Raw genomic sequence first — 55,677 nt, 5'->3', positions numbered from 1 at the left:
CGCCGCCAAGGTCCGCAGCAGCCACCGGTAGTCCACCGGATCGTTCCACCAGGCGCGGACGATCGCACACCTGTCCCGCTCACCACCCGTCGGCAAAGAACGCCCCTTCTTCCGCCGAACACCGAATCCCGCCATATGGGACGATCCCCGACCGCGCCCCGGTGCACACACCCCAGCACAAACCGCCCCATCCGGGCAACCCCCGAGGGTTCCCAGGACATGTTCGAACCTCGACGGTTCCGGGTCCGCGTTGGCCGGGCGGCTCACGCCACCCGGCGCGACCACCCACGCGCATGCTCCCGCACTGCACGGCCGCACGACGACAGCCACGCCGCCCGGTGCGCTCCATACCGCCAGTGGCACGCCACGCACGAACATGGCGACGTCTGCTCGCCCGCGCCCACGACGACCGCGGCACGCGAAGGCCGTCAGCCCGCGGATTCGAATCCGCGGGCTGTCCGGGCGCGGTCAGCGCAGGGGGCCGAAGAAGGCGCGGAGGTCGGCGGCGAGGTCGGCGGGTGCCTCCATGGCGGGGAAGTGGAGACCGTGCGGGAAGTCGGTCCAGTGCGCGTTGTCGGGGGCTGGGACGAGGCGGCGGACGGTGTCGTCGGAGCCGAAGGCGGCGAAGCCCTGGGGGACGCTGGTGGGGCCGCCCCAGTCGGTGCTGTGGGCCTGGTCGTAGAGGGTGTGAGCGGCGGTGGAGCCGGAGGCGGTGAACCAGTAGAGGCTGACCGTGGTGAGGAGTTGATCGCGGTCGACGGGCCGTTCGGTCCATTCGGCGAACTTCTCGGCGATCCAGGCCAATTGGAAGATCGGGGAGTCGACCAGGCCGTAGCCGACGGTCTGGGGCCGGGTGTTCTGGATGGCGAGATAGCCGGAGCCGTCCTGCTGGAACTCCGCTATGCGGGTGAGGATGAGCTTGTCGACCGGATCGTCGGCGTCCAGACGGTCGGCCATGCCGGGAATGAAGGTCGCCGTCGCCGCGGCGGTGAGCGGATCGGTGACCACGTGGATGCCGATGACGTGTTCGGGGTCGAAACTCGCCACCATGCCGGAGATGCCCGCGCCCACGTCGCCGCCGTGCACGGCGTAGCGCTCGTAGCCGAGGCGGCGCATGAGTTCCACCCAGGCGCGCCCGGTGCGCGCCATGCTCCAGCCGGTGCCGCTCAGCGGCGTCGACAGCGTGTAGCCGGGCAGCGACGGGGCCACCACGTGAAATGCCTGGCCCTGCTCGGGATTCACCAGCGGCTCGATGAGGTGCAGGAATTCGGCGACCGAACTCGGGAAGCCGTGGGTGATCAGCAGCGGCATGGCATCGGGATGGTTCGAGGTCACGTGCAGGAAGTGCACGCGCTGCCCGTCGATGTCGGTGACGAACTGGGGATGGGCATTGAGCACCGCTTCCTGAGCGCGCCAGTCGAAGCCGGTGCGCCAGTAGTCGGCCAACTCCCGCAGGTCGTCCACGGGGATGCCGCGTTCGGAACCGGTGCCGGGCACGTGCTGGGCGTAGCGGGCGCGGGCCAGCCGGTCGTGCAGGTCGTCCAGGTCGGACTGCGGGATCTCGAGGCGGAAGGGACGGATATCGGCGTGCATCTCGGAACTCCGTTCGGTGCGGGTGCGCTGTCTTGCGCTGGTGAAGCCACGGTAGGAACAATTGCGGAAGGGTTCGTTCCGCAATTGGAGGTGCAATCGAGAAATGTTGGAAACGTCCGCCCGATTGCTCCGTCTGCTCTCCCTGCTCCAGTCCCGCCGCGACTGGACCAGCGCCGAACTGTCCGATCGCCTGCGCGTCACCACGCGCACCGTCCGCAAGGACATCGAGCGCCTGCGCGAACTCGGTTATCCGGTCGAGGCCCGTCCCGGCGTGGACGGCGGCTACCGGCTCGGCGTGGGCGGCGCGCTACCGCCGCTGCTGCTCGATGACGACGAAGCGGTGGCGGTGGCCATCGGATTGCGCACGGCCGCAACGGGTTCCATTGCGGGCATCGAGGAGACATCCTTGCGCGCGCTCACCAAACTGCAGCGCATCCTCCCCGCCCGCCTGCGCCACCGGGTGAGCGCCTTCGGCTCGCACACCCTGCCGGTTCCGGCCCGTGGGCCGCTGGTCGACCCCGAGGTGCTCACCGTGCTCGCCGGGGTCTGCCGCGACAACGAGCGGCTGCGCTTCGACTACAGCTCGCACTCCGGGGCCGACACCCGACGCGAGGTGGAGCCCTATCGCCTGGTCAGCCATCGGCAGCGCTGGTACCTGCTGGCCTGGGATCGCGGACGCGACGACTGGCGCACCTTCCGGGTGGATCGCATCCGCCCGCGCACGCCCACCGGACCGCGTTTCACCCCCCGCGCACTGCCGCCCGATCACGAGATCAGCGCACGGGTGGAGCGCGGTGTCGGCGAGGGCACCTGGCGGTACCGGGCGCGGATCATCGTGCACGCCCCGGAAAGCCATGTGCGGGAGCGACTTCCGATTCCGGTGGAGATCGAGGCACTGGGTCCCGACCGGTGCGCCTTCACGCCGGGCTCCGACCATCCGCTCCAGCTCGCCCTGTACGTGGGCATGCTCGACGCCGACTTCGAGGTGGTGGACGCGCCGGAACTGGCCGACGCGCTGCGCACCCTCATCGCGCGTTACCGCCGGGCGCTGCCGGACTGAGCGCGTGAAGGCCCTCACACCGCCTTGTCGCCCCGAGATTCCGCGCCGTATATTCCACATGGAATATTTGGTTTCGGGGCATCCACTGGGAGGAATCCGACGGTGGCAAGGAAGGCGGCGGGCGCGGCGCTGACGCCGATGGCGATCGCGGTGCTCGCCCTGCTGGAGGAGCGGCCGATGCATCCGTACGAGATGTATCAACTGCTCATGACCCGGCGTGAGGATTACCTGATCAAGATCCGCCCCGGCTCGCTGTATCACACCGTGGACCGCCTCACCCAGCACGACTTCGCGGCCGCCGAGGGCACCGACCGCGCCGGAAACCGCCCGGAGCGCACCATCTACCGGATTACCGACGCGGGCCGCGCCGCCCTGCGCGGCCAGATCACCGAACTGCTGCGCCGACCGCTGCGCGAATACCCGATGTTCCCGGTGGTGCTGGCCGAATCCCACAATCTGCCCCGCGAGCAGGTGCTCGCGGCGCTGCGCGAACGCATCACCTGGCTGAGCGGTGACATCGCCGAACTCGACGCCCTGCGCGACTGGGTACGGCACAGGAGTGTGCCCCGCCGCTACTGGATGGTCCTGGACTACCTGCGCGCCCAGCGGGCCACCGAGATCGGCTGGCTGCGCGATTTCGTCACCGAACTGGACAGCGACGAATTCCCTTGGGAGGCATTCGATCCGGAGACCGGCGAGCGCCTGCCCGCTACCGACGAGCGACTCGGGCACGATTGGGCCGCCTCGATCTCCGACGACATCTTCGAGGAACGAAACTCATGACCACTCATCGCAATCCGTGGCTGGCGCTGTACGCGCTGGTCGTCGGCTTCTTCATGATCCTGCTGGATATGACCATCGTGGCGGTGGCCAATCCAGCGATCATGACCGACCTGCACGCCGACATCAACAGCGTCATCTGGGTGACCAGCGCCTACCTGCTCACCTACGCGGTTCCACTGCTGGTCACCGGACGACTCGGAGATCGCTTCGGCCCCAAGAACATCTATCTGCTCGGCTTGGCCGTCTTCACCGGCTCCTCGCTGTGGTGCGCCATGTCGGGCTCCATCGAGATGCTGATCGCGGCGCGCGCGGTGCAGGGTCTCGGCGCGGCCCTGATGACCCCGCAGACCATGGCGGTCATCACCCGCACCTTCCCGCCGGACAAGCGCGGCGCGGCCATGGGACTGTGGGGCGGCGTCGCCGGTCTGGCCACGTTGGTCGGCCCGATTCTGGGTGGCTTCCTGGTGGATTCGCACGGCTGGGAGTGGATCTTCTACATCAACGTGCCGGTCGGCGTCATCGCCTTCGGTCTGGCCGTCTGGCTGGTGCCCGCCCTGGACACCCATTCGCACAAGTTCGATCTGGTGGGCGTGGTGCTCAGCGCGGTCGGCATGTTCCTGCTGGTCTTCGGCATTCAGGAGGGCAACAGCCGGGATTGGGACGCCGTCATCTGGGCGCTGATCATCGCCGGGCTGGTGGTGCTCGGGTTGTTCGTGATCAATCAGGCTCGCAATACCGGGGAACCGCTGGTGCCGCTGAGCCTGTTCCGGGATCGCAACTTCGCGCTGTCCAATCTGGGCATCGCCGCCATGGGCGCGTCGGTGACCGCGATCTTCGTGCCGTTCTACTTCTACCTGCAACAGGTTCGGGACCTGTCGCCGACGCGTTCGGCGCTGGTGCTGGCCCCCATGGCCATCATCACCGGTGTGTGCGCGCCGATCATCGGCAAACTGTCGGATCGGACGCCGCCGCGCCTCCTCCCGACCGTCGGTTTCGCCCTGTTCGCGACCACCACCTTCGGGTTCGCGATCTTCATGACGCCGGATACGCCGATTCCGGTGTTCCTGGTGCTCGGTGGCATCGCCGGTATCGCCAACGCGTGCATCTGGGCGCCGCTGGCCACCACGGCCACCCACAATCTGCCGGTGCAGCAGGCCGGAGCGGGAGCCGGCGTCTACAACACCACGCGTCAGGTGGGTTCGGTGCTGGGGTCGGCCGCCGTGGCCGCGCTGCTCTCGGCGCGCATCGCGGCGCAGGGGCTACCGTCGGACAGTCCGATCGGTGAGGGCGCGCCGGGCATGGGAGCGATGCCGCCGGAGGTGCTGGACAAGCTCAGCACCGCGTTGAGCCAGTCCATGTACCTGCCCGCCTGCGTGCTGCTGATCGGGGTGGTGGCCGCCGCGCTGTTCGTCGGCCGCCCCGGCTCGGACCAGCCGAAACCCGAACCGGCGCGCGCGGTCAGAGCAGCAGACCGGTGAGGCGGTGCCAGTCCACCCGGATCTCGATCGGCATCTCCACCAGCGTCGACTCGACATCGGCCTTGAGCCGCTTGTGCAGCCGGTACTGGCGCAGCACCAGCACATGGATGTCGATGGACGCCACCCGCTCGCCGTCCATCCGCACCAACCAGTACCAGGGGATGCCCGCCAGCGCGTATTCGGCGGTCTTGTCGGCGGTGTCCACACGTTCGGTGGCCGGGGACACCACCTCCACCGCGATCTTGATGCGGGCGGCGGGCATGGGGCCGAAATCGGAGGGCTCACCGCAGAACAGCGCCACGTCCGGGCGACGCACGGTGACGCGCGGCAGATCCCACAGCAGCACATCGAGATCGGTCGCCACGAACAGCCAACCGTCGTTGTAGCGGTTCATATGCTTCTCGGCCGCGGTCTCCAGCATGGACGACAGTCGCCGCGCCGCATTGCGCTGCGCGAGGGTGGGTTTGTCGGCCCGCACGGCATCACCGTTGACCACCTCGACGAGTCGGCAGAACTCGCGCGGCAGCTTCTTCCAGATATCGAGGGTGATGGGCTCGGGCTGGAGGTTCTCCGGCCGAGCCCAATCCAGTACACCGGTCATGCACGCTCCTCGGGTGGGCGTCGACGGCCGGAAGAGATACTAAGCCCACACCACCGCGGGAAGACCGGTAGTTCGGTACGGCGTGCCGTATGTCCGATTGCCGGTCTGAATTCGGCTATCCGACCCGGACGGTGACCGTGGGATGCCCGGTCGCGCCGTCGGGCACCACGTCCCGGCGTTCGGCGGACTGCACCGCGCCGGTGCCGTCGGTGGCGCGGGCGGTGACGGTGTGCTCGCCGGGCGTGGCGTCCCACTCGAAGACCCACTGCCGCCAGGTGTCCACCGACGGTTCGGCGGCCAACCGGGCGGGCTGCCAGTCACCGTCGTCGATGCGCACCTCCACGGCGCGGATGCCGCGATGCTGCGCCCAGGCGACACCCGCGACGACCACCCGCCCCGGGCTCAGGAGGGAGCGGGAGCGCGGGGTGTCGATGCGGGTGCCGGTCTTGATCGGTCCGCGCGCCGACCAGCCGCGCCGGGTCCAATACGCCTGGGCGCGATCGAATCTGGTGACCTCCAGTTCGGTGACCCACTTGGTGGCGGAGACGTAGCCGTACAGGCCCGGGACCACCAGCCGGGCCGGATAGCCGTGCGCGACCGGCAGCGGTTCACCGTTCATGCCGACCGCGAGCATGGCGTCGCGGCCGTCGGTGAGCACCGACAGCGGACTGCCCGCCGTCCAGCCGTCGGCACTGCGGGAGAGCACCATATCGGCATCCGGATGCGGCCCGGCCTCGGCGAGCAGTTCGTCCAGGCGGTACCCCAGCCAGCTGGCATTGCCGATGAGGTCGCCGCCGATGGGGTTGGACACGCAGGCGAGCGTCACCAGCCGTTCGATGGCGGGCCGGGTCGCCAGATCGGCGTAGCCGAGCCGGATTTCCCGATCCACCATGCCGTGAATGCGCAGCGACCAGTCGTCCTTGCTCACCTGCGGCAGGATCAGCGCGGTGTCGATCCGGTAGAAGTCGGCGTTGGACGTGACATACGGCGTCAACCCCGGTAGCCGCAGATCCGCCTCCCCCTCGAGCACCGTCACCGGCCCGCTCGGCGGCGGCAGCGTCACCGCCGCCCGCTCCCCCGACACATCCCGCGACCGCGCCCCCAACCACCGGCCGACCACCCCGGTCGCCACCGCCGCCGCACCCGCGACCGCGATCCCGCGCACCACCACCCGCCGGTCCATGCGGGCCGAATCGGCAATTCCGGGGTGCGGCCTCGAGACGGGTCCGGCCCCGTCGAAGTCTCGCGATCCAGCGTCCGCACGCCCGGCGAGGACGCCGCCGGCCGCCGCACCGCCGGTCGGGCCGGGTGCCGTGCCGCCCGATCCGGCGAGGTCACTCCCCGCCGAGCGGCCGGGCGGCTCGGGGAAGGTGGTCGCGCGGCCGGTTCCGGCAGCGCTCGTACGCGCCGCTGGGTCTTCGATTCGGTGGATCAGCGTGCGCAGCACCGTGATTCCGGCGAGCACGCCGATTGCCGTTGGGAGCGCCCAGGTCCACGCCGCCTGCGGGCGGTCCAGGGCGGCAGCGGTCGCCAGCACGCCGAAGGCCCCGAACAGGATCGATCCGAGCGGCCGGCGCACCCGTTCCAGCAGGCCCGCACCGGCGGCCACGGTCACCGCGACCGCGCCCATGATGAGGTACAGCACGAATTTGTCGCTGGTGCCGAAGGTGTCGATCGCCCACTCGCGCACCGCGTCCGGGGTGTGGTCGACCACCCCGGCCCCGACGGCGGCCAGGGGCGCGCTCTGCACGGCGACGATCGCGGCGAGCAGTTCGGCCACGCCGAGGATCGCCCCGGCCGCCACGACGCCGCTCGCTATCCGCAGTTCCCGTTCGGCCACGCAATCGACCCTACTGCCGGTGCGAGCCGCTGAGCTGCGGCGAGTTGTGACATTACGGTGACGTCGGGTCGAGGGCGGCCGGGACCCGGCACGTGCGAGCACACCCTGCGCCGCGGCGATACGGGACAGGTCAGGGCGATGCGGGTGCGCCGTGCTCCCGCGCTCGCCGCACATACAGCCGCTGGCTGGCCCGCGCGACCAACTCCCCGTCGGCATCCACGATGCGCGCCTCGTGTTCGGTCTCGGATTTGGAGCCGTCGGCGGTCCGTTCCCGGATCTCCTCCACCAGTGCGCGCGGCATCTCCATGGTGGCGTACACCGTGCCACGGCCGGGCCGCACGAAGTCGATCTCGGCGGTGGTGTTCCACACCCGGTACGCGCCGCCGAGCTGCCCCTGCGCCATCATGCCGAAGAAGGGATCGGTCATGGCGAACAGTGACCAGCCGGGTGCCGCCCCATTGTGGTTGGAGTTCCACCGCCGCACCCGCAGGCGCACGGTGACCGAGGTCCAGTCGTCGGCGAACGGCTCCACGTGGACGCCCAGAAACAGCAGGGGCGGAGCGAGACTCATGACCTTCGCGAGCCGGCGCGGGGTCAGCAATCGTGCCGAGATGCCGCGCTCACCGAAACCGACCGTGCTCGATCCCATTTCGGCAGTCTAGGTCGGGACCGGTCAGCGCGCGTCGCCTTTGTGTCGCTGGTAGTAGCGGGCCACGCGGGCGCGGTTGCCGCAGCGGTCGGGGGAACACCACTGGCGGCGCGGATGGGCGGGCAGGAAGAGCATGACGCAATCGTCTGCGGCGCAACGCTTCACCCGTGTGAGGGCGGGGTCGGTGAGAAGATCCACGGCGGCGTCGGCCAAGGTCGCGGCCAGGTGGGCGGTCGGGTCGCCGATGCGGCGCGGGGCGGCGGTGAGGGTCGCACCGTTCCAGTCCAGCCGGCGGACGGCGGGTGCGGCGGATTGCGCTTCGTACAGTCCGCGCAGCGCCGCCGCCGGGGGACGGCGTTCGCGCAGCAGGGCGTCGAGTACGGCGGCGGTGTGCTCGCGGACGGCCCGCACCGCCGCCAGTTCGGCGGGTCCGGGATACGTGTTCACCGGTTCCGGCAGCCGGTCGCCCTCCAGCCGCAACCAGTTCCCCAACTGCTCCGGGGTTTCCAGCAGGTCAGCGCCGACCGGCCGGGTGTTCACCAGGTCCAGGGCCAGTGGTTCGCCGATCAGCGGTTCGAGCTCCATCACTCCCTAATGCTAACTCAAGCCGTTGACACATTAGAAGGCCATGGGCTAGAAACTAATGCATCATCTCCACGAGAAAGCATGTGAATAGCGTGAGCGCTCTCCCCCTGGTCCAGTACCGCACTCGCACCGTCGACGACGTCGAGGTCCACTACCGCGAATCGGTCCCCACCCGCGCCGACGCGCCCGTCCTGCTGCTCCTGCACGGCTTCCCCTCCGGCTCCCACCAGTTCCGTCGCCTCATCGACCTGCTCGGCGACCGCTACCGCCTCATCGCCCCCGACTACCCCGGTTTCGGAAACACCGTCGCCCCAGCCGATTTCGACTACACCTTCGACCGTCTGGCCGATATCACCGAGGGATTCGTCGAGAGTCTCGGCCTGACCCGTTTCGCCATGTACGTCTTCGATTTCGGTGCACCGGTCGGCTTCCGCCTCGCCACCCGCCACCCCGACTGGATCTCCGCCCTCGTGGTGCAGAACGGCAACGCCTACGAGGCCGGACTTTCCGACGGCGCAAGGGATTTCATCGCTCTGCGCCCCGACCAGGACGGCGCGGAGGCCGCCATCCGCCAACTGCTCACCCTGGAAGGCACCCGAGGCCAGTACGAACACGGCGTCCCCGACCCCACCCTGCTCTCCCCCGACAGCTGGACCCTGGACCAGCACTACCTCGACCTCCCCGGCCGCAAGGAAGCCCAACTCGCCCTGGCCTTCGACTACCACTCCAACGTGGCCCGCTACCCCGAATGGCAGTCCTGGCTCCGCACCCACACACCCCCCACCCTCATCACCTGGGGCGCGAACGACCCCTTCTTCCCCGCCCCCGGCGCCCACGCCTACCGCACCGACCTCCCCGACGCCGAACTACACCTCTTCGACACCGGCCACTTCGCCCTGGAAACCCACCTGTCCGAGATCGCCCCGCTCATCGCCGACTTCCTCGACCGAGTCCACACACCCGCCGTTCGGTCCGTTCGGAAGTGAATCGGCTGTCACCACAACCCTGTCGGTGCCGGCCTCGAAGGACCCGAAACACCCACTAACAGCCCGCCAGCACCACAATCGTCAGGAGCAGTTCCATGATCGAAGACGCGGAAAGCTTACAAACCGCTGCTAGCCGCACCGACTCGATACAGCGGCGGATAGAAGTTCCCGGGGCGCTGCGAGGCCAGGAGCTCCCGCAGCTTCAGGGTGGTGGCCGGACTGATGGCATGGACCAACTCGGCGACGCGTCGCAAAGTAAGCGCATCAACACCGCGGTCCCGCGCATGCCTGCCGTACGCGTCGATGACGTTCAATGATTGGGGGGTCGGCACACGGACTTCGGAATGCTCGCCGGCAGCCTTGCGGCGTTCGATATCGAGTTCACTCCGGCCGCCGCGGCGATTTCGCAACATCTGCTCCGCCTGGTCCAGACTGTTCGTCGATGTGAGGAGCCTTGCCAGTGATGACTTCGTCAGCGCCTGACCGTCCACTTCGTAGATCCCGGTCGTATCGTCGGTCAGGTCTATGACCGCGCGACGCTGGGTCTCAACCGCGCCCCGCCAGCCGTCGGCCGCCATCGCGAGCAGCGAGGTCGCCTCGGATGGGTGCCAGGACCAGAGGTCCGCGAACGGCGCAGCATCTACCGGTGTCAGGCTCGCGACCTGGCACGCGCCCAAGTCCGCGAACCGCGCGTGCACCTCGCTCGGCAACAGCTCGCCATCGACGCCGGGGCCAGCGACCAGCACCCGAGTGGGGAGCCCGGTCATCATGGCAGCGGCGAGAGCGAGTGAATCAGCCAGCGGACTGAGAAGTCCACTCTCGTGGCCTTCGGCGATGATGTCACCGCCGACGTCGACCACTATCAGCTCGTCGGCGCTGAACATCTGCGCCGCTTTAACGATAGTTGCGGCCATCCCGGCCGCGCCGTTCTCCGCCTCGAGCAACAGCAGCGGGTGCGCCATGCTGCCCGCCAATCGCGGCAGCGTGGACGTCCCTTTCCGCAATGTGGACGTCTCCGAGATGGTCGCTACCCCGCAATGTTCGACCAGCCCCTGAAATTCGGCGCGCGTTCGCGGGCCCGGCGCGGGGTCCATCATGAACCGATCCCACGAATAGCTCATGATCGCGCTAACCCGCAGTTCCGGCATGGCAGCGGCGAGCATGGCGGCGGTGATGGCGTCGCCTCCACCACCAGCGGCGATCGCTAACGCGGCATGCATCACTACCCCGACATCTGCTTCAGGTCCGTATAGTGGCTAGTGGCATATGGTACTCACCGAAGGATTGCGTTGCCAGAAATCGAGGAGGTACTTCCCAAGTACCTACAGATCGCCGGACACCTCCGCGACCAGATCGTGCGAGGCGATCTCGCACCGGGCGACGAGGTCCCCTCCGAACGCGAACTGGCCACGGATTGGAAGGTGGCGCGCCCGACCGCGGCCAAGGCGTTGCAGGTGCTCCGCCAGCAGCGACTGGTCGAAAGCCGGCGGGGGTCGGGCACTTTCGTACTGGAGCCGCACGCGGCGCCGCGAGCCCGTGAGCGATACGAGCGCGCAGCAGCAATGGGCACGATGTACTCGCCGACAGAGAAGGTCGAGTTCGCCTCGGCAAGCATCCTGGACGCTCCGCCGCACGTCGCGTCAGCCCTGGGGCTCGAGGTTGGCGCACAGGTAGCGCAGCGGCGTCGCATCATCCGGAACGTGATCAGCGGCCCGACCGAGCTGTCGATCTCATGGTTCCCCGCCGCGTTTACCAAGGATGCGCCACGACTCCTCGACACCACCGAGGGGATTCGCGGCGGGACACTTCCGTACCTGTCGGATGTCTTCGGCCTGCGGTCCCTGTATGCACGCGACCAGGTGTCGGCGCGACTGGCCACCGACGAGGAGCGTGAGGTGCTCGGTCTGCCGAACCCGTCAGCAGTGCTGGTCTACTGGCTCGTCGCGTACGACAGCGGAGATAGCCCGATCGAGTTCGACGAGGCCGTGTATCCGCCCGACCGGTGGGCTTTCCGGCAAGAGTTCCCAGTCACCGTCTAGGGCCTGGCCGATTACCCGCCCGCTCCGGAATTTTTCCACTCTTTACTAAGTGGCCTATGCCACTAGCCTTGGTAGTGGCATAGTCCAGATGCGGCCCCGGTGTCGGGTGAAATCGACGCCCCGGCACCAGGGCCGCACTCATATCCGCCACGGCACACACCGGAGGAACCGGTATGAACACGACCGAGGCGCGTGTCCTCGCCGCACTCGCCCCAGGCGGCCATCTCACCGCCGACCGCATCGCTGACAGCGCAGACATACCCACCAGAGCCGCCCGCCGCGCCATCGACCGCCTCGCCTACCTGGGACTGATCGTCACCGGCGTCGGCATATGGCGTGAGACCTGGATGCTCAGCCGCCGCGGCCGCGCCTACATCGAGACACCGATCGGCCGTGCACACCTCGACGTCCCAGCGGGAGTGTGACCATGGAACTCCTCGCCTTCGTCCTGCTCATCGCGGGCATGCTCGCCTTCGCCGCTACCCACGGCCACCAGCCGCCCCGCCACCGCCACGGCCTGCCGTTCGCGCAGCTCCAGGCGCGGCTGGAGGTTGAGTCGCAGCGCACCTACCTGCCATTGCGAGGGTGGTGACGATGCGGTTCGAGTACCTCGATCACCACAACCGGGAATGGGCGCGCCGTGACCCCCGCCTGGCCATGCAGGTGCACATCGACTGCCACCCCGACACGTGCGGGACCAAGGCTGCCGCGTGGACGGTGCTCGTGGACGCCGGGAAGATCGTGCCCGACTCGAGCCGGAGCCGCGCATGACTGGGCACATCTCCTACCAGCACCGTGACGACGGCATCTGGCCTGTCGGCGAGGACGGCTGGCCCGTCACCACCGAGGAGCTGCGGGAGCTGGGCGCCGAAGTACGGGACGCGCTCAGCCTGCTGGCCGGCCCTGAGGTGATCGACGTCGAACCGGAATCCGTGGTCGACATCAACGCCGGGGACCGACCGTGAACGACGCCACGATCAAGGCGCTGTCCCGGGCATACGACAGGTACCTCGCGGGGCCGAGCCACCGCCACCGCGATCGCCAGGAGAAGCTTCATGATCGACGGCCCCAACCCCGAGACCTCCCACCTGCCGGCAGCCACCGCAAGGCATCAATCTCCAACCCTCCCAGACGCACGGACACGTCACGGGAGCTCACTGACCAGCCCTACGGCGACCCGCAACTGCAGGGGCAGTTCCTTGTCCTCCTGCCCCACGAACACGCCGATCCATCGCTCACCGCGCCGCCAAATCCGCAATGCCGGAATGTAGTCCGCAATCATCCGCAACACCGGCGCGTACTCGGCGACCTGGACCGGAGGCGGAAGATCGGAGTCGCCCCACAGCGTCAGCAGTTCACCCTCGCCCCAGCGTTCCCGCAAAGCCGTCTGTAGGTCAGCGAGGTCCGAGTCGTATCGATGCTGCGCCGCCCAGTACGCCTCCAAGTCATCATCGAGGTCGAAACAGTCGTCGGTGCAAGCGAGGTCCAGCAGGTGGCACCCCGGTCCGGATTGATCGGCGGCAAAGCAACCCTCATCGACCTTTTCCTTCGGGAATGGACGGTCCAGAGCGTCGTCGATGGCGGCCAGAGCGGTTGCGAGGTTCATCGTTACAGTTAATCTCAAGCATCGTTACTACGACAGCCGACAACGCTTTACATGTCACATCACACATGCCTCCACAGCCAGAAGGCTAATATTTGGCTAACACACCCCGGCACACTGCGCCTCTTAGGGAAACCAGAACTGGCTTCTGCCTGCTAGTCGGCAGCGCATCACGCCCACGCCACGTCACAACTCCCGGCCTGGGGCGGCGAACGCCCGATACTCACCGGGCCGCGTGAGGTCTTCGACAGATACTTCGCTACCGAACAGGCCGCCCTCGATGACCATCCCGAACCGGTCCCAGTGCACCAGGTGGACACCATGTACTACCGGGTCGCAGACGACATCGGGAGGGCATTGGGCGCGTTCATCACGCAGAGAATCGACGACTACACCGAATCCTGAGCCGCGAAAGCCATGATCGTCCGCCAACCGCACGAACCGCACCGGATATCGCGGTCGAATCTCGAATCATGTTCTGCCCCATCCCGGTTGCATACGGCCCGCCGCATAGCATCTCGTCATGCGACCGCAATGGATCATCGATCTCCACGAGGACTTCCCCGGCTCCGCTCTCATCGCGGCCGCGCTCGACGACCCGCTGATCGTGGAACCGCATGATGCGATGATGGGCCGCTGGCCGGGCGTCCACGAGGGCCGCGCGGTCGTCGGGTACGGCACGATGCCGACGATACGGAGCCTCCGTCGCGTTCCAAGGCTCGGTGAAGCGGTGTTCGACGACTACGCGACGCTGCGCTGCTCGTTCTACTACCGCCACGTGTACGACCTGCTCGGACGGACCGCCGTGTTCGTGCCGTTCTCGGCGGTTCCCCAGCTACCGCTCCGGCGCATGGTCGGAGGTGACCGGGTCTTCGTTCGCAGCGATACGAACTACAAGTTGTTCCCCGCCGGCGTGCATGCGATCGCGGAGCTGGGGCGCTGGCTCCAGACGTACGACCAGTACCGCGACGAGCTCGTCGTCGTCTCCGAGGTCGTGAGCTTCGAGCGTGAGTTTCGGTGTTTCTGCCGTAACGGCCGATTCGTCTGCGGAAGCTCGTATCCGATCGAGCCGTACCTTCCGGTCCCGGATGACGTCCGCGGGTTCGCGGAGGCCGCGGCGGCACGACTACTCCCCCACGGTTCCACCATGGTCACCGTCGACGTCGGCGTGGGCCGCGACGGCGCGCTCCGACTGGTCGAGATGGGCGGTGTGAACAGCTGGGGCATCTACGGCTCGCACGTCGCAGACTTCATCGCCGCGATGGAAGCCGAGGCACTCGCTCGCGCCGACGTGTGATGACGTTCCGGGGACATGGCGGCGTCGCACCATTGCCCGAGGCGATTCAGTAACACGACAGCTATCCCGGTCCGATGTGTCAGACATCACCCATTCAGGAGGTTCGGGATGTTATCTGCGAAGCGACTTGCCGCCAGCGCCGTCGTAGCCGGCGCGACCGCGGCCACCGTACTCGCCGGTGGTGGCACGGCACAGGCTGACGTGCCGGTATGGCAGGCGAACTGTCACGTGTACAACATCTTCAACACCGGCGGGATGTCCACCTGCGAGCTGCCGACCTGGCACCAGGTGAAACTCACCTGTGTCGCCTGGCCAATACCGTTCATCTACTGGAAGTACGGCCCGGCACACTACGGGCAGAACCAGTCCTGGGCCAGCTGCGACTCGCTGAACGCACTGGTGGGCATCGAGGTCATTCAGGCGTAGGCCGGGCACCGCACCGACGCGAACGGCGTGCTCACCACAAGCACGCGCAGCCGGCTTCTCGATCCGGCCCGCACTGACGGCGGGCGGGAATCAGGGTCGAGTGGAATGCCTTTCGTGACGGGGGCCGGGTGGAATACGATGGGACGGTGAGACTTCCGCATTGATGCGGGGGTGTTCTCTTCGACAGTTCCGTCTCCGGACCTTGGTCGGTTTGCTGTCCTGCCTCGATTGCTGGGTGGTGAACGGCCATGATGGCGTGGACCGGATTCGGCTGGACGTCGACAGGTCTCGGTACGGAACGGGCGCGCTGCTTTCCGGCGTGGTCTGTCACGGTGGTCACTGCCGATGGTGAGCGATCGCCGGATACCGGAGTAGTGGTGGCCGCGGATCTGGAGTTGGCGGCGGCGCAGTTGTGCCTGCACCTGGATAGGGCAGCCATCGGCAGCAGACGCAGCTTTCTGCTGGCCACCCGCGACACTCTCGACCGGCGTAACGGTCAGGTGCGCTATCTCGCTCCGGTGCACCGTGATCCAGGCACCGGGGCCGCGAGCTACGGCGAGTGGACCGCCGCAGACGATGTCGCCGCAGCGCTACGGGAGCTACGGTGAGCGAGACACAGACGGTCGCCGTTCGATTCATGTCGGCTGTGCGACGCGCGGAGGACGACCCTCTGGGCCCACGGGGGGCGAATCTGTTGAGCAGGGTGTCCGCGCAACTGCTTCCGGCGGGGCGGACCGCGATCATGGTGTGCACGGGTGGGCAGAACTGGGAGATGCTCGGCGCGTCCGACCCGATCGCGACCCTGTGGGCGCAGCTGCAGGTGGCCGCCGGAGAAGGCCCCGGCCCGACGGCGTATTCGCTCGACGCGCCGGTGCTGGTGCCCGATCTCGGTGCCGCGCTGGCCGGTGGGCGCTGGCCATTGCTGGCGATGTCCGGAATCGGGGAACGCGGCGGTGCGGTGTTCTCGTTTCCGCTGCACCAGGGCGCGATTCGAGTCGGAACGTTGGACCTGTACACCGATACCCCGATGGCCCTCGACCAGGCCGGGTTCGCCAGCACCGTGGAGATCGCCGACCTGGTCACCGTGATCCTGCTCGCGGGTGTGCGCGCCTGGGCGCGAACAAGCGACAGCAACGGGTCCACGCCCGGCAGTGAAGGATTGGGTCCGTGGTGGGAGGTGGCGGTCTCCACCCGTGAGATCCATCAAGCCACCGGGATGGTGGCCGTGCAGTTGGGTGTCGATATCGCCGACGCCTATTCCCGGATCGTCGCCCGCGCGCTGACCGAGGGGCGCCCCATCGAGATGCTCGCCGCCGATATCCTCACGCGCCGCATCCGCTTCGACCCCGGCGACTCCGAACCGGGCCGATACGACCCCGACGTGCTGTGACGGATGTCGAAGGTCCCGCTGGTCCGTGCCATCGGGACGCTGTGCCCGCCGCGCGCACAGTGCATCGTGAAGTGATGAACGTGCAGCCGAGCGACATCGAGCTGCGGTCACCGGGAGGCGGATCAACGGATGGCAAGCAGGGAATCGAAACTGCTCACCGCGCTCGTGCGGATGGCCGACTCGCTGGTCGAAGGCTATGACCCGATCGAGATCGCCCAGCAACTGGTGGACGTCATCGTCGAGGTGCTGCCGGTCGACACCGCCGGGTCGATGCTGGCCGACCACCGCGGCCGGCTGCATGTGCTGGCCTCCACCAGCGAGGCGACCCGGCTGCTGGAACTCTTCCAAATCCAATCCGATGCCGGGCCGTGCTTGACCGCCTATCAGGAAGGCGTACCGGTGCTGGTGCCGGACCTCGGCGCACAACGCGAACGCTGGCCCGCCTTCGCCGACCGTGCCCGCGCCGAAGGCTGGGCATCGGTCTACGCACTGCCGATGCGACTGCGCACCGACCGTATCGGCGCGATCAACCTCTTCGCGTCCCCCCGAACCGGCCAGGTCGGCACCGCCGATATCACCGCCGCTCAGTCCCTGGCCGATGTGGCGACCATCGGAATCCTGCACGCCCGCACACTGGCCGATTCGGTGTCGGTGTCCGCGCAACTCCAACGCGCCCTCAACAGCCGCGTGGTGATCGAACAGGCCAAAGGCATGCTCGCCGAACAAGGCCACGTCACCCTGGATGCCGCATTCGCCGCGCTACGCACCTACGCACGCAACACCAACACTCGCATACTCGACCTGGCGATGGCCGTCATCGACTACCGCGTCGACATGACCACCATCATCACCCACCGCCCCGGCCAGGCGCAGTGACCTCGCCACGTTCGACTATTCGACCGGGCTGAAGCCCACCATCCACGGCACCCCGAACTTGTCGGTCACCATGCCGAACGCCTCCGACCATTCGGTCTTGCCGAAGGGCATGGTGATCTCGCCGCCCGCGGCGAGTTCGGTGAAGATGCGTTCGGCTTCCTCGCGGAGGTCGAGGTCGACGGAGACGGCGTAGGGCGGGTTGGTGGTGTCGACGGACTGGCCGGGTGGGCAGTCGGAGGCCATGAGGAGGTGGGCGGTGCCGCGTAGCGGGAGGGCTACGTGGGCGATGAGGTTCTTGGACTCGGTCGGGAGTTCGTCGCCGCCGCCCATCTCACCGAAGCGGGTGATGTCGAGTTCGCCGCCGAAGACGCTCTGGTAGAAGGTGAACGCCTCCTCGGCGTTGCCGTTGAAGAGCAGGTACGGATTCAGGTTCACGGTATGCCTCCTCACGTGCTGATCGGTCGGGCAGACGGCAGCGGCCGCCGCCCCCGCAATGGAGACGACGGCCGCGGCCGAAACTCATCGGTGTTCAGCTGTAGATCGCGTCCACGTCGGTGGCGTACTGCTTCATGACCACGGCGCGCTTGAGCGACATCTTCGGGGTCAGCTCGCCGCCCTCCTGGGTCCAGTCGACCGGCAGGATGCGGATCTTCTTGATGGCCTCGGCGTGCGACACCAGCTTGTTGGTGGCGGCCACCGCCTCGTTGATCTCCGCGACCAGCTTCGGGTTCTCGATGATCTGCTCCATCGCGGTGTCGGCCGGAACGCCGTTGCGCTCCTTCCAACCCGGCAGTGCCTCCTGGTCGATGGTGATGAGCGCGCCGACGAACGGCTGTCCGTCACCGACCACCATGACCTGGCTGATCAGCGGATGCTGACGCAGGGAGTCCTCGAGCAGCGCCGGGGAGACGTTCTTGCCGCCCGCGGTGACGATGATCTCCTTCTTGCGACCGACGATGGAGATGAAGCCCTGCTCGTCGATGGCGCCGAGGTCACCGGTCTTGAACCAGCCGTCGGCGAACGCGTCGGCGGTGGCCTCCGGGTTGTTCCAGTAGCCCGCGAACACGACCGGACCCTTGATGAGCAGCTCGCCGTCCTCGGCGACCTTCGCACCGTGCCCCGGCAGCGGACGGCCCACGGTGCCGACCTTGATGTTCTCGGGGGTGTTCACGCTGACGGCGGCGGTGGACTCGGTCAGACCGTAACCCTCGTAGATGGTGACGCCAGCGCCGCGGAAGAAGTGGCCCAGGCGCGCACCCAGGGGTCCGCCGCCGGAGACGGCGGAGGCGCAGCGGCCGCCCATGGCCTCGCGCAGCTTGCCGTACACCAGCTTGTCGAAGACGGTGTGCTTGAGCTTCAGCACGAAACCGGGGCCGCCGTTCTGCAGCGCCTCGGAGTACTGCACGGCCACGTCGGCGGCGGCGTCGAAGATCTTGCCCTTGCCGCCGTCGTGCGCCTTCTGCTTGGCGCCGTTGAACACCTTCTCGAACACGCGCGGCACCGAGAGGATGAAGTCCGGCTTGTACTTGCCGAACTGCTCTACCAGCGTGGACCAGTCGGCGGTGTGCGCCACGGTGACACCGGCGTCGAACGCGGCCAGCGCCACGGCGCGGGCGAAGACGTGCGCCAGCGGCAGGAACAGCAGCGACTTGCGGTCGGGCCGCAGGAATTCGCTCATGGCGGAGCGGTCGGCGGCCGACTCGGCGTAGAGGTTGGCGTGCGAGAGCATGACGCCCTTGGGGCGGCCGGTGGTGCCGGAGGTGTAGATGAGGGTGGCCGGGGAGGCCGCCTTCACCTGGGCGCGGCGCTCGTGCACCACGCTGTCGTCGAGGTCCGCGCCGCGCTTGATCAGCTCGGCGACGGCGCCGCCCTCGATCTGCAGCACCTCGTTCAGCTCGCCCAGACCGCCCTCGATCTCGCCGATGGTGGCGCGATGCTGCTCGTTCTGGACGATGATCAGCTTGGTGGCCGAGTCGGACAGGATCCAGCGGCACTGCTCGGCCGAGGAGCTGTCGAAGATGGCGACGGTGCAGCCACCGGCGGCCCAGATGGCGAAGTCGAGGACCACCCACTCGTAGCTGGTGGCGGCCATGATCGCGACGCGGTCGCCGAGCTCGATGCCGGAGGCCACGAAGCCCTTGGCGACATCGGTCACGGTCTTGGCGAACTCGGTGGCCGTGACGTCGTTCCAGCCGCCGTTACCGTCCGGGGTGTTGAAGACGACCAGGTTCGGCGTCTCCTTCGCATGCCGGAACGCGCCGTCCGACATGTTCGCGTTCTCCGGAATGGTGTAGGTAGCCGGGACTTCGAACTCTCGCATCGCTGCCCTTCCACAGTGGGTTAACTCGCCAGTAATTTACGCCACGCTTCGGCGCAGCGCCCGGCGGGACCGGCGGAACACGTTCCGCGGTAGGCCGCCGGGCCGGGGTCACAAGCGCTCGGACACTAGCCTATGGACCGGGTTTGAGCAGGTCGCAGGGCCTGCCGCAGGAATACCGCGAGCTCGCGGGTCACCTGCGCGGCGGCTTCTACCAGAGTTGCCTGCGCTTGGGAGACGTGCCAGAGCCCACGGCTCTCGCTGAAGTCGACCGTAACACCGGAAGATTCCAGTTTCGTGACCAACCGCAGGCACTGACCGTGCAGCAGTTCGTCCACGTCGGCCTGCACATAGGTGGGCGGCAGGCCGTGCAGTTCGGCGAGCAGCGGCGCGTAGCCGGGGTCGAGCCCGTCACCGTCCCCCAGGTAGGCGTCGGCGCAGGCACGCGACCACGGCTTGGTGAGCACGAGATCGCTGGAGCGCTCCGGGATCTCGTTGGGATCGGTCCACGGCGCGATCAGTCCGAGCGCGGCCGGGGTGAACCCGTGCCGGTCCCGCAACCGCAGCGCCAAGGCCATCGACAGTCCACCACCGGCCGAATCACCGGCCACCGCAATGCGTTCCGGCCGGTAACCGGTGGCGACCAGATCGAGGAAGGCGGCTTCGGCGTCGTCGAGCGCGGCCGGGAACGGATGTTCGGGCGCGAGCCGGTAGTCCGGCACGTGCACCCGGCAGCCGATCTCCCGGGCCAGCACCGCGGCCAGGGCGCGGTGCGTCACCGGTGAACCGACCGTGTAACCGCCGCCGTGCAGGTACAGCACCGTGATGGCATCGGAAACCGGTCCGGCGGTGAGCCTTTCGGCGGGCCGCTCGCCCAGGCGGATGCGTTCCACCCGGGTGCCGCGCGGCAGCAGCTGTCCGGCCGCACCGGCGTCCATGAGCCGACGCTGCACGGTGAACGGCAGTCGGGCGTTGAGCATGACACGGAACAGCGGACGGAGTACCGCGCGGGCGACGGGCAGCGGCAGCGAGATCTCGGGCATGATCACTTTCAGGGCAGAGCGCGCTTCTGCACGACGGCGGCGATGCGCTGGTAGTACGAGGCGGTGGTACGCACGAACAGGTCCAGAACCTTTGCCTCCCAACCGATCAGCACGCGGCCGTGGCCCTTGCCGACGCCGTTGAGAATGGTTTCGGCGGCCATCTCGGGGGTGTGCATGGCCAGCTTGCTGTCGAAGAGGGCGGCCAGATTCTTCTGATCCAGGCCCTCGGCGACGGTGGCGTTGCGGGCCACGGCGGTCTTGATGCCGCCGGGGTGCACGCAGGTCACCTTGACCGGGTCACCGCTCATGAGCATTTCCTGCCGCAGCGCCTCGGTGAAGCCGCGCACCGCGAACTTGGCGGCGTTGTAGGCACTCTGGCCGGGGACCGCGATCAGCCCGAACAGGCTGGACACGTTCACCACGTGGCCCGCGCCGGATTCGATCAGATACGGCAGAAAAGCCTTGGTGCCGTTGACGACTCCCCAGAAGTCGACGTCCATGATGCGCTCGATGTCCTTGAACTGCGTCGCGATCACGTCGCCGTGGTGGGCGATACCGGCATTGTTGTAGATCTGGTTGACCTTGCCGAAATGCTCCTTGACCTGGTCGGCGTAGAGCAGCACGGCCTCGCGCTCGGCCACATTGAGCCGGTCGGACTTGATCTGCACGCCGAACTTCTCACAGCGGCGCACGGTTTCGGCCAGGCCCTCGGTATCGATATCGGAGAGCGCGAGTTTCGCGCCGCGCCGGGCCAGCGCCTCGGCGAGGGCGCGACCGATGCCGGATCCGGCGCCGGTGATCACGCAGACCTTGTCCTGGAAGTAAGCGTCGTTGCTCACGGTCACTCTTTCGGTTGGGGTGGACGGATTCAGGATGCCTTGGCGACGGCGGCGGTCGTGGTGTCGTAGGCCGCCACATCGAACTTCTCGAGCAGACTACGGAACCGGAAGGTGAAGTCCGGCCACAGCGTGGTGTTGTTGCCGTGCTTGTCGAGATACCAGCTGGCGCAGCCGCCGGTGCTCCACACGGAACCGACCAGCTTCTTCTGCAATTCGGCGTTGAAGGCGTCCTGCACGTCCTGACGCACCTCCACGGTGCGCAGCCCCTGCTTGTCGATGGTGGCGACCGCGTCGGCGATGTAGTTGATCTGCGATTCGATCATGTACACCATCGAGGTGTGCCCCAGACCCACGTTCGGGCCCAGCAGGAAGAACATATTCGGGTAGTTGTGGATGGTCGAGCCCTTGTAGCCCTGCTGGCCGGTGGCGTCGAAGACCTCGGCGAGGGTGCGGCCGTCACGACCGGCGATGGTCTCGAACACCGGGGAGTCGGTGACGTGGAAGCCGGTGGCGACCACGATGGCGTCGACCTCGCGCACCGTGCCGTCCTTGGTGACGATGGAGTTGCCGGTGATCTCCTTGATGCCGTCGGTGACCACGTCCACATTGTCGCGCGAGAGCGCCGGGTAGTAGTCGTTGGAGATCAGCATGCGCTTGCAGCCGATGCGGAAGTTCGGGGTGACCTTGCGGCGCAGTTCCGGATCGCGCACCTCGGCGAACAGCTTGGCGCGGGCGATGGTCTCCAGGATGCGCATGGCGGGCGGGAATTTCGCCAGGCCCACCACCTGGGTTTCGCGGGCGGCGTAGATGGCGGCGCGGGAGAGCGCCTGCACGCCCGGAATGTACTTGAACGCCAGCTTCTCCGGGGCCAGGTAGGGCCGGTCCATGCGCGGCAGCAGCCACGGCGCGGTGCGCTGGTACACGTCCAGGTGTGCGACCTGCTTCGCGATATTCGGCACGATCTGGATCGCGGAGGCGCCGGTGCCGATCACGGCGACCCGCTTGCCGGTGAGGTCGGCGTCGTGGTCCCAGCGCGCGGAGTGGAATATCTCACCCTGGAACTCGTTGATGCCCTTGATATCCGGCAGGTTGGGCTCACACAGCGCGCCCACGGCGGAGATCAGGATGTCGGCGGTGAACGCGCCCTGGCTGGTCTGGATCTCCCAGCGCGCGGCGGCGTCGTTCCACTGCGCACCGGTCATCTCGCAGCCGAAGATGTGGCGGTCGCGTACCCCGTACTTGTCGGCGACGCCCTGGATGTAGCGCTGGATCTCCGGCTGCTTGGAGAACGAGCGGCTCCAGTCCGGGTTGAGCGCGAAGGAGTACGAGTACAGCTGGGAGGGCACGTCGCAGGCCGCGCCCGGGTAGGTGTTGTCGCGCCAGGTGCCGCCGACATCGTGTCCGCGCTCCAGCACGAGGTAATCGTTGTGCCCCTGCTGGCTCAGGCGGATCGCCATGCCCAGACCGGAAAACCCGCTGCCCACGATGATGATGCGGGAGTGACGGGCAGGCCGGTTGCCGACAGCTTTGTCTGTAACCTTGCGACTCATATAAGCGAGCGTAAGGTCTTATTGAGCAGGAGTCAACAGTATTGACTCACGTTCAGTAGTATCGGTGTGATGAGTAGGGAACGCAGCCGGGACCAGACCGTATCCAAGCGTGTGCGCCTGAGCCCGGAGGAACGCCGCCGACAGCTCATCACGCTGGGCGTGGAGATGCTGCGCGGACGCGCGCTCGAAGACATCTCCATCGGCGAGATCGCGACCCAGGCTGGCATCTCCCGGGGCCTGCTGTTCCACTATTTCCCGTCCAAACAGGACTTCCACTTGGCGATCGTCCAGTACGCCAATGCCGAACTCCTGGAGAAGACCGCCCCCGACCGCACCCTGCCGCTCTACGACATGCTGCGCGACGCGATCGAACGCTATGTCGACTACGTCAGCGAGAACCGCACCTCCTATCTGGCCCTGCTGCGCGGCCCGGCCAGCGCCAGCCCCGAACTGGTCGCCCTGGTCACCCAGACCCGCCTGGCCCTCGTCGACCGCATCCTCACCGAATCCCCGATCGCCGTCGACGATCCGGACCGCCCCCGCCTGCGCCTGGCCGTGCGCGGCTGGATCGCCTTTGTCGAGGAGACCACCCTCACCTGGCTACGCGAAGAGCCCATCCCCCGCGAGACGCTGGTCGACATGCTCGTCGACTCGCTCCCGGCCCTGGCGTTGAATCCGGTGCTCGCGGCGGCACTGCGCGCCTGATCGATCGAGCGCCGCCACCGCACACCGGCAGCAGTCGCCGTCGCCGTCGCGCGCACGCCGAGAAGGCGGATCGAGCCACCGGTGGCCGTGCTCATCCACATGACCGCCACAGGTCCGCGCGCCGGTCCGGGATCGGCGACCGCGCCGTCCCGGACCGCGTGCACTCAGTGCGGTACCGAGACGGCCTCCACGAAGTGGGCGAGCTGCTCGTCGCTCACATTGCGGGCCAGGTCGGATTCGCAGATCATGCCGACCAGGCGTTTGCCGTTGCGGGTGTCGATGACCGGGAGGCGCTTGATCTGCGCCTGTTCCATCATCTCGAGCACTTCGGAGACATCGGTGTCGGCCGATACCCACCGCGGGGTGCCCTGCGCCAGATCGCCCGCCCGCACCCGGCTCGGGTCGTGGCCCTCGGCGATGCAACGCACCACGATGTCGCGGTCGGTGAGCATCCCGATGAGGCGGTCGTCATTGCAGATGGGCAGGGCGCCGACGTCCATATTGCGCATCAGCTGCGCGGCCCTGTCCAGGGTTTCGTCGGCGGGGACGCAGGTGGCGTCCCGGTGCATGATGTCGCGTGCCTTCATGGCCTTCACAACAATCCTCCTGAGGGTGGGGTGAGTGAATCCGGCACTACTTCGGGCCGAATCCATCGTGACCCACCTCACAGCAGGGGTCAATGGTTGGATTTGCGGGCGGATAGCGGACGCATGCCGCCGACGCCCGGCGCCGAGGCCCGCACGGCCAGTGCGAGCAGGCCGTCCAGCGCCAGGGCGAGGGCGGCGACCAGGATCGCGCCCACCAGCACCCGGTCGTATTTGTAGAGGCCGATGCCGTCGAAGATGTAGCGGCCGAGCCCACCCAGATTGACGTAGGCCGCGATGGTGGCGGTGGCGACCACCTGGAGGGTGGCGGCGCGCAACCCGGTCAGCAGGATGGGCAGCGCATTGGGGAACTCCACGCGCAGCAGGATCTGATACTCGCGCATCCCCATGGCGCGGGAGGCGTCCACGACCAGCGGGTCCACATTGGCCACCCCCGCGTAGGCCCCGGCCAGCAGCGGCGGAATGCCCACCGTGATCAGCGCCAGCAGGGGCGGAATCAGGCCCAGCCCCATCAGCAGCACCAGGAAGGTGAGCAGACCGAGGGTGGGCAGGGCGCGCATGGCATTGGCGAAGCCGACGATGAACGCCGAGCCGCGCCGGGTGTGGCCGATGACCATGCCCAGCGGCACGGCCAGCGCCGCGGACAGCGCGACCGCCAGGAAGCTGTACCAGAGATGCTCGCGCAACCGGGCGGCGATACCGGCGGGCCCGGACCAGTTGCCGGCCGTGCTGAGGTATTCCCAGGCCTGCACGAAAAGGTTCATGCCGCACTACCTTTCGGAGCAGCCGCACCGCCATTCGGGGCCGCCGGGCCCTTGGCCGGATCGATCGCGCCGCGCAGCCGCCGCCGGGTGCCGGGCGTGCGGCCGGTGCGCAGCCACGGCGTGGCCAACCGGCCCAGCAGGTAGAGCAGGCGGTCGATCACCAGCGCCAGCACCAGCACGACGATGATGCCCGCGATGATCTCGTCCGGATAGTCGCGCTGATATCCCTGGGTGAACAGTTTGCCGAGTCCGCCCACGCCGATGAGCGCGCCCACGGTGACCATGGAGATATTGGTGACCGCGACCACCCGCAGATTCGCCACGAAAACCGGGAAGGCCAGCGGGAATTCGACGGTGAGCACGCGGCGCAGGCGGGCGTAGCCGATGGCGTCGGCGGCGTCGAGCACCGCCGCGGGCACCGAATCCAGCGCCGTGGGCACCGCGACCACCAGCAATGCCACCGAGTAGATGGTCAACGCGATGATCACGTTCAGCGGGTCGATGGTCGAAATGCCCAGCAGCGGCGGCAGAATCACGAACAGCGCCAGCGACGGAATGGTGTACGCGATTCCGGCGGCGGTGACGGTGATCCGGCGCAGCCACGGAACCCGGTGCGCCACCGCGCCCGCCGGAATGGCGATCAGCAGCCCGAGCAGCAACGGCACCAGCGCCAGCACCAGATGGGTGCGGGTGTATCCGGCGATCTCGCCGAAGTTGTCGATGAGGTACCTCATCGCGCGCTCCGCACCACGTGCGAGCCGCGAATGCGAGCGCGCAGCGCGGCAGCCGCACCCGCCCGCGTGGTAGGCACGCCAGCGCCAGGGCGGCGCAGCACCGCCAAGTCATTCCGCGGCGCTGCGGTGGTTCGGCGCGGCGCGGCGATGGTGCCACGCAGCGCGACTCTTCCACGCAGCCCGACGGTTCCACACGGCGGAACCGTTCCACGCGGCGGGACCGTTCCACAGGGCGCGATCGTTCCACGCGGCGCGACCGTTCCACGCGGCCCGACGGTTCCATGCGGCGGGACCGTTCCACTGGGCGCATCCGTTCCGCCGGGCAGGTCCGTTCCACACGGCGGAACCGTTCCACACGGCACGGCGGGGGTGCCACGCGGCGCGGCGGTGGCGGGGGTCGCCGGGCGGCGCGTCATCACGCCTCCCGGTCAGCGGTCGGTGATTCCTGGAAGTAGTGCTTGTTGCGGTCGGCGTCCTCGCCGGAGCGTTGGCGGGCCAGTGCCTCGAGCACGTCGCCGGCGTCGATGCCGCCGCGCACCGCACCCGTGTCGTCCACGGCCACACCGATTCCCGACGGCGAGGAGACGGCGGCGTCCAGTGCGAGCCGCAGGTCGCCGTTCGGCGGGAACAGGGAGCCGCCCGCGGACATGCAGTCGCGCAGCGGATTTCCGGCGCGGAAGGCTTCCACGCCGGTGACGTCGATCCAGCCGAGCGGCTTCCGTTCGGAGTCCACCACCAGCACCCAGTCACCGAGCAGCAGCCGCTGCCCGCTGATCTCGTCCTCGGTCGCGGTGGCGACGCCCAGGATCGGCACGGTGTCGGCGGAGCGGAACGACAGCGCCCGGTAACCCCGGTCGCGGCCGACGAATTCGGCGACGAAGTCGTTGGCGGGCTGGGCCAGCACATGGTCGGGGGTGTCGTACTGCTGGAGCACGCCGCCCGGCCCGAAGACCGCGATGCGTTCGCCCAGGGTGACCGCTTCGTCGATATCGTGCGTGACGAACACGATGGTCTTGTGCAGTTCGGCTTGCAGCCGCAGCATTTCGGTCTGGAGTTCGGCGCGCACCACCGGATCCACGGCGCTGAACGGCTCGTCCATGAGCAGGATGGGCGGATCGGCGGCCAGCGCCCGCGCCACCCCGACACGCTGTTGCTGACCACCCGACAGCTGGGACGGATAGCGTTGCGCCAGACCGCGGTCCAGACCGACCCGGCCCAGCACCTCCAGCGCCGCCGTGCGCGCCTGCTTGCGCCGCACCCCCTGGAGCACCGGCACCGTGGCCACGTTGTCCAGGACGGTGCGGTGCGGCAGCAGACCCGCACTCTGGATGACGTAGCCGATACCGAGCCGCAGCTTCACCGGGTCGATCGCCGAAATATCCTGTCCGGCAACGGTGATCGTCCCCGCGGTGGGGGCGATCATGCGATTGATCATGCGCATCGAGGTGGTCTTGCCGCAGCCGGACGGGCCGACGAAGACGGTGAAGGAACCGGATTCGATGCGCAGGTCCAGATCGTGTACGGCGGTGGTGCCGTCCGGATAGGTCTTGGTGACGCCGCGGAACTCGATATCGGACACGTGGCCCTCCCTATGCGATCGGCTTGTCGAGCCCCTGCGCCCGCACCCAGTCCGCCGCCGCGGCGGCCGGTTCGGTCTTGCTCGCGCCGGAGACCGCGGTATTGAGCGAAATCAGTTCCTCCGTCGTGAGTTTCGCCGACACGGCGTTCAGGACGGACACCAGCTTGTCGCTCTTCTTGGCGGCGTTGAACAGCGGCACCACGTTCTGGGCGGCGAAGTTGTTCTTCGGATCGGCCAGCACCACGAGGTCGTTCTCCGCGATGGCGGGTGAGGTGGTGAAGATGTCGGCGGCCGTCACCTGCCCTTCGACGAGTGCGCGCACGGTGGCCGGACCGCCGCCGTCGGCGATCGGCACGAAGTTGCCCGGCGCGATGTCGAGGTCGTAGTTCTTCTTCAGCCCCGGCAGACCGCCCGGCCGCTCCTGGAATTCCGCGGGCGCGGCGAACGTGACCTCGGCCGAGTGCGGGGCCAGATCGCCGATGGTCCGCAGGTTCCAGCGGTCGGCGGTGGCACGGGTGACCACCACGGCGTCGGAGTCCTGGCCGGGAGCCGGGTCGGCGATGGCGAGCTGATCGCCGAGCGCGGCGGTGAGCGCGGCGTTCACCTCGTCGGCGGAGGTGGCGGTCGCCGACGAGTCCAGGTACTGGAGCAGGTTGCCGGTGTAATCGGGCACCAGGCCGATCGAGCAGCTGCGCAGCGCCGGGACGTACGCCTCGCGGCTGCCGATATTGAGTTTGGTGTCGACGCTGAAACCGTTGGCGCGCAAGGCTTCCGCATAGATGTTGGCGACAGTCTCGGATTCCGGGAAGTTGGCCGAGCCGACGGTGACCTGGTTCTCGTCGGTGCTGCAGCTGCCGCCGCCGCCCGAGAGCGGGTCGGAGTCGCCGCACGCCGTGAGCGCCATGGCGGCCGCGAGCGCGACGGCCGCGGCGACCACCCGGGCAACGGTGAATGCGGGGCGTAGTCCGCGGCGGCCACGCGTGGTGATCGGGGATTTCACAACTGTCCTTCCGACATCCCAGCGGATCGACAGCGGCCACGGGATGGGAGGACCGGACCGCTCATGGGTGTCCATATTGCCTGGCTCGCCGAGTTGTCGCTGACTTCTCCTGGGCGTTTCGCGCAATCGAGTGTGCCGCTGTCCACCGCCCGCACCCCCGCCAGGCAGACTGTCGCACATGTTCGGCGCAACGATTCGCTTCGGGCGGAATGGTTTCGGTCGGCTGCTCGGTACGGCACTGGTGGTGGTGTCGGCGGCGGCCATGGTGTCCTGTGCCCGCGACGACGATCCGGCCATCGTGGTGGGCGCGGGTGATTCCGCGCAGGCGCGGGTGGTCGCCGAGATCTACGCGGGCGCGCTGGCCCGCACCGGAGCCCGCACCGCCGTCGCGGCCGACCTCGGCACCCGCGCCGACTACCTCGCCGCCCTCGACGCCGCCACCATCGCGCTGACCGGCGACGACACCGGCGATCTGCTGCGCGCCCTGCACGCCGACGCCACCGCGACCACCCCCGAGAAGGTGCTCGCGGCCGTCTACGCCGCGCTGCCCGAGGGCATCGTGGTCTCCGACCCCGCCGACGGCACCGATCTGCGCATCACACTCGCCACCCGCGCCGCCGAGAACCTCCCCGCCACACTGCCGGACCTGGCTCCCCGCTGCGCCGAGCTGCGGGTGGGCATCACCACCGGCACACCCACCGATCCGCTGCGTCCCGCCCTCGACCCCACGCGGGACGTGCGGGACCCGCTGCGAAACACCTACGGCTGCACCATCACTCAGATCACCGCGTACCCCGACGATATCGCGACCCGAAACGCCCTGCTCAACGGCGAGATCCAGGCGGCCGTCCTGACCGTCCCTCCGCCGTTGCTGCCCGGCCCCACCCCGGAAGACCTCACCACCATCGCGGACCCCGACTACGCCTTCCGCGCCCAACAGGTCCTCCCCGTCATCCGCAAGGGCGCGCTCACCGGCGACCAGACCCGCAAACTGAACTACGTGGCGGGTGAACTCACCACCGCCGACCTCGCCACCATGGTCCGCGACGTCCGCGACCACAACGCCTCCCCCGCCGACCTGGCCCGCTCCTGGCTCGACGCCCACGCCCTGTAGCGGGACGGTCGCGCACGCACCCGCCGCCGAGCGGGGATCTCGTCACGACGCGTCCCGGCCGCCGTCACGGTGAGGTTCCGCGCAACCGGCACGACCAGACCGCACTCAGGCCGTACGGCGGTGTCCCGGATGCGGGTTCGGCACGGTCGACACGGTTCACGCCTCGCCTCAACGGCGGCTGTCCGCTCCTCCCGGCGGGCGCTCGTCGACGCGCCGCACGGCCGCCTGCCGTTCCGTCGACCGGTCGCGGAACCCGCCGACGCAGCCGGGGCCCGTCGACGCGCCACGCCCGACGGGAGCGCACGTCCGGAGGGACCGCACGCCCCAGGAGGACTGCACGCCCCAGGAGGACTGCACGCCCCAGGAGGACTGCACGCCCCGGGAGGACCGCACGCCCCCCGGGACAGCCCGGCGCAGCCCGAAACACGCGACGGGGGTCCGACTCCGATGGAGCCGGACCCCCGTCCCGGTGACGTCTCCCGAGCTACGCGACGCCCTCGGCGCGGGCGGTGGCGGCCACGGCCTCGGCGACGGCCGGGGCCACGCGGGGGTCGAGGGGGCTGGGGATGATCTTGTCGGCGGAGAGCTCGTCGGCGACGACACCGAAGATGGCGTCGGCGGCGGCGACCTTCATGCCCTCGGTGATGCGGCGCGCGCCCGCGTCCAACGCGCCCTTGAAGACGCCGGGGAAGGCGAGCACATTGTTGATCTGGTTCGGGAAGTCGCTGCGCCCGGTGGCCACGATGGCGGCGTACTTGGCGGCCACCTCCGGGTGGATCTCCGGGTTCGGGTTGGACATGGCGAAGACGATGGACTCCGGCGCCATGGCGGCGATGAGCTCCTCGGCGACGGTGCCCGCCGACAGCCCCAGGAACACGTCCGCGCCCGCCAGCGCCTCGGCCGGGCCGCCGGTGACATGGCGCGGGTTGGTGCGCTGGGCCAGTTCGGCCTTGACCTCGTTGAGGTCGGTGCGGTCCTGGCTCACCACGCCCTTGGAGTCGAGCACGATGATGTCGGAGACACCGGCGGCCAACAGGATGTTCGTGCAGGCCACGCCGGCGGCGCCGGCCCCGGAGACCACGACCTTCATGGCGGACATGTCACGCTGCTGCAGCGCGGCCGCGCCCTTCAGGGCGGCCAGCACCACGATGGCGGTGCCGTGCTGGTCGTCGTGCATGACCGGGCAGTCCAGCGCCTCGACGACGCGCTTCTCGATCTCGAAGCAGCGGGGGGCGGAGATGTCCTCCAGGTTCACCGCGCCGAAGCTCGGGCGCAGGCGGATCAGGGTCTCCACGATGGCGTCCGGATCCTTGGTGTCGAGCACCAGCGGGATGGAGTCGAGACCGGCGAACTTCTTGAACAGCGCCGCCTTGCCCTCCATGACGGGCAGCGAGGCGCGTGCGCCGATATCGCCCAGGCCCAGCACGGCGGTGCCGTCGGAGACCACCACGACCAGGCGCTCGGCCCAGGTGTAGGTCTTGGCCAGGGATTCGTCCTCGGCGATGCCGAGGCACACCTTCGCCACTCCGGGGGTGTAGGCGATGGACAGGTCGCGCTGGGTCTCGAGCGGTGCGGTGAGTTCGACCGACAGCTTGCCACCGAGGTGACCCGCGTAGATTTCTTCCGTGGTGATGTCGGCCAGGTTCGCCGCATTGGTCGACGGGGTCGCGGTGGCGTTCACTGCTTCAGTCACGGGTGACACGATTTCACTCCTGCTCGGTGCGGACTCAACCGTTTGACGGTTACCGTTCGGTAATAGGTATTAATGGTTTTCGGGGGCTCTGAGGTGCGCTGACCACGCCGTCGAAACGCACTGTGCCACTGTCGTCGGTCGACGTGACATAGGCAAGGGTCCGACGGTTTGGAAAGAGCGTGTCGCTGCACAGATCGTCGAGCGAGAAAACCGGACGGGTGTGTCCGGGCATGGTGCCGGGGTGATCGTGATCACCGGATCTCCCGACCGGCTGGGGTGACAGCGGACGGGGATCGTCATATCTTGCCAGCAGCCGCGACGACGCGCCAAATCGGGCCTACGGTCCGTCTCGCTCATTCACCATTTTCAGAGCGTAGTGGACGGTAATTAACCGGAGGTAAGGGAGAACTCGCACGACCGCGTCACGATTCGGTGAGACATCACAATGCGGTCTACTCGGCTGCGGTGAGTTCCCCCACTGCCGTATTCGCCGCCGACCGGTCGGAACGGACCCACACCGAATCCAAGCCGCCCGACACCAGCCGCACCCGCCCCGCGCGGCTGCGGCCCGGATGGTCGGTGCGGCGATGCATGCCGCGGGTCTCGGTGCGCGCGAGCGCGCTGTACTTGGTCCAGCGCGCCACCGCCAGCAGCGCCGCCGCCTGCCGGGCGCGCAACCGGTCCGCCCCGCCGCCGCCCAGATCGAACCGCACGCCCGGCCACACGCCGTCCAGTTCGCCGATGCTGTCGCGCAGGCTGCCCTCGCTGCGCCAGTACGAGCGCCGCAGCGGCAGGGTGTGCTCCTGCACCAGGCCGACCACCGCGCGCGGGTCGATGCCGGACCGCGCGCCCAGTCCGGCTCCGGGCACCGCGCGCGTCTTGCCGATCTTGCGCCGCTCCCGCGCGAACCGGGCCGCGGCGGCGCCCGACCACACCCCGGAGGAGATCGCCCAGGCCCCGTTCTGTCCGCCGAATCCGCTCACCGCACCCGTGATCGGCTCCCGAGTGGTCACATCGCCCGCGCCGAAGAGGCCCGGCAGGCTGGTGCCGCAGTCGGGTCCGGTCAACCGCAGGCCGCCGGTACCGCGCACCGTCCCCTCCAGCACCGCCCGCAGCGGCACCCGCCCGGCCGCGTCCAGGCCGCCCGCGCGGATCAGCTGGGCGCGCAGGGCGTCCGGCAGGTCGTCGGCCAGGGCGTAGACCCGTCGGCCGTCCGCGATGGCGGCGAACGCCTCGGCCCGGGAACCGAATTCGCGACCGCCGCCCGCCGACCGCTCGTCGGGCCGGGTCGCCAGGTACATGAGCAGATCCGGCGCGAACACCACGGGCGCGCCCGCGACCCCGGTGGGCGCCAGGGCGTAGGCGCTGGAGAATTCCATCCCCGAGAGTTCGGCTCCGGCCTCGGCGGCCATGAGCAGTCCGTCGCCGGTGTCCACGTCGGTGCCCGCGCCGCCGGACAGGAAGGCGCAGCCGCCGGTGGCCACCACCACGGCGGCGGCCCGGGCGGTCCAGGTGCGGTGCCCCTTGGCCAGGGCGATCCCGGCGGCGCCGGAGACCAGGCCGTCGCGATCGGCGAGCAGTTGCAGGGCGGGATGCTGGTCGAGAATCCGCACCCCGGCGATCACCATGCTGCGCCGCATGCGGCCGAGGTATTTGGCCCCGTCGAGCACCACCCGGGTGGGTCCGGCCGCCGGTTCGCCGTCGACCCGGAATCCGCGGCGCACCAATTGCTCCACGCGCCGGTGCGTCTCGTCGAGGACCCGGTACATCCACTCCGGATCACCCAGACCCTTGCCACCCGCGAAGCCCTGTCGCACCGCCTCGTCGCGGGCCGGGCCGGGCGGCAGATTCCAGAGCGAGACCGTGCCGCAGGCGGTGGGGCCGCTGGCACCCGCGCGCGCCTTGTCGACCACGAGAACCCGAGCGCCGCGGGCGGCCGCCGCCAAGGCGGCCCAGCAGCCCGCCGGGCCACCGCCCAATACGAGCACATCGGCCTCGAATTCGGTCATATCGACAGATGTTCGACCACAGTTCAACCGGCCGCAACCGTTATCCGCGTTCCGATTTCCGCACCGAGACAGAGTTGTTATCGATTACTCGGGGAATGGAATTCAGACACCGACGGCTTCCTCGATTTCCGCCTCGATCTCGCTCTCGGTCGGCTGCCGCGACCGCTCGGACCGCGCGCGTTCGTAGCGCGCCGCCACGACCACCAGTGCCAGCCCGGCCGCCAACCACAGCAGCAGGCTCAGCAGCCGCCCGCCCAGTCCGGCATTGTCGAAGTAGAGCAGCCCGCGCGCGCCCTCCACGAAACCCGCGCCGTTCCAGAAGGCGTGCAGCGCGCCGAAGAAGCCGTTCTGGAGTTCGGGGCCGTACACGCCGCCCGCGGTGGTGAAGTTGAGCATGACGAACAGCACCATGAGCGCCAGCGTGGTCCAGCGTTGCAGGAAGGTGTGCAGGCCGATGCCCACCGCCACGATGCCCGCGCTGTACAGCAGGCCCAGGCCCCAGACCCCCGCGTAGCCGTGATCCACGATGTGGAAGACGGGACCGGCCAGCACGATGCCGATCACGCTCACCGCCAGCGACATGCCCAGGCCGAGCAGAGCGCGCACGCCCATGGACAGCGCGGCACCGGCCGCACCGATCACCGCGACGCTGGTGTACGAGCCGATGCTCAACGCGACCAGCAGGAAGAACAGGCCCTGCGCGGTGGGATCGCCCGCGGCGGGGGCGGCCACGTCGGTGACGGTCAGCGGTGCGCCCTGCCGGGCGGCGACCTGGCCGAAGACCGCTTCCACGGCCATGGCGGTGGTATCCGAACCGGCCTTGGCGACCAGCAGTTCGGGCTGCCCCGGACCGGGCAGGTACGCACCGGAGAGCTCGCGGTCGCGCAGTCGCGCCACGGCCTGCTCGCGGTCGGGCAGGGTCACCACCTCGAGCGCGGTACCACCGCCGTCCTTCAGGGTCTGGGCGAGGACCTTGACCTCCGGGCTGTCACCGATGACGGCGACCTGGAGGTGGTGAGGTTCGGGCTGGTGGAACGCGCCCAGGTAGGCAAGGCCCATGCCGAGGCACATGAGCAGCGGTGTGAGCAGGTGACCGGCGAGGTGCCGCAGCTGAGGCGAGGCCATACACTCTCCAATGGTTGGTAAATACAACTATTATCGTTGTATGATACAACCATGAATTCCGAGCCCGCCTACCCCACCCGTGCGGCGGCCATCCAGAGCATTCAGCGCGAGCTCACCGCCTTCGCCCGCCGCGCCCGGGGCAGATCGGCGGAACTGCACCCGGAGCTGTCCCTGGTGGCGTTCACCATCCTGGACCTGGTGATCGAACGCGACGGCTGCCTGGCCGCCGAGCTGGCCCAGCACTTCGCCCTCGACAAATCCACCGTGAGCCGCCAGGTCAGCACCCTCGAACAGGCGAATTACCTACGGCGCGAAGTGGATCCGACCAACCGGCGCAACCATGTCCTGCACGCCACCGCGGCCGGACGCGAGATCGCCCGCGAGGCCGACGAACGGCGGCGGGAGGCGTTCACCCTGCGCTTCCTGGACTGGGACGACGCCGACGTCGCCCGATTCGCGGACTATCTGCGCCGCTACAACGACAGCGACTGAGACCTAGTCCCACCACTGGGTCCACAGCAGCGCCGCGACCGTCGCCAGTACGATCACCGCGCCGACCAGCGTGGCACCCCAGGTCCGCCGACGATCGGCGTACACCTGCACCCCGACCGCCAGCACCGCCGCCGCGATGTGCCAGGCGATCACGCCGACTCCGGGTCCCGGGAAACCCTTGCGCGCCCCGAGGATTCCGGCTCCCAGCACGGTCGCCGCCAACACTGCCGTCCCCCCGGCGACCACCCCGCTCAACCCCCGCACCACCCTCATGACGTCCCCTTGGAGATCACCGGCACACCCGTCGCCTTGCCCACCAATTCCTCGAACTGCTCCGGATCGGTGGTGAATTCGCCGATCCGGATGGTCTTGTTGCTGCCGTGGTAGTCGGAGGAGCCCGTGGTCAGCAGGCCCAGTTCGGCCGCCAGCTCGGTGAGCACCGTGCGGTCGGCGGCATTGTGGTCGGGGTGGTCGATCTCCAGGCCGCCCAGGCCGATCGCGGCCAGATCGCGGATATCGTCCAGCGCCAGCAGCCGTCCGCGCTTGCGCGCCCGCGCGTGCGCCACCACACTCACACCCCCGGCCGAGGCGACCATCTCCACCGCGCGCCGCAGCGGGGTATCCGCCTTCTCCACGTAGTAGCGGCCGTGCGGGGCGAGCAGATCCTGGAAGGCCGCGTCCACACTGGGCACCACCCCGGCCGCCACCAGCGCCCGCGCCAGATGCGGCCGACCCGCCGACGGACCCACCGAGGCCATCAGCTCCTCCGGATCGACGGGCAGGCCGTCGGCCGCCATGCGCTCGGCCATCCCGCGCAGCCGGACCACACGTTCGGCGCGCAGCCGCTCCCGCTCCTGCGCGAACGACTCGTCGGAGGGATCGAACAGGTACGCCAGCAGATGCACCGGCACCGGATACCCGTCCTCGCCCATGCCCACACACGACATCTCCATCCCCCGTACCAGCGTCACCCCCGGCGGCAGCGCCTCGACCGCCGCGGCCCAGCCGGAGGTGGTGTCGTGGTCGGTCAGCGCCACCACGTCCAGTCCGGCGGCCGCGGCGTTGCGGACCAGTTCGGCCGGGGTGTCGGTGCCGTCGGAGGCGGTGGAATGGGTGTGGAGATCGATGCGCACGGGTCCATCTTGCCTGCGCCGGTATCGATCTTGCGCGCCCCGCCCGTCACGCGCGGTTCGACCGCCCCCGCGCGGATAGCATCGGGCCGTGCCCACCATGCCGCCGCTGCCGTCGTTCCGCGGGCCGCGCCGCGCCGCCGACGGGGACCGACCGCGCATTCCGGTGCCGACCGCGCGCGCCGTCGTAGACTGCGGGGTGTACGTGGCGGGCAAGCGGCTTCCGGGCCGGTTCACCCACGAGCAGGCCCTGCGCGAGGTCCGCGAACGCGGCGCGGGCTTCGTCTGGCTCGGGCTCTACGAGCCGGACGCCACCCAGATGGCGGACGTGGCGCGCACGTTCGGCCTGCACGACCTGGCGGTCGAGGACGCGGTGCAGGCGCATCAGCGCCCCAAGCTGGAGCGCTACGACGACACGCTGTTCGTGGTGCTGCGCACCGTCGACTACCACGAACACGAGTTGAACACCGTGAGCGAGATCGTGAGCACCGGCGAGATCATGGTGTTCCTCGGCACCGATTTCGTGATCACCGTGCGCCACGGCGACCACACCGCCCTGACCGGCGTGCGCCACGAACTCGAGGCCGACCCCGACCATCTCGCCCTCGGCCCGGCCACCGTGCTGCACGCCGTGGCCGACCGGGTCGTCGACACCTACGTGGAGGTGTCCGAACGCATCGAAGACGATGTGGACCTGATGGAGGAGGCGGTGTTCACCCCGGGGAACAAGCTCACCGTCGAACCCATCTACCAGCTCAAACGCGAAGTGGTGGAACTGCGCCGGGCGGTGAACCCACTGGCGCTGCCGCTGCAATTCCTCACCCACGACACGGCGTTGCCGCTGCCGAAGGAGATCCGGCGCTACCTGCGCGACGTCACCGACCACCACACCGCGGTGGCCGAGCGCATCACCGATTTCAACGAACAGCTCAGCGCGCTGATCAGCGCCGCGCTGGCGAAGGTGAGCGTGCAGCAGAACACCGATATGCGCAAGATCTCCGCGTGGGCCGCCATGGCGGCGGTGCCCACCATGGTCGCGGGCATCTACGGCATGAATTTCGAGCACATGCCGGAACTGAAGTGGCCCTTCGGGTATCCGCTGATCTGGGGGATCATCCTGAGCGCCTGCGGCGTGCTGCTCGTGCTCTTCCGGCGCAACAGGTGGTTGTGAGAGCTCCGGTCAGAGGTTGGCCGCGCCCCGATCGGGATCGCGTACGTCGATGCCCGCTTCGGTCCAGGCGTCGCGCAGGGCCGCCGCACCGCGAATCCGCACCCACGCGGCCTCGGTCGCGGTGATCGGGGTGACCGTCAGAAAGCGTACGGGCTCCGCCGGTTCCGGCAGCTTCACCTCGGCCATATCGCTCGCACCGAGCAGCACGGCGGTGAAACGGGCGTTGTGCCACAGCGGTTCTCCCAGATCCAGCAATGCATCCGGTTGCAGCACAACGCCTTCCACGGCGGGCGTGGCCACCAGCACACCGAGGGTGCGCACCAGGCCGGAACTCGCGCCCGCACTGCCCAACTGGGTGAGCACCAGTTCCGCGCGCGGGCCGCGCAGCGGATCGGCCAGCGCCGCGGTGGGATCGGTCATGGGATGGCGGGAGCCGCCCAGCGTCACGTAGTGCACCAGATCGCCCGCCGGGACGCGCAGGATCTCGATGGGCTCCAGCCCGAGGAAGGTCACCGAGGCGGAATCGGCCGATGCCACCCCGAAATGTCCGAGCACCGCGGCCCGGACGTCGTCGATCACATCCATCCGCTAGATCGCCAGCCTCGCCAGCATGTCCCGCGCCTGCTCGGCGGCCTTGGGCTCGCACAGCACGTCGTAGCGGCCCGCCACCAGCTGCATGGTGGAGGCGAAGTCGCGCTGGCCGCGGGTGGCGGCGTACGGGATGGCCGCCGAGATCAGACCGAAGATGATGCCGCCGACCAGGCCGACCGCGATAATGCCCAGGCTGCTGCTGCCCTCGGGCCGGAACAGGCTCAGCAGCAGGCCGATGAACAGGCCCAGCCACGCGCCCGACACCATGCCGCCGCCGATGACCTTGCCCCAGGTCAGCCGGTACAGCACGCGTTCGACCTGCATGAGGTCGACACCGACGATGGTGACGTTCTCGACCGGAAAGTGGTTGTCCGCCAGATAGTCGACGGCCTTCTGCGCCTCGGCGTAGGTGGGGTACGACCCGACCGGCCAGCCCGACGGGGGCGTCGGCAGTCCCGGCCGGTTGCGGTTGTTCGGTGTCCCCATGGGATTGGTCATAGCCATATCATGCTATTTCTGCTCGTCGGCGGGGCCAACGAAACGCGTGGTTCGCGTCATTCCGGCCGCCCGTCCTTTATCAGCGATGACCTGCGCCATCTTCGCACTGGCCTCATCGATCATCTCGTCACCCAGCATAACCGCGCCCCGCGCGCCACCATCGGCGGACGTGTGGAAGGCATACGCGTCCAGGATCTCCTCGGCCTTGTCGTAGTCGGCCTGGCGCGGGCTGAAGATCTCGTTGGCCGCGGCGATCTGGTCCGGATGCAGTACCCATTTGCCGTCGAAGCCGAGCGCGGCGGTGCGGGCGGCGTTGCGGCGGAAGCCCTCGATATCGCGGACCGCCAGATAGGGGCCGTCGATGGCCTGGAGGCCGTGCGCGCGGGCGGCGAGCAGGATCGTCATATAGATGTGGTGGTAGGCGTCGCCCGGCGTGTAGCCCTCGGGCTGCTCCCCCACCACCAGGGTGCGCATGCTGATGCTGGCCATGAAGTCGGCGGGGCCGAAGACCAGCGTCTGCACCCGGGGGCTGGCGGTGGCGATCTCGTCGATATTGCGCAGGCCCAGGGCGTTCTCGATTTGCGGTTCGATGCCGATCCCGCCGGGGGTGAGGCCGTTGGCCTTCTCCAACTGGGTCAGCAGCAGGTCCAGGGCGCGCACCTGGCCCGCGTCGGTGACCTTGGGCAGCAGGATGGCGTCCAGATTCGCGCCCGCGCCCTCCACGACCATGATCACGTCGGCGTAGGTCCACTCGGTGGTCCAGTCGTTGACCCGCACCACGCGGATCTGGTCGCCCCAGCCGCCGGAGTTCAGGGCCGCCACGATATTCGCCCGTGCCGCCGCCTTCGCCGCCGGTGCGACCGCGTCCTCGAGGTCCAGGAACACCTCGTCGGCGGCGAGTCCCTTGGCTTTCTCGATCATGCGCTGATTGCTGCCGGGCACGGCGAGTACCGAACGGCGCGATGTCATGCGTCACCTCTCACATCCGCGCTCGTGGCGCGACAATTCGGGCAGCCAGACCCTCTAGCCTGACAGTTATGGCAGCGACGAAGGTATTCGCCGCCCGGCTCGCGGGCCTGGTGGTACTGGGACCGGACGGGGAGTCTATCGGCCGCCTCCGTGATCTGGTGATCTCCATCCGGTACGACCGGCAGCAGCCGCGCATCCTCGGCATCCTCGTCGAACTGCCCACCCGGCGGCGCATTTTCGTGCCCATGCTGCGGGTGACCTCGATCGAACCCGGCGCGATCACCCTGAATACCGGCACCATCAGCGTGCGCCGCTTCGAGCAGCGGCACGGTGAGATGCTGGCCATCGCCCAGATCATCGACTCCACCGTGCGCGTGGACGATCCGGAACTGCCGGAGCTGGGCAATATCGATGTGGTGGTGACCGATCTCGGCTTGGAGCAGACCCGCACCCGTGACTGGGTGGTGTCCCGGGTGGCGGTGCGCGAACGCCGCCGGCTGGGCTCGGCCTTCCGTCGGCGCGGGGCCGTGCACGTGGTCGCGTGGTCGCATGTGCGGGGTTTGACTCAGACGGAGCTGAACCTGCCGGGCCAGGACGTCACCCAGCTGCTCGAGCAATTCGAGGGCATGCGGGCGGCGGATGTCGCGCATCTGGTGCGCGAACTCCCGGAGAAGCGCCGTATCGAGGTGGTGCGCGCGCTCGACGACGAGCGCCTCGCCGATGTGGTGCAGGAGTTGCCGGAGAACGACCAGATCGAACTGCTGGAACAGCTCGGCACCGAACGCGCCGCCGACCTGCTCGAGGCGATGGACCCCGACGACGCCGCCGACCTGCTCGGCGAGCTGCCCGCGGGCGAGGCGGAATCGCTGCTGGCCCTGATGGATCCGGAGGAATCCGAACCGGTGCGGCGGCTGCTCGAGCATGCGCCCTACACCGCCGGTGGCCTCATGACGCCCTCCCCGGTGGTGCTCACCGCCTCCACCACCATCGCCGAGGCGCTGGCCCGGGTGCGCGATCCGGATCTCACCCCGGCGCTGGCCTCCATGGTCTTCGTGGTGCGCCCGCCGACCGCGACGCCCACGGGCCGGTATCTGGGCTGCGTACACATTCAGCAACTGCTGCGCGAACCTCCGGCACACCTGGTGGGCGGCATTCTCGACACCGATCTGAGCCCGCTGCGCCCGGAGGCGTCGCTCACCGCGGTCACCCGCTATTTCGCCACCTACAACCTGGTGTGCGGGCCGGTGGTCGACGACGAGAACCACCTGCTGGGCGCGGTCTCGGTGGACGATCTGCTGGACCACCTGCTGCCCGAGGATTGGCGCGAACAGGATGAGCACGAGCTCACCGAGGCGACCGGAACCGTTGTCGCGCACAAGCTTCCGGGAGGCAAGCCATGACCGACCACAGCCCCCGGGGGCGGTTGGAGACGCCGTCGGAGTCGCGCTTCCGGTTCGACTGGGACGCCGAGGCGCTGGCCCGCTCCAGCGAGCGCGTGGCCCGGTTCCTGGGCACCGGGCGCTATCTGGCGATCCAGACCGTCGTGGTGGTGGTGTGGATCGTGCTCAATGTCTTCGCGGTGAGCCTGCGCTGGGACCCGTACCCGTTCATCCTGCTCAACCTGGCTTTCTCCACCCAGGCCGCCTATGCCGCGCCGCTCATCCTGCTGGCGCAGAACCGGCAGGACAACCGCGACCGGGTGGCGCTGGAGGAGGACCGGATGCGCGCCGCCCAGACCAAGGCCGACACCGAGTTCCTGGCTCGGGAGCTGGCGGCGCTGCGGCTGGCCGTCGGCGAGGTGGCGACCCGTGACTATCTGCGGCGCGAACTCGAGGACATCAAGGATCTGATCGCCCGTCTGGACGGCGAATCCGCAGGTGGAACGGACAAATCAGAACGGTCAGGCGAACGCAAAAAGAAGAAGGGTACCGAGGGAAAGAGGTCTGAGGTCGTAGTTTCGCCGCAAAAAGATGGCGAATGACGGCACAAGTTGCACACAACAAGCTTACGGATGGGTAACCTGGATCACGTTGTTCCGAGCAACCGACTCAGACACCTTCCACTGAGGTGGGTGTCACCGCGCTACCGGTTGCTCCACGACTGTTGAGGGGATTGTGTGGTGCCAAAACGAATAGCAGCTCCGGTGACAGCATCGGCTCTCATCCTGGCCGGACTCGTCACCGCCGGATCGGCCACCAACACCACCCACAGAACCGAGGCGCCCCAGGCCCCCGACGCCCTACTGGCCGCGAGCGCGGTCGACGCCGTCGCCGCCGACCAACCCACCTCCGACAAACTCGTCGGACTGGTGCCCGCCGCCCCGGAGCCGCCGCGCAAGCTGCGCGCCCTGACCCCACCCGCCGACGGCATGTTCAACGGCACCGTGCCGCTCCAGGACATCGCGCTGCCCGGCGGCGCCGGCGTACTCGGCATTCCGGAGATCGTGCTCGCCGCCTACCGCAATGCCGAGCTGGCGCTGGAATCCTCCATGCCCGGCTGCGGGCTGTCGTGGAATCTGCTGGCCGGAATCGGACGCATCGAATCCGGACATGCCAGCAATGGCCGCACCGACGCCGCGGGCACCACCGTCACGCCCATCTACGGCCCGGCGCTGGACGGAACCCTGCCGGGCAACGAGATCATCAAGGCCGCCGACGGCGGCTATGTGCGCGCCCTGGGTCCCATGCAGTTCCTGCCCGGCACCTGGGCGCTGTACGCCGCCGACGGCAATGGCGACGGCGTCTCCGATCCGCACAATGTCTTCGACGCCGCGCTGGCCGCGGGCAAGTACCTGTGCTCGGGCAATATGAACCTGCGCGATCAGCAGCAGCAGCTGCGGGCCGTGCTGCGCTACAACAACTCCATGTCGTACGCGGCCCAGGTGCTGAGCTGGTCGCACGCCTACCGGACCGGCGGCGCGCCCACCCAGGTCAGCATCTCGCCGGATCTCATCGCCCCGGGCAGCATTCCCACCGCGACCGTGCCGGATATGACGCTGGCCAACAACACGCTCCCGACCCCGTCCACCGCGGAGCAGCCGCCGTCGAACACCGTCGCGCCGCAGCAGACGCCGACCCAGGTGATGATCACCATTCCGGGGCTGCCGCCGATTCCGTGCGGCATCTTCTGCCCGCCGCCCCCGCCGAACCCCTGTGCGCAGGAAGCGGTTCCGGCACCGATGCCGGATCCGATGGACGCCGCGAACGCGGCACCGGAAGTGGGCAAAGCGGAGGAATCGGCCCAGCCCGACCTGTCCGGACAGCAGTTCGGTCCGGACGGCCGGCCGCTGCCGACCCCGGCGTCCTGCACCGCCCCCGAGGCCGCCCAGCCGCCGCAGCCCGCACCGCAGCCGCAGGCTCAGCCGCAGCCCGAGAATCCGGTGCTGCCAACGGAATCCGCACCGCCCGCGCCCGCCGAGGGCTCGGCTCCCGCGCCCGCGGAGGAGCCCGCCGCACCGCCCGCACCGGCCATCACGCTGCCGTTCGGCATCACGATTCCGCTGCCCCCGCCGCCCCCGGCCCCGGCTCCGTGACGCAAACGAGAAAAAGGATCACGAAGGAGTAACGAACAGATCTCGAATGCGGTACCGTGATCTCCATTGCATTACCGAGGGCACATCCGGACAGCAATGGAGGGCCATCACACCGTGGGACGTCACCGCAAACCGCCGGCCGTCAACGTACGTCGGCAGTCTGTCATCGCACTCACCGGACTCGTTCCCGCGGGACTCGCCACCGTAACCGGGGCGGCCGACGGCAGCCTGGCCGACAAGCTGGCAAGCTCTGTGCAGCAACGGATTTCGCCTGAAGCCGACGATCACCTACCCAGACTGGAGGCGGCCGCCGCACCGGTGGCCGCCGCCCCGGAACTCTTACTGCGAGAGGCCAAACAGGCCGCGCCGCCGCCACCGCCGCAGGTGCGGACGGTCGCGCAGCCCGACGGCCGCGCTCCGGCCGCCGTCCCCGCCGGTCCGCTCGATATGCCCGGCATCGCCGAGGCCGCGTACAAGAACGCGGAACATGTACTGGCGGCGGAGAATCCGACCTGCGGCATGTCGTGGTCCATGCTCGCCGGCATCGGCCGCGTGGAATCCCGGCACGTCTTCGGCGGCAAGGCCGACGACGGCGGCAATCCGCTCACCCCCGTCTACGGACCGGTGCTGGACGGCAGCCTGTACGGCAACCACGTGATCTACGATTCCGACGGCGGATCCCTGGACGGGCTCCAGGGTTACGACCGCGCGGTCGGTCCCATGCAGTTCCTGCCCGAGACCTGGAAGCACTACGCGGCCGACGGCAACGGCGACGGCATCGCCGACCCGCAGAACCTCTTCGACGCCACCCTCACCGCGGGCAAATACCTGTGCTCGGGCGGACTCGACATGCGGGATCGGGCGCAGCAGACCCGCGCCATCCTCCGGTACAACAACTCCATGGCCTACGTCGCCAACGTGATGGCCTGGCAGGTCGCCTACCAGAGCGGCGTCGCACCGCAGCCCGCCCAATTGCCGCGCATCTGAGGCCCATCGATGCCACGCATCCGAGGCCAATAGACTGGCGTACATGCCAGTGGTAACGGAATCGGATGTGCGGGGCGCGCTCGCGAAGGTGGACGACCCGGAGATCCGGAAGCCGATCACCGAACTGGGCATGGTGAAGAGCGTCGAGATCGGCGCCGACAGCAGTGTCCACGTCGAGATCTACCTGACGACGGCGGCGTGCCCGCTCAAGACCACGCTCACCGAGCGGGTCACCAAGGCGGTCGCCGACGTGCCCCACGTGGGCGCGATCGACGTGACCCTCGACGTCATGAACGACGAGCAGCGCACCGAGCTGCGCCGCAAGCTGCGCGGCGACGCCGCCGAACCGGTCATCCCCTTCGCCCAGCCCGGATCGCTGACCCGCGTGTACGCGGTGGCCTCCGGCAAGGGTGGCGTCGGAAAGTCCAGCGTCACCGTGAATCTCGCGGCCGCCATGGCCGCGCGCGGACTCGCGGTGGGCGTGCTCGACGCCGATATCTACGGCCACTCGGTGCCGCGCATGCTGGGCACCGACCAGCGGCCCACGCAGGTGGAGCGGATGATCATGCCGCCCGTCGCGCACGACGTGAAGGTCATCTCGATCTCCATGTTCACCCAGGGCAATACGCCCGTGGTGTGGCGCGGACCGATGCTGCACCGGGCGTTGCAGCAGTTCCTCGCCGACGTGTTCTGGGGCGATCTGGACGTGCTGCTGCTCGACCTGCCGCCCGGCACCGGCGACGTGGCCATCTCGCTGGCCCAGCTCATCCCCAATGCCGAGATCCTGGTGGTGACCACCCCGCAGCTGGCCGCCGCCGAGGTGGCTGAGCGCGCGGGCTCCATCGCGCTGCAGACCCGCCAGCGCATCGCGGGCGTCATCGAGAACATGTCTTGGCTCGATCTGCCCGACGGCACCCGCATGGACCTCTACGGCTCCGGCGGCGGTCAGACCGTCGCCGAGAACCTCACCCGCGCCATCGGCGCGGATGTCCCGCTGCTGGGTCAGATCCCGATCGAACAGTCGCTGCGCGAGGCGGGCGACGAGGGCACCCCCATCGTCCTGCGCGCCCCCGACAGTGCCTCGGGCAAGGCGCTGCGCGATATCGCCGACAAACTCGCGGTCCGCCGCCGCGGCCTGGCCGGCATGTCCCTCAATATCGACACCACCCGCCACCTCTGACCCCACCCGCCCGCACACGCGCCGCTGCGCTTGGGCAGTCTGCGCCAGGGGCGCAGGGTGGGCAAGCGCAGCACACTCCGGGCAGGCGCCGCCCCCTGCACCCCACCCAGCACCGACCCGTGCGCGCCACAACACGCCCACTGCGCTCGGGCAGCCTGCGCCAGGGGCGCAGGGTGGACAAGCGCAGCACACTCAGAACAGACGCGTTCTCCAACACCTCTCCCCCGCAATACCCCCCACCGCCGCACAACACGCCCACTCTATTTCGCCCACCCGAACATTTAGTTTCGGTGTACCGTTGACGCGTCGGACAGCGTGTACCGACAGCCACCGCGGTCCCGCGCCACCGCACCCAGGCGCGGGACCGCACCCACCACCACGCTCCCCCTCCCCCAACCGAATTCGACGGCCGAATTCCGCCGGGGCCGAGCCCACCCCCGCCCGCGAACGCCCCCTAAGCTCGAACCCATGCTCACGCTGCTGCTGTACGTGCTGATCGTCGGTCTGGTGGCCGCGCTGCTGTTCCTGGTCGCCAGCGCGGTATTCGGCCGATCCGAGGAGCTGGGCCCGCTCCCCGAGGGCACCACCGCCACGGTGCTCCCCGTCGACGGCATCACCGGCGGCGATGTGCGCGCCCTGCGCTTCCAGCAGGTGCTGCGCGGCTACAAGGCCGGTGAGGTTGACTGGGCCCTGACCCGCCTCGCCGCCCGCATCGACGAACTCGAATGGCAGCTGGCCCAGGCCCGCGCGGGCCAGCCCACACCGGCCAACGGCACCTCGTACCGCGAGCACACCGCCACGCCGCACCGCGATACCGCCAACGGGGCCGCGCGGACGAATCCCGGCGAACCGCTCGCGCCCCGAGGCCAGGCCGCCCAGACCGCCACGGTCCCGCCGGTCGGGCAGCCGTACGGTGGCCCGGCGTCCGGTCCGGTGCCGGGCGCCGCCCCCGCCGCCGCCGGGTCCAGTTCGGTGAACCGGACTACGCCCGCGGATTCCGGCGCGGGAGCATCGGACCACGCGCCCGCCGCGGGTCCGGGCCGGTCGGACGGGCAGGCGATGCCCGGCATCGTGCCCGGCGTCTCCACGCCCGAGACCGAGGCGGACGAGCGGTGACGACCCTGGAATCACCCACCGACGGGCTGACCAGGTGCGGCTGGTCGACCGGGTCGCAGCTGTACCGGGATTACCACGACCAGGAATGGGGAAAGCCCCTGCACGGGGATGACGCATTGTTCGAACGGATGTGTCTGGAGGCGTTTCAGTCCGGACTTTCCTGGATCACGATTTTGCGGAAGCGGCCCGCATTCCGGGCGGCGTTCGAGGGGTTCGAGATCGAGCGGGTGGCGAAGTTCGGGGATGCCGATGTGGAACGACTGCTCGGCGATCCGGGCATAGTTCGCAATCGCGCCAAAATCGAGGCTTGTATCACCAATGCCAGGGTTGCCCGGGAGCTCGACACCGGCCTCGACGAGCTGCTCTGGTCGTTCGCGCCGGGGCCGCGACCACGTCCGGCGACACTGTCCGACGTGCCCGCCGTCACAGCCGAATCCACCGCTCTCGCAAAAGATCTGAAGAAGCGCGGCTTCCGTTTCGTCGGTCCCACGACGGCCTACGCGCTGATGCAGGCGACCGGAATGGTGGATGATCACGTGGCCGATTGCTGGGTACGCCCATAGCACCCGCACGCGCCACAACGGTCGGTTTTTGGAACTCAGGTACCCGCCCCGATCGGCGATAGGGAAGAATGGGTGCGGTGCGGCCCGCCACATACGCGCGGGCTGCCAGTTGGTGACAACTGGAGTTCCATGAAAGTGCGCAGCAGACCGCGCAGATCTGGAGGGAGCAGAGGATGGCGGCCATGAAGCCCCGCACCGGGGACGGTCCCCTCGAGGCAACCAAGGAAGGGCGTGGAATCGTCATGCGGGTTCCACTCGAGGGTGGCGGGCGTCTGGTCGTCGAGCTCACGCCGGAGGAAGCCGCGGCGCTCGGTGACGAACTCAAGAGTGTCACCAGCTAGCAGCCTGACCTGCCGGTGAGCCGCACCGACCCGGTGAACCGGCTCACCGGCACCGCAGCGACGCATCTCGGCGACACCGAACCGCTCACCGGTCCCGTACCGGGCCCGACCGAGCGGCTCTTCGCATGCGCCGATCTACTCTCCTGCCCGGAGTGCGGCCGGGACCTCACCGGCCGGGACCGCACCCTGCGCTGCCCCCGGGGCCACTCCTTCGACCTGGCCAAACAGGGCTACGTCAGCCTCCTCACCGGCTCGTCCACCAAAATGACCGGCGACACCCCGGAAATGCTCGACGCCCGCGCCGCCTTCCAAGCCGCGGGCCACTTCGCCCCGATAGCCGCGGCCGTGGCCCGTGCGGTGGGCAGTGCGGTCGCCCCGATGCCCACGCCATCGACACACCCGCCCCACGCCGACGAGGCGGATGGGGGCGACCTCGGACCCGCCCCAACCACCGGGACGCGGCATACGACGCCCGACCCAGCTCCGCACATGGCCGGCAGTCGAGTAGCGAGGAAGTTCGCGCCCGCGGCAACCCCGGCACCAACCTCGCGGGAGGCCGAGGGAACGACTGACGCCAGCCCGTCTGCGCCTGCGGCAGAAGCGGTGCGGCCGGAAGCAACGGATGGAGGTGCGCCTGCCGCCGGGCTCCCCCGCCCCGGCGCATCATCGACCACGACCGGCCTCCCGCGTGGATCGGCAGCCGGCGTGGGCGGGAACTCGAACGGCCCCGCTCGGCCCGGGGCTGTTCGAGCAGCGTCGGCGGCACGGCTCGCAGCCATCCTGCTGCCGGGCGCGGTGCGCGACCGCACCGAGCGTGTCGGCTTTGCGAGCGAGACGATCACGGCCACATGCGACGACGACCGGTCGAGCATGGCCTCGGACCCGAAGGTGAACGCGGCGGTTCATGCGGGTGCGGAGGTTTCGCCCGCGAACGACCATGCGGACGAGGATGGTGCGACCGCACGCTCACATCAGGGCGAGAACCCACCACTCACAACCGACCGCGCGGGCGACAACCAACCACTCACAACCCACCACGCAGGCGACAACCAACCACTCACAACCCACCACGCAGGCGACAACCAACCACTCACAACCCACCACGCAGGCGACAACCAACCACTCACAACCCACCACGCAGGCGACAACCAACCACTCACAACCCACCACGCAGGCGACAACCAACCACTCACAACCCACCGCGTGGGCGATGACCTGCCGCCGCGCCGGACCGACGCGGCGGTGCTGGAGGTCGGGGCGGGGACCGGGTACTACCTGGCGACGGTGCTGGATGCGGCGCCCGCCGCGCGGGGGATCGCGGTGGATGTGTCGAAACCGGCGGTACGGCGGTGCGCGCGGGCGCATGGGCGGGCGGGGGCGGTGCTGGCCGATGCGTGGCGGGGGCTGCCGGTGCGCGACGGGGTGCTCGACGCGGTGCTGTGCGTGTTCGCGCCACGCAATGCGGAGGAGGTGGCGCGGGTGCTGACACCGGACGGCCGGTTCGTGGTGGTCACGCCGACCGAGCGGCATCTCGGTGAGCTCATCGAGCCGCTCGCCATGGTGCGGGTGGACGCGGACAAGCAGGAGCGGCTGGCGGAATCGCTGGGTGCGCGGTTCGAACTGCTGGAGCGCACGCCGGTGGAGTACACGATGGCGCTCGACCACGCCGACATCCGCCACGTGGTGCGCATGGGCCCGTCCGCCTTCCACGGGGCCGACACCCGCGACGAACGCATCGCGGCGCTGCCCGAGCCGTATCCGGTGACCGCCTCGGTCACGGTGTCGGTGTACCGCCCGCGCGGCTGACCACTCCCAGAGCCGGGTGCCGCTCGCAACGCCATGCCGGTTGCCACCGCGAAGTGCCGCTCCCACCACCGAGCAGGCCGCCCCAACCACACCCCACCCGCACCACCGAGCAGGCCGCCCCAACCACACCCCACCCGCACCACCGAGCAGGCCGCCGCAACCAAGCCCCACTCGCACCACGGAGCTGTGGCCGCAGCCGGACCCGGCCTGACCGTCCGCCATCCATTGACACCTGGTTCGCTCGTTCGGCCGGGTGCGGCTCCCGGCGGCCCCGGCGGGCTCGGCTGCGCACCGGCCTCCTCGAATACCTCCGTGTCCGGTTGTGGCGGTACGGTTCTCCGCATGAGCGCTCAGTTCCCGGATCGGCGGTGGGGTCCGCAGACAGGTCTGCTGCGGCGGGCGGCGAGTTCGTTCGCGGCCACCAGCGTGGGGTCGACGGTGATTCGCAAGCTCACGCCGTTGGATCGGCGGGTGCTGGAGCGCACCGCGGGCAAGTACACGGTGCTGGGGCCGATCGGTGCGCCGGTGATCCTGTTGACCACCACCGGCCGCAAGTCGGGGCAGCCGCGCACCACGCCGCTGCTGTACGTGCACGACGGCGATGTGCTGTACGTGATCGGCAGCAATTTCGGTCAGGCCACCCATCCGGCGTGGACGGGCAATCTGCTGGCCGATCCGACGGGCACGGTCACCATTGCCGGACAGCGGATTCCGGTGACGGCCACCCGCGTCACCGACCCGGAGCAGCAGGCGGAGATCTTCGCCCGTTTCGAGGAGACCACGCAGGCGTACACCGCCTACAAGGGCCGCACCAGCCGCGAACTGCGCATCTTCGCCCTGCGCCGCGCCGCCGCCCAGTAGTCGCGGCACCGGCGGCAACCTGTCGCGCCGCCACCGGCGCGAACCACACCGCGATCGTCGGCCTCCGGCACCGCCGCGAGGCCTCGTCGGCCACAGCACCGCGGCGAGCACCCGCGTCGTGCACCCCGGCACCGCGGCGAGCACCCGCATCGTGCACCCGGCACCGCGCGTTTCTAGCTCTTACGCACCCGGTCGTAGACCCGCACCGTCTGCGCGGCGATCCGGTTCCAGTCGAATTCGGCTATGGCGCGGGCTCTTCCGGCCGCGCCCATGGCCTCGGCGGTCACCGGGTCGCCCGCGACGGACTCGATGACCCGGGCCAGCGCCTCCTCGAAGCCCACGGTGTCGTGCGCGTCGTAGGGCACCAGCCGCCCGGTCACCCCGTCGGACACCACCTCCGGAATGCCGCCCACATCCGACGCCACCACCGCGGTCCCACAGGCCATGGCCTCCAGATTCACGATCCCCAGCGGCTCGTACACCGATGGGCAGACAAAAACGCTTGCCGCGGAGAGGATCTGCCGCACCATCTCGGTGGGCAACATCTCCCGCACCCAGAACACCGCGCCGCGTCGTCGGCTCAGCTCCCGCACCGATTCCGCCACCTCGGCCTCCAGCCGGGGCGTGTCCGCCGCGCCCGCGCACAGCACCAGCTGGATGTCCGGGTCCAGTCGCCGCGCCGCCGCCAGCAGGTGCGAGACGCCCTTCTGCTGGGTGATGCGCCCGACGAACGCCACGATCGGCCGGTCCCGGCGCACCCCCAGTTCGGCCAGTACGTCCCGCACCCCCTCGGGCGGGCCGCCGGGATGCCAGGTCTGCGCGTCGATTCCGTTGTGCACCACGTGCACTCGCTCGGGGTCGAGATCCGGATAGGCGTCGAGGACGTCGGCCCGCATCCCGGAACTCACCGCGATCACGGCATCGGCGGCGGCCATGGCATTGCGCTCGGACCAGGACGAGAGCCGGTATCCCCCGCCCAGCTGCTCGGCCTTCCAGGGCCGCCGCGGTTCCAGCGAATGCGCGGTGAGCACATGCGGTATCCCGTACAGTTCGGCCGCCAGATGCCCGGCCAACCCGGTGTACCAGGTGTGCGAGTGCACCACGTCGGCCCCGCCCGCAGCATCGGCCATGCGCAGTTGCGCGGACATCATTTGCAGCGCCGAATTGGCCGCGTACAGCATGGGATCGGGTTGATGCACGACGGCGTCGGTGCGCGGCACCCCCATGCAGTGCACGGTGACGTCGCACAGCCGCCGCAGCCGCGGCACCAGCTGGGTGACGTGCACGCCCGCCCCGCCGTACACCTCGGGCGGGTATTCGCGGGTCATCATGGCGACGCGCAGTTCGCGTCCACCGTCCGCGCCGTATTCCACGCGCTCCAACCTAAACGCTCGACCGAATCGCCACCAAGCTCTGTACGGATTGTCCGGGCCGCGTCACAGCGGGTCTTCGGCGTGTCTCGATAGCGACGACGGGATTGTCCGATTGCTCGTAAGTCGGCGTGTGTCTCGCCGGCACTGCGCAGACACCCTGACGCTGTAAGTTGGGGAGGGTGAGGAGCCAGCCGCACGTACTCGGGATCGTGCTCGCCGGTGGCGAGGGCAAGCGACTCTTCCCGCTCACCAAGGACCGGGCCAAGCCCGCGGTGCCGTTCGGCGGGGCCTACCGCCTCATCGACTTCGTGCTGTCGAATCTGGTGAACGCCGGATACCTGCGGATCTGCGTCCTCACCCAGTACAAGTCGCATTCCCTGGACCGCCACATCTCCCAGACCTGGCGGCTGTCGGGTTTCGGCGGCGAGTACATCACCCCGGTGCCCGCGCAGCAGCGGTTGGGCCCGCGCTGGTACACCGGCAGCGCCGACGCCATCATGCAGTCGCTGAACCTCATCTACGACGAGGATCCGGAGTACATCGTGGTCTTCGGCGCGGATCACGTGTACCGCATGGATCCCGAGCAGATGGTGTCGCATCACATCGAGTCCGGCGCGGGCGTGACGGTCGCGGGGATTCGGGTGCCGCGCAGCACCGCCAGCGCCTTCGGCTGCATCGACTCCGACGAGTCCGGTCGCATCATCGGCTTCCTGGAGAAGCCGGTGCATCCGCCGGGCACCCCGGACGACCCGAACGCCACCTTCGCCTCCATGGGCAATTACGTTTTCACCACCAAGGTGCTGGTGGACGCCATTCGCGCGGATGCCGACAACACCGACTCCGATCACGACATGGGCGGCGACATCATCCCGGAGTTGGTGCGCGCCGGGCAGGCGTCGGTCTACGACTTCGCCCGCAACGACGTGCCCGGATCCACCGAACGCAATCGCGGCTACTGGCGCGATGTGGGCACCATCGACGCCTTCTACGACGCGCATATGGATCTGGTGTCGGTGGATCCGGTGTTCGACCTGTACAACCGGCACTGGCCGATTCGCGGCGCGGCCGAGAACCTGCCCCCGGCCAAGTTCGGCCGCGGCGGCCTGGCGCAGGAGTCGATCGTGGGCGCGGGCAGCATTCTGTCGGCGGCCACGGTCCGCAATTCGGTGCTGTTCTCGAATGTGTTCGTGGAGGACGGCGCGACGGTGGAGGGCAGTGTGCTCATGCCGGGTGTGCGGATCGGGCGCGGCGCGGTGGTGCGGCACGCCATCTTGGACAAGAACGTGGTGGTCTCGGAGGGCGAGATCATCGGCGTCGACCTGGAACGGGATCGGGAACGGTTCGCGGTGAGCAACGGCGGTGTGGTGACCGTCGGCAAGGGCATCTGGGTTTAGCTGGACAGCCGCCCGCTCGCGGCCAGAGAATCGAGTGGGTGACGCGCGCCGCTCGGCAGCGCGGGAGGGAGCATCATGGGACGCGCCGCACGTGCCGCCACCGCCGCGACCTGTCTGGCCGTGCTACTCACCGGATGCGGGGTGTCCGGCACGCCCATGGCGGGTGAGATCGACGTCCGCACCCTCGACACCGGCTCCTATCCGGTCGACCGCTACACCTATCCGGAGCGCGCCGACGGCTCAGGCCCGGTGCTGGAGGGTATGCGCATGGCCGAGGCGGTCACGCCCGCGGTGCGGATCGATCCGTCGCTCACGGTGGGTCGCGGCGGCATCGTGCTGCCCGATGCGGACACGGTGGTCGAGGTGAGCCATCTGTCCGGGGTGTCGCGGCCGATTCTGGAGAACCGCGGCTTCATCGCGGGCTATGCGGCCAGCGGTTCCGACAAGCCCGATCCGGCGGGTTCGGACGCGCCCGATCCGACGAGCACCACGGTGACCGTTCGACTGCTGCGCTTCCCGTCGGAGGACGCCGCCAAGCTGGCCGCGCGGGAACTCGAGGACGCCGATTTCGACGTGGCGCGCGAGCAGAACCGCAAGCTGACCATCGCCGAATATCCCGATGCCTTCGCGCATTGGCGGCCGGGCGTGCCGAATATCGGAATGACCATGCCGCGCAAGGAGTTCGTGATCGCGGTGTTCGCGTCCCGGCCGCGTGCCGACGAACAGGATCTGGTGTCGTGGGCGCGCAAGACCCTGGACGCCCAGGTGCCGCTGGTGGACGCCTTCGAACCCACGCCCGCGGATCGGGTGGACGATTTGCCCGTCGATCCGGGCCGGATGCTGGCGCGGACCCTGGTGGACAGCCGCGACGGGCACACCCCGAATCCGGACGACTTCGCGGTCTACGGCCCGAACGCGCTGGTGCTGGGTGCGCCCGATCAGGCCAAACGGCAGCAGTTGGTCGACGACACCGACCTCGACGCCATGAGCCTGACCGAGGAGAACGTCCTGTTCCGGGTGCGTGACGCCGCCGCCGGGCGGAATCTGATCGACGGGCTGATCGGCAGTCTCGGCGAGCGCTGGGTGAGCGGTTCGGCGCCGGAACGGGTGCCCGATACGACATGCATGCGGCTGCCGCGCTCGAGCAGCGGCGACGGCGTGTACCGCTGCTATGTGTCCTACAAGCGGTATGTGGCGCTGGTCAACGCGGATTCGGAGACGTCGGTGCAGCGGAAGGCGTCCGCGCAGTACGCGCTGCTGGCCAATAGTCTCTAGCGCAGTGCCGGTCGCCGGAACCGTTGCGGCCCGCACGCGCGCCGTGCGTCCGGGTGCGGCCGGGGCGCGGCCGTGCGCCCGCCTCGGCCGGTACGCTGTCGTCACGGAAGAGGTAGTCGCGAAATCCGAAGGGCTGCAACAGTGCCCGTAGGAATTCCGCGCCCGCGCCGGGCAGCACCGTACGCTGTTCGCCGAGGATGCCGACGCCCTGCTGGAACCAGACGCGGCCGACCAGCCCCTCGACCGGATCGATGGCGCGAAATGTGGCGTGCCCCTCCGTATTCACCCGGAACTCGGCGATGCGCCGCCACCGCTGACCGTCACGCAGGTACAACCCCACCACGGTCGGAAACCGCTGCACCATGGCACACCCCATCCGTCGATCTCACCGATGGAGTAGCCGCCACGGCGGTGAGGTAATCCTCACCGCGCCGATTCAGCGCTGGTGAGCGGGGGCGTACACCGGTTCGGTGCAGAACGGGGCGCACGATCCCGGCGTCGGGGTCGGCGAGATACCACCCTGATGGTCGTCGAACCGCGCCCCGCTGACCAGCAGCAGCACCAGCAGTGCCACGAAAACCACGCCGCCGAACAGGATCAGCGCGGGCCACAGCCATCCCGACGGCAGATGCGCGCCGAGGATTGCCCCTTCGTACATTGCCGCACCTCCTCATCCTTCGATTCCCCCACCATTCGTGTACCACCGTCCAGGTGGGGAAATCCAGACCTCGGCCCGAGTTCACAGACTCCCGACCCACAACCGACCGGTCGGAAATCCACAGCACGCCAGGAGATTCGGAGCGGCCTTGCCCTAGCGCAGATCTCGGCGACGGAAACCGAACAACCCCACCGTGATCAGGGTCGCCGCCAGCAGGGTGATGATCACCAGCGGCGTGGCCGTGAACTCCGCACCCGGGAGTTTCGGTGCGTGCTGGTAGGGGTCGAGATTGCGGAACCATTGGGGTGCTCCGGAAATCGCGCCCAGCAGGAAGACCGCCACGGCGGCGACGAAGACACCCCAGGCGACCGGGGTCCAGCGCGGCGCCACGCCGAACAGGAGGATCACGACACCGACGAACAGCCAGATGGCGGGCAACTGCACCAGGGCCGCGCCCAGCACGGCGCCGAGTTTGCCGCTCACATCTCCCGCGGCCCGCCCGTACACCAGCCCGCCGACCGTCCCGGCCACGGTGAGTATCACCGCCGGACCCAGCAGAGCTATCACCAGATGCGATGCGGCCCAGCGGATTCGAGAGACAGCGACAGTGAGCACCGTCTCCGCGTGCTGGGCGGCCTCCTCACCGTGCAGGCGCAGCGCCGCCGAGATGGCGTAGGCGGTGGCGGCCACGCTCAGCATGGTGAATCCGTAGTTGAGCATCGCATCCTCCAGCAGCTGTGCACCGCCCATGCGCTGGATCAGCTCGCGAATCATTTCGCTGTCGCCGAGTTCGTCGCCGATGCCGTACACCACACTGCCGAACACCAACCCGTACAGCGCGAGTCCGACGGTCCACGCCAGCAGCGATCCGCGTTGCAGCCGCCACGCCAGCCCCAGCGGACCGGACAGCGCGGGCCCCGCCCGCAGCGCGCCCGACCGTTCGGCGATGAGACCGCCGCCGAGATCGCGGTGCGCCAGCAGGGTGTAGGCGACGGCGGTCAGCACGGTCACCGTGACCAGGTGCAGCAGCAGCACCGCGAAATGGTCGCCCGCGTACGCCCGCACCTGCAACGACCATCCCTGCGGCGACAGCCAGGTGAGCACCGAGGTCGGCCCGTCCCCGGCCCGGGCGTCGCCGATGGCCCGCAGCGTGTAGGTGGCGGCCAGTACCGCGAACGCGATTCCGCGTGCCGTGCGGGCGCTCGGCGACACCTGTGCGGCCACCGCCGCCACGGCCGCGAAGACCGCGCCGGATCCGGCCAGCGCCAGCCCGAAAGCCAGTGAACCCGAGGCGGGTACCGACGTGCCCAGCAGGCTCAGCGTGCCCAGCAACCCGGTGGCGAGCGCACCGCCGAGGCCGAGCACCAGCGCCGCGGTGAGTCCGGCGAACCGTCCGATTCGGGTGGAGGCCACCAGTTCCCCGCGCCCCGTTTCCTCTTCGGCCCGGGTGTGCCGGA

Annotated in this window: 58 protein-coding genes and 3 pseudogenes (2 of these 61 running past the window's edge); 31 read left to right on the top strand and 30 right to left on the bottom strand. The window is 69.0% G+C overall.

All coding sequences use genetic code 11. From position 1 onward, the window contains the following. Together FOH10_RS03295 and FOH10_RS03290 are read right to left on the bottom strand one after the other, a co-directional pair. Positions 1-96, bottom strand: partial view of a GGDEF domain-containing protein gene (locus FOH10_RS03295; protein ID WP_228812457.1) — the start only. 1,065 nt of this gene lie to the left of the window's left edge; only the first 96 of its 1,161 coding nucleotides appear in the window; its start codon is at positions 94-96; its stop codon lies off the left edge, out of view. A gap of 372 nt (positions 97-468) precedes the next feature. After that, positions 469-1,593 carry an epoxide hydrolase family protein gene (locus tag FOH10_RS03290; RefSeq protein WP_186000699.1) on the bottom strand — a complete coding sequence of 375 codons (1,125 nt, stop codon included), beginning with the start codon at positions 1,591-1,593 and terminating at the stop codon, positions 469-471. A gap of 103 nt (positions 1,594-1,696) precedes the next feature. Between FOH10_RS03290 and FOH10_RS03285 the strand changes: the two genes are divergently transcribed. The 3 genes from FOH10_RS03285 to FOH10_RS03275 all read left to right on the top strand — a co-directional run bounded on the left by FOH10_RS03285 (position 1,697) and on the right by FOH10_RS03275 (position 4,914). Continuing rightward, positions 1,697-2,653 (top strand): helix-turn-helix transcriptional regulator, encoded by a 957-nt coding sequence (locus tag FOH10_RS03285; RefSeq protein WP_143979574.1) that lies wholly within the window; start codon positions 1,697-1,699, stop codon positions 2,651-2,653. A gap of 102 nt (positions 2,654-2,755) precedes the next feature. After that, positions 2,756-3,436 carry a PadR family transcriptional regulator gene (locus FOH10_RS03280; RefSeq protein WP_244961567.1) on the top strand — a complete coding sequence of 227 codons (681 nt, stop codon included), beginning with the start codon at positions 2,756-2,758 and terminating at the stop codon, positions 3,434-3,436. Beyond that, positions 3,433-4,914 (top strand): DHA2 family efflux MFS transporter permease subunit, encoded by a 1,482-nt coding sequence (locus FOH10_RS03275; RefSeq protein ID WP_143979573.1) that lies wholly within the window; start codon positions 3,433-3,435, stop codon positions 4,912-4,914. The genes FOH10_RS03280 and FOH10_RS03275 overlap by 4 nt, the downstream gene beginning before the upstream one ends. Here FOH10_RS03275 and FOH10_RS03270 read toward each other — a convergent pair. From FOH10_RS03270 to FOH10_RS03255, 4 genes are all read right to left on the bottom strand, one after another. Continuing rightward, on the bottom strand, positions 4,895-5,515 hold the full coding sequence (locus FOH10_RS03270) for a Uma2 family endonuclease (RefSeq protein ID WP_143979572.1): 621 nt from the start codon (positions 5,513-5,515) through the stop codon (positions 4,895-4,897). The two genes, FOH10_RS03275 and FOH10_RS03270, sit on opposite strands and share 20 nt — an antisense overlap. Before the next feature lie 115 nt (positions 5,516-5,630). Continuing rightward, positions 5,631-7,145 (bottom strand): molybdopterin-dependent oxidoreductase, encoded by a 1,515-nt coding sequence (locus FOH10_RS03265; RefSeq protein WP_303628251.1) that lies wholly within the window; start codon positions 7,143-7,145, stop codon positions 5,631-5,633. Positions 7,146-7,485: 340 nt separating this feature from the next. Further along, positions 7,486-8,004, bottom strand: coding sequence for a DUF4442 domain-containing protein (locus tag FOH10_RS03260; protein ID WP_143979570.1), 519 nt, complete (start codon positions 8,002-8,004; stop codon positions 7,486-7,488). Positions 8,005-8,028: 24 nt separating this feature from the next. Continuing rightward, the gene (locus tag FOH10_RS03255) at positions 8,029-8,589 is read right to left on the bottom strand and encodes a CGNR zinc finger domain-containing protein (protein ID WP_143983829.1); all 561 of its coding nucleotides are present in this window, start codon (positions 8,587-8,589) and stop codon (positions 8,029-8,031) included. A 92-nt stretch (positions 8,590-8,681) separates the two neighbouring features. On the opposite strand from FOH10_RS03255, the gene FOH10_RS03250 reads away from it, so the two are divergent. Continuing rightward, positions 8,682-9,575 carry an alpha/beta fold hydrolase gene (locus FOH10_RS03250; RefSeq protein WP_244961563.1) on the top strand — a complete coding sequence of 298 codons (894 nt, stop codon included), beginning with the start codon at positions 8,682-8,684 and terminating at the stop codon, positions 9,573-9,575. A 116-nt stretch (positions 9,576-9,691) separates the two neighbouring features. Here the strand turns inward: FOH10_RS03250 and FOH10_RS03245 are convergent, their stop codons facing one another. Beyond that, positions 9,692-10,795: a DUF1152 domain-containing protein gene (locus FOH10_RS03245; RefSeq protein ID WP_244962036.1), complete on the bottom strand. Its 1,104-nt coding sequence runs from the start codon at positions 10,793-10,795 to the stop codon at positions 9,692-9,694. A 69-nt stretch (positions 10,796-10,864) separates the two neighbouring features. On the opposite strand from FOH10_RS03245, the gene FOH10_RS03240 reads away from it, so the two are divergent. The 5 genes from FOH10_RS03240 (at position 10,865) to FOH10_RS03230 (ending at position 12,579) form a co-directional block, all read left to right on the top strand. Next, positions 10,865-11,614: a GntR family transcriptional regulator gene (locus FOH10_RS03240; RefSeq protein ID WP_143979567.1), complete on the top strand. Its 750-nt coding sequence runs from the start codon at positions 10,865-10,867 to the stop codon at positions 11,612-11,614. Between the two features lie 173 nt (positions 11,615-11,787). Further along, positions 11,788-12,039 (top strand): helix-turn-helix domain-containing protein, encoded by a 252-nt coding sequence (locus tag FOH10_RS03235; RefSeq protein WP_143979566.1) that lies wholly within the window; start codon positions 11,788-11,790, stop codon positions 12,037-12,039. Between the two features lie 2 nt (positions 12,040-12,041). Beyond that, the gene (locus FOH10_RS34670) at positions 12,042-12,206 is read left to right on the top strand and encodes a hypothetical protein (RefSeq protein ID WP_186000697.1); all 165 of its coding nucleotides are present in this window, start codon (positions 12,042-12,044) and stop codon (positions 12,204-12,206) included. A 2-nt stretch (positions 12,207-12,208) separates the two neighbouring features. Then, positions 12,209-12,385, top strand: a complete 177-nt coding sequence (locus FOH10_RS34665) for a hypothetical protein (protein WP_186000696.1) — start codon at positions 12,209-12,211, stop codon at positions 12,383-12,385. Further along, the gene (locus FOH10_RS03230; RefSeq protein WP_143979565.1) at positions 12,382-12,579 is read left to right on the top strand and encodes a hypothetical protein; all 198 of its coding nucleotides are present in this window, start codon (positions 12,382-12,384) and stop codon (positions 12,577-12,579) included. Before FOH10_RS34665 ends, FOH10_RS03230 begins: the two co-directional genes overlap by 4 nt. 179 nt (positions 12,580-12,758) lie before the next feature. Here the strand turns inward: FOH10_RS03230 and FOH10_RS03225 are convergent, their stop codons facing one another. Beyond that, on the bottom strand, positions 12,759-13,220 hold the full coding sequence (locus tag FOH10_RS03225; RefSeq protein ID WP_143979564.1) for a hypothetical protein: 462 nt from the start codon (positions 13,218-13,220) through the stop codon (positions 12,759-12,761). Positions 13,221-13,824: 604 nt separating this feature from the next. On the opposite strand from FOH10_RS03225, the gene FOH10_RS03220 reads away from it, so the two are divergent. The 5 genes from FOH10_RS03220 to FOH10_RS03200 all read left to right on the top strand — a co-directional run bounded on the left by FOH10_RS03220 (position 13,825) and on the right by FOH10_RS03200 (position 17,206). After that, on the top strand, positions 13,825-14,514 hold the full coding sequence (locus tag FOH10_RS03220) for an ATP-grasp domain-containing protein (RefSeq protein ID WP_221937920.1): 690 nt from the start codon (positions 13,825-13,827) through the stop codon (positions 14,512-14,514). Positions 14,515-14,622: 108 nt separating this feature from the next. Next, on the top strand, positions 14,623-14,940 hold the full coding sequence (locus tag FOH10_RS03215; protein WP_143979562.1) for a hypothetical protein: 318 nt from the start codon (positions 14,623-14,625) through the stop codon (positions 14,938-14,940). A gap of 332 nt (positions 14,941-15,272) precedes the next feature. After that, positions 15,273-15,548 carry an RNA-binding protein gene (locus tag FOH10_RS03210; RefSeq protein WP_143979561.1) on the top strand — a complete coding sequence of 92 codons (276 nt, stop codon included), beginning with the start codon at positions 15,273-15,275 and terminating at the stop codon, positions 15,546-15,548. A gap of 86 nt (positions 15,549-15,634) precedes the next feature. After that, positions 15,635-16,330, top strand: coding sequence for an ANTAR domain-containing protein (locus FOH10_RS03205; protein ID WP_143979560.1), 696 nt, complete (start codon positions 15,635-15,637; stop codon positions 16,328-16,330). A 129-nt stretch (positions 16,331-16,459) separates the two neighbouring features. Continuing rightward, entirely contained in the window at positions 16,460-17,206 is a 747-nt protein-coding gene (locus FOH10_RS03200; protein ID WP_143979559.1) for a GAF and ANTAR domain-containing protein, read from the top strand. 15 nt (positions 17,207-17,221) lie between these two features. Here FOH10_RS03200 and FOH10_RS03195 read toward each other — a convergent pair whose 3' ends face one another. The 5 genes from FOH10_RS03195 to FOH10_RS03175 form a co-directional block, all read right to left on the bottom strand. Next, positions 17,222-17,641, bottom strand: coding sequence for a VOC family protein (locus tag FOH10_RS03195; RefSeq protein WP_143979558.1), 420 nt, complete (start codon positions 17,639-17,641; stop codon positions 17,222-17,224). Positions 17,642-17,735: 94 nt separating this feature from the next. Then, the gene (locus FOH10_RS03190; protein WP_039816863.1) at positions 17,736-19,526 is read right to left on the bottom strand and encodes an AMP-dependent synthetase/ligase; all 1,791 of its coding nucleotides are present in this window, start codon (positions 19,524-19,526) and stop codon (positions 17,736-17,738) included. 125 nt (positions 19,527-19,651) lie between these two features. Further along, positions 19,652-20,566: an alpha/beta hydrolase gene (locus FOH10_RS03185; protein WP_039816901.1), complete on the bottom strand. Its 915-nt coding sequence runs from the start codon at positions 20,564-20,566 to the stop codon at positions 19,652-19,654. A gap of 8 nt (positions 20,567-20,574) precedes the next feature. Further along, a complete protein-coding gene (locus FOH10_RS03180) occupies positions 20,575-21,405 on the bottom strand; it encodes an SDR family NAD(P)-dependent oxidoreductase (RefSeq protein WP_029931494.1) in 831 nt (276 codons plus the stop codon). A gap of 29 nt (positions 21,406-21,434) precedes the next feature. Then, on the bottom strand, positions 21,435-22,955 hold the full coding sequence (locus FOH10_RS03175; protein WP_143979557.1) for a flavin-containing monooxygenase: 1,521 nt from the start codon (positions 22,953-22,955) through the stop codon (positions 21,435-21,437). Positions 22,956-23,024: 69 nt separating this feature from the next. Here FOH10_RS03175 and FOH10_RS03170 point away from each other — a divergent pair, with 69 nt between their 5' ends. Next, positions 23,025-23,660 carry a TetR/AcrR family transcriptional regulator gene (locus FOH10_RS03170; protein ID WP_143979556.1) on the top strand — a complete coding sequence of 212 codons (636 nt, stop codon included), beginning with the start codon at positions 23,025-23,027 and terminating at the stop codon, positions 23,658-23,660. 164 nt (positions 23,661-23,824) lie between these two features. On the opposite strand, the gene FOH10_RS03165 is transcribed toward FOH10_RS03170, so the two are convergent. The 5 genes from FOH10_RS03165 to FOH10_RS03145 form a co-directional block, all read right to left on the bottom strand. Next, positions 23,825-24,247, bottom strand: a complete 423-nt coding sequence (locus tag FOH10_RS03165) for a CBS domain-containing protein (RefSeq protein ID WP_039816903.1) — start codon at positions 24,245-24,247, stop codon at positions 23,825-23,827. 89 nt (positions 24,248-24,336) lie between these two features. Then, positions 24,337-25,029, bottom strand: coding sequence for an ABC transporter permease (locus FOH10_RS03160; RefSeq protein ID WP_143979555.1), 693 nt, complete (start codon positions 25,027-25,029; stop codon positions 24,337-24,339). Then, the gene (locus FOH10_RS03155) at positions 25,026-25,763 is read right to left on the bottom strand and encodes an ABC transporter permease (RefSeq protein WP_143979554.1); all 738 of its coding nucleotides are present in this window, start codon (positions 25,761-25,763) and stop codon (positions 25,026-25,028) included. The genes FOH10_RS03160 and FOH10_RS03155 overlap by 4 nt, the downstream gene beginning before the upstream one ends. Positions 25,764-26,178: 415 nt before the next feature. Then, positions 26,179-27,342, bottom strand: coding sequence for an ABC transporter ATP-binding protein (locus tag FOH10_RS03150; protein WP_143979553.1), 1,164 nt, complete (start codon positions 27,340-27,342; stop codon positions 26,179-26,181). Between the two features lie 10 nt (positions 27,343-27,352). Next, positions 27,353-28,246, bottom strand: a complete 894-nt coding sequence (locus tag FOH10_RS03145; protein WP_228813002.1) for an ABC transporter substrate-binding protein — start codon at positions 28,244-28,246, stop codon at positions 27,353-27,355. A 274-nt stretch (positions 28,247-28,520) separates the two neighbouring features. Between FOH10_RS03145 and FOH10_RS03140 the strand changes: the two genes are divergently transcribed. Continuing rightward, entirely contained in the window at positions 28,521-29,456 is a 936-nt protein-coding gene (locus FOH10_RS03140; protein ID WP_143979551.1) for a glycine betaine ABC transporter substrate-binding protein, read from the top strand. A gap of 484 nt (positions 29,457-29,940) precedes the next feature. Here FOH10_RS03140 and FOH10_RS03130 read toward each other — a convergent pair whose 3' ends face one another. The 3 genes from FOH10_RS03130 to FOH10_RS03120 form a co-directional block, all read right to left on the bottom strand. Next, the gene (locus FOH10_RS03130; RefSeq protein ID WP_244961561.1) at positions 29,941-31,149 is read right to left on the bottom strand and encodes an NAD(P)-dependent malic enzyme; all 1,209 of its coding nucleotides are present in this window, start codon (positions 31,147-31,149) and stop codon (positions 29,941-29,943) included. Between the two features lie 452 nt (positions 31,150-31,601). Beyond that, positions 31,602-33,158, bottom strand: a complete 1,557-nt coding sequence (locus FOH10_RS03125; protein WP_143979549.1) for an FAD-dependent oxidoreductase — start codon at positions 33,156-33,158, stop codon at positions 31,602-31,604. A gap of 102 nt (positions 33,159-33,260) precedes the next feature. Continuing rightward, a complete protein-coding gene (locus FOH10_RS03120; RefSeq protein WP_143979548.1) occupies positions 33,261-34,283 on the bottom strand; it encodes a hypothetical protein in 1,023 nt (340 codons plus the stop codon). 51 nt (positions 34,284-34,334) lie between these two features. On the opposite strand from FOH10_RS03120, the gene FOH10_RS03115 reads away from it, so the two are divergent. Then, the gene (locus FOH10_RS03115; protein WP_143979547.1) at positions 34,335-34,775 is read left to right on the top strand and encodes a MarR family winged helix-turn-helix transcriptional regulator; all 441 of its coding nucleotides are present in this window, start codon (positions 34,335-34,337) and stop codon (positions 34,773-34,775) included. 3 nt (positions 34,776-34,778) lie between these two features. On the opposite strand, the gene FOH10_RS03110 is transcribed toward FOH10_RS03115, so the two are convergent. Together FOH10_RS03110 and FOH10_RS03105 are read right to left on the bottom strand one after the other, a co-directional pair. Further along, positions 34,779-35,048, bottom strand: coding sequence for a hypothetical protein (locus FOH10_RS03110; RefSeq protein ID WP_143979546.1), 270 nt, complete (start codon positions 35,046-35,048; stop codon positions 34,779-34,781). Further along, positions 35,045-35,908, bottom strand: coding sequence for a PHP domain-containing protein (locus FOH10_RS03105; protein WP_039816873.1), 864 nt, complete (start codon positions 35,906-35,908; stop codon positions 35,045-35,047). The genes FOH10_RS03110 and FOH10_RS03105 overlap by 4 nt, the downstream gene beginning before the upstream one ends. Before the next feature lie 97 nt (positions 35,909-36,005). Here FOH10_RS03105 and corA point away from each other — a divergent pair, with 97 nt between their 5' ends. After that, a complete protein-coding gene (gene corA / locus FOH10_RS03100) occupies positions 36,006-37,076 on the top strand; it encodes a magnesium/cobalt transporter CorA (protein ID WP_143983828.1) in 1,071 nt (356 codons plus the stop codon). A gap of 9 nt (positions 37,077-37,085) precedes the next feature. Here the strand turns inward: corA and FOH10_RS03095 are convergent, their stop codons facing one another. From FOH10_RS03095 to FOH10_RS03085, 3 genes are read right to left on the bottom strand one after another with little or no spacing between them, the layout of a single operon-like run. Beyond that, positions 37,086-37,661 carry a suppressor of fused domain protein gene (locus tag FOH10_RS03095; RefSeq protein WP_143979545.1) on the bottom strand — a complete coding sequence of 192 codons (576 nt, stop codon included), beginning with the start codon at positions 37,659-37,661 and terminating at the stop codon, positions 37,086-37,088. A 3-nt stretch (positions 37,662-37,664) separates the two neighbouring features. Beyond that, on the bottom strand, positions 37,665-38,165 hold the full coding sequence (locus FOH10_RS03090; protein WP_029931477.1) for a YflT domain-containing protein: 501 nt from the start codon (positions 38,163-38,165) through the stop codon (positions 37,665-37,667). 12 nt (positions 38,166-38,177) lie between these two features. Next, positions 38,178-39,134: an HpcH/HpaI aldolase/citrate lyase family protein gene (locus FOH10_RS03085; RefSeq protein ID WP_143979544.1), complete on the bottom strand. Its 957-nt coding sequence runs from the start codon at positions 39,132-39,134 to the stop codon at positions 38,178-38,180. A gap of 68 nt (positions 39,135-39,202) precedes the next feature. Here FOH10_RS03085 and FOH10_RS03080 point away from each other — a divergent pair, with 68 nt between their 5' ends. The 11 genes and pseudogenes from FOH10_RS03080 (at position 39,203) to FOH10_RS03030 (ending at position 49,520) form a co-directional block, all read left to right on the top strand. Then, a complete protein-coding gene (locus FOH10_RS03080; protein ID WP_051037655.1) occupies positions 39,203-40,534 on the top strand; it encodes a magnesium transporter MgtE N-terminal domain-containing protein in 1,332 nt (443 codons plus the stop codon). Beyond that, on the top strand, positions 40,531-41,115 hold the full coding sequence (locus FOH10_RS03075; RefSeq protein WP_143979543.1) for a DUF1003 domain-containing protein: 585 nt from the start codon (positions 40,531-40,533) through the stop codon (positions 41,113-41,115). The genes FOH10_RS03080 and FOH10_RS03075 overlap by 4 nt, the downstream gene beginning before the upstream one ends. Before the next feature lie 162 nt (positions 41,116-41,277). Continuing rightward, entirely contained in the window at positions 41,278-42,666 is a 1,389-nt protein-coding gene (locus tag FOH10_RS03070) for a lytic transglycosylase domain-containing protein (protein WP_244961560.1), read from the top strand. 114 nt (positions 42,667-42,780) lie between these two features. Beyond that, positions 42,781-43,653, top strand: a complete 873-nt coding sequence (locus tag FOH10_RS03065; protein ID WP_186000694.1) for a lytic transglycosylase domain-containing protein — start codon at positions 42,781-42,783, stop codon at positions 43,651-43,653. Between the two features lie 43 nt (positions 43,654-43,696). Next, positions 43,697-44,833 carry an Mrp/NBP35 family ATP-binding protein gene (locus tag FOH10_RS03060; protein WP_143979541.1) on the top strand — a complete coding sequence of 379 codons (1,137 nt, stop codon included), beginning with the start codon at positions 43,697-43,699 and terminating at the stop codon, positions 44,831-44,833. Between the two features lie 468 nt (positions 44,834-45,301). Next, positions 45,302-45,601: pseudogene (locus FOH10_RS03055) on the top strand (DivIVA domain-containing protein); the annotation flags it as partial. Between the two features lie 344 nt (positions 45,602-45,945). Beyond that, on the top strand, positions 45,946-46,512 hold the full coding sequence (locus tag FOH10_RS03050) for a DNA-3-methyladenine glycosylase I (protein WP_280525738.1): 567 nt from the start codon (positions 45,946-45,948) through the stop codon (positions 46,510-46,512). A 173-nt stretch (positions 46,513-46,685) separates the two neighbouring features. Further along, the gene (locus FOH10_RS03045; protein WP_006554284.1) at positions 46,686-46,853 is read left to right on the top strand and encodes a DUF3117 domain-containing protein; all 168 of its coding nucleotides are present in this window, start codon (positions 46,686-46,688) and stop codon (positions 46,851-46,853) included. Positions 46,854-46,868: 15 nt separating this feature from the next. Continuing rightward, positions 46,869-47,051: pseudogene (locus FOH10_RS36205) on the top strand (hypothetical protein); the annotation flags it as partial. A gap of 1,035 nt (positions 47,052-48,086) precedes the next feature. Further along, a pseudogene (locus FOH10_RS35395) lies at positions 48,087-48,659 on the top strand (methyltransferase domain-containing protein); the annotation flags it as partial. Positions 48,660-49,001: 342 nt separating this feature from the next. After that, positions 49,002-49,520: a nitroreductase family deazaflavin-dependent oxidoreductase gene (locus FOH10_RS03030; RefSeq protein WP_143979540.1), complete on the top strand. Its 519-nt coding sequence runs from the start codon at positions 49,002-49,004 to the stop codon at positions 49,518-49,520. A gap of 173 nt (positions 49,521-49,693) precedes the next feature. Here FOH10_RS03030 and glgA read toward each other — a convergent pair whose 3' ends face one another. Beyond that, entirely contained in the window at positions 49,694-50,863 is a 1,170-nt protein-coding gene (gene glgA / locus FOH10_RS03025; RefSeq protein ID WP_143983824.1) for a glycogen synthase, read from the bottom strand. A 209-nt stretch (positions 50,864-51,072) separates the two neighbouring features. Here glgA and glgC point away from each other — a divergent pair, with 209 nt between their 5' ends. Both glgC and FOH10_RS03015 read left to right on the top strand, forming a co-directional pair. Continuing rightward, on the top strand, positions 51,073-52,287 hold the full coding sequence (gene glgC / locus FOH10_RS03020; RefSeq protein ID WP_143979539.1) for a glucose-1-phosphate adenylyltransferase: 1,215 nt from the start codon (positions 51,073-51,075) through the stop codon (positions 52,285-52,287). A gap of 75 nt (positions 52,288-52,362) precedes the next feature. After that, a complete protein-coding gene (locus tag FOH10_RS03015) occupies positions 52,363-53,562 on the top strand; it encodes a DUF7373 family lipoprotein (RefSeq protein ID WP_143979538.1) in 1,200 nt (399 codons plus the stop codon). Here the strand turns inward: FOH10_RS03015 and FOH10_RS03010 are convergent. The 3 genes from FOH10_RS03010 to FOH10_RS03000 all read right to left on the bottom strand — a co-directional run. After that, positions 53,489-53,926, bottom strand: coding sequence for a hypothetical protein (locus FOH10_RS03010; RefSeq protein ID WP_143979537.1), 438 nt, complete (start codon positions 53,924-53,926; stop codon positions 53,489-53,491). The two genes, FOH10_RS03015 and FOH10_RS03010, sit on opposite strands and share 74 nt — an antisense overlap. Positions 53,927-53,998: 72 nt before the next feature. Further along, positions 53,999-54,220, bottom strand: a complete 222-nt coding sequence (locus tag FOH10_RS03005; protein ID WP_039816932.1) for a hypothetical protein — start codon at positions 54,218-54,220, stop codon at positions 53,999-54,001. Positions 54,221-54,373: 153 nt separating this feature from the next. Further along, positions 54,374-55,677: the 3' portion of an ABC transporter permease gene (locus tag FOH10_RS03000; RefSeq protein WP_143979536.1), read on the bottom strand. The gene runs 349 nt beyond the window's last position; 1,304 of the gene's 1,653 nt are visible here — the last part of the coding sequence; its start codon lies beyond the right edge, outside the window; the stop codon is at positions 54,374-54,376.

The sequence above is a fragment of the Nocardia otitidiscaviarum genome (assembly GCF_007362295.1).
Taxonomy (GTDB): Bacteria; Actinomycetota; Actinomycetes; order Mycobacteriales; family Mycobacteriaceae; genus Nocardia; species Nocardia otitidiscaviarum.
Note: the sequence above shows the minus strand (reverse complement) of the source record. Positions and strands in the feature narration are given on the sequence as shown.

What these genes read in the sequence shown, in the direction of transcription:
- FOH10_RS03255 (WP_143983829.1), bottom strand. Translation starts at nt 8,589, where the DNA reads ATGGAGCTCGAACCGCTGATCGGCGAACCACTGGCCCTGGACCTGGTG.
- FOH10_RS03200 (WP_143979559.1), top strand. Translation starts at nt 16,460, where the DNA reads ATGGCAAGCAGGGAATCGAAACTGCTCACCGCGCTCGTGCGGATGGCC.
- FOH10_RS03085 (WP_143979544.1), bottom strand. Translation starts at nt 39,134, where the DNA reads ATGACATCGCGCCGTTCGGTACTCGCCGTGCCCGGCAGCAATCAGCGC.
- FOH10_RS03170 (WP_143979556.1), top strand. Translation starts at nt 23,025, where the DNA reads ATGAGTAGGGAACGCAGCCGGGACCAGACCGTATCCAAGCGTGTGCGC.
- FOH10_RS03265 (WP_303628251.1), bottom strand. Translation starts at nt 7,145, where the DNA reads ATGGGCGCGGTCGCGGTGACCGTGGCCGCCGGTGCGGGCCTGCTGGAA.
- FOH10_RS03030 (WP_143979540.1), top strand. Translation starts at nt 49,002, where the DNA reads ATGAGCGCTCAGTTCCCGGATCGGCGGTGGGGTCCGCAGACAGGTCTG.
- FOH10_RS03225 (WP_143979564.1), bottom strand. Translation starts at nt 13,220, where the DNA reads ATGAACCTCGCAACCGCTCTGGCCGCCATCGACGACGCTCTGGACCGT.
- FOH10_RS03175 (WP_143979557.1), bottom strand. Translation starts at nt 22,955, where the DNA reads ATGAGTCGCAAGGTTACAGACAAAGCTGTCGGCAACCGGCCTGCCCGT.
- FOH10_RS03185 (WP_039816901.1), bottom strand. Translation starts at nt 20,566, where the DNA reads ATGCCCGAGATCTCGCTGCCGCTGCCCGTCGCCCGCGCGGTACTCCGT.
- FOH10_RS03015 (WP_143979538.1), top strand. Translation starts at nt 52,363, where the DNA reads ATGGGACGCGCCGCACGTGCCGCCACCGCCGCGACCTGTCTGGCCGTG.
- FOH10_RS03095 (WP_143979545.1), bottom strand. Translation starts at nt 37,661, where the DNA reads ATGGATGTGATCGACGACGTCCGGGCCGCGGTGCTCGGACATTTCGGG.
- FOH10_RS03080 (WP_051037655.1), top strand. Translation starts at nt 39,203, where the DNA reads ATGGCAGCGACGAAGGTATTCGCCGCCCGGCTCGCGGGCCTGGTGGTA.
- FOH10_RS03215 (WP_143979562.1), top strand. Translation starts at nt 14,623, where the DNA reads ATGTTATCTGCGAAGCGACTTGCCGCCAGCGCCGTCGTAGCCGGCGCG.
- FOH10_RS34665 (WP_186000696.1), top strand. Translation starts at nt 12,209, where the DNA reads ATGCGGTTCGAGTACCTCGATCACCACAACCGGGAATGGGCGCGCCGT.
- FOH10_RS03165 (WP_039816903.1), bottom strand. Translation starts at nt 24,247, where the DNA reads ATGAAGGCACGCGACATCATGCACCGGGACGCCACCTGCGTCCCCGCC.
- FOH10_RS03235 (WP_143979566.1), top strand. Translation starts at nt 11,788, where the DNA reads ATGAACACGACCGAGGCGCGTGTCCTCGCCGCACTCGCCCCAGGCGGC.
- FOH10_RS03190 (WP_039816863.1), bottom strand. Translation starts at nt 19,526, where the DNA reads ATGCGAGAGTTCGAAGTCCCGGCTACCTACACCATTCCGGAGAACGCG.
- FOH10_RS03075 (WP_143979543.1), top strand. Translation starts at nt 40,531, where the DNA reads ATGACCGACCACAGCCCCCGGGGGCGGTTGGAGACGCCGTCGGAGTCG.
- FOH10_RS03115 (WP_143979547.1), top strand. Translation starts at nt 34,335, where the DNA reads ATGAATTCCGAGCCCGCCTACCCCACCCGTGCGGCGGCCATCCAGAGC.
- FOH10_RS03270 (WP_143979572.1), bottom strand. Translation starts at nt 5,515, where the DNA reads ATGACCGGTGTACTGGATTGGGCTCGGCCGGAGAACCTCCAGCCCGAG.
- corA (WP_143983828.1), top strand. Translation starts at nt 36,006, where the DNA reads ATGCCGCCGCTGCCGTCGTTCCGCGGGCCGCGCCGCGCCGCCGACGGG.
- FOH10_RS03160 (WP_143979555.1), bottom strand. Translation starts at nt 25,029, where the DNA reads ATGAACCTTTTCGTGCAGGCCTGGGAATACCTCAGCACGGCCGGCAAC.
- FOH10_RS03145 (WP_228813002.1), bottom strand. Translation starts at nt 28,246, where the DNA reads ATGGCGCTCACGGCGTGCGGCGACTCCGACCCGCTCTCGGGCGGCGGC.
- FOH10_RS03120 (WP_143979548.1), bottom strand. Translation starts at nt 34,283, where the DNA reads ATGGCCTCGCCTCAGCTGCGGCACCTCGCCGGTCACCTGCTCACACCG.
- FOH10_RS03045 (WP_006554284.1), top strand. Translation starts at nt 46,686, where the DNA reads ATGGCGGCCATGAAGCCCCGCACCGGGGACGGTCCCCTCGAGGCAACC.
- FOH10_RS03230 (WP_143979565.1), top strand. Translation starts at nt 12,382, where the DNA reads ATGACTGGGCACATCTCCTACCAGCACCGTGACGACGGCATCTGGCCT.
- FOH10_RS03285 (WP_143979574.1), top strand. Translation starts at nt 1,697, where the DNA reads ATGTTGGAAACGTCCGCCCGATTGCTCCGTCTGCTCTCCCTGCTCCAG.
- FOH10_RS03010 (WP_143979537.1), bottom strand. Translation starts at nt 53,926, where the DNA reads ATGGTGCAGCGGTTTCCGACCGTGGTGGGGTTGTACCTGCGTGACGGT.
- FOH10_RS03005 (WP_039816932.1), bottom strand. Translation starts at nt 54,220, where the DNA reads ATGTACGAAGGGGCAATCCTCGGCGCGCATCTGCCGTCGGGATGGCTG.
- FOH10_RS03110 (WP_143979546.1), bottom strand. Translation starts at nt 35,048, where the DNA reads ATGAGGGTGGTGCGGGGGTTGAGCGGGGTGGTCGCCGGGGGGACGGCA.
- FOH10_RS03245 (WP_244962036.1), bottom strand. Translation starts at nt 10,795, where the DNA reads ATGCATGCCGCGTTAGCGATCGCCGCTGGTGGTGGAGGCGACGCCATC.
- FOH10_RS03260 (WP_143979570.1), bottom strand. Translation starts at nt 8,004, where the DNA reads ATGGGATCGAGCACGGTCGGTTTCGGTGAGCGCGGCATCTCGGCACGA.
- FOH10_RS03125 (WP_143979549.1), bottom strand. Translation starts at nt 33,158, where the DNA reads ATGACCGAATTCGAGGCCGATGTGCTCGTATTGGGCGGTGGCCCGGCG.
- FOH10_RS34670 (WP_186000697.1), top strand. Translation starts at nt 12,042, where the DNA reads ATGGAACTCCTCGCCTTCGTCCTGCTCATCGCGGGCATGCTCGCCTTC.
- FOH10_RS03090 (WP_029931477.1), bottom strand. Translation starts at nt 38,165, where the DNA reads ATGACCAATCCCATGGGGACACCGAACAACCGCAACCGGCCGGGACTG.
- FOH10_RS03155 (WP_143979554.1), bottom strand. Translation starts at nt 25,763, where the DNA reads ATGAGGTACCTCATCGACAACTTCGGCGAGATCGCCGGATACACCCGC.
- FOH10_RS03275 (WP_143979573.1), top strand. Translation starts at nt 3,433, where the DNA reads ATGACCACTCATCGCAATCCGTGGCTGGCGCTGTACGCGCTGGTCGTC.
- FOH10_RS03060 (WP_143979541.1), top strand. Translation starts at nt 43,697, where the DNA reads ATGCCAGTGGTAACGGAATCGGATGTGCGGGGCGCGCTCGCGAAGGTG.
- FOH10_RS03140 (WP_143979551.1), top strand. Translation starts at nt 28,521, where the DNA reads ATGTTCGGCGCAACGATTCGCTTCGGGCGGAATGGTTTCGGTCGGCTG.
- FOH10_RS03290 (WP_186000699.1), bottom strand. Translation starts at nt 1,593, where the DNA reads ATGCACGCCGATATCCGTCCCTTCCGCCTCGAGATCCCGCAGTCCGAC.